General features: G+C 61.9%; 60 protein-coding genes (1 of these 60 only partly in view). 14 read left to right on the top strand and 46 right to left on the bottom strand.

Going from position 1 to position 54,888, the window contains the following annotated elements:
* The 3 genes from Q7P63_03005 to Q7P63_03015 all read right to left on the bottom strand — a co-directional run.
* Positions 1-611 (bottom strand): alpha/beta hydrolase (locus Q7P63_03005; GenBank protein ID MDP0499045.1); only part of this gene is annotated, 611 nt, incomplete at its 3' end.
* A gap of 409 nt (positions 612-1,020) precedes the next feature.
* The gene (locus Q7P63_03010; protein ID MDP0499046.1) at positions 1,021-2,154 is read right to left on the bottom strand and encodes an NADH-dependent flavin oxidoreductase; all 1,134 of its coding nucleotides are present in this window, start codon (positions 2,152-2,154) and stop codon (positions 1,021-1,023) included.
* Between the two features lie 46 nt (positions 2,155-2,200).
* Positions 2,201-3,043 carry an SDR family NAD(P)-dependent oxidoreductase gene (locus Q7P63_03015; protein MDP0499047.1) on the bottom strand — a complete coding sequence of 281 codons (843 nt, stop codon included), beginning with the start codon at positions 3,041-3,043 and terminating at the stop codon, positions 2,201-2,203.
* 129 nt (positions 3,044-3,172) lie between these two features.
* On the opposite strand from Q7P63_03015, the gene Q7P63_03020 reads away from it, so the two are divergent.
* Positions 3,173-4,081 (top strand): AraC family transcriptional regulator, encoded by a 909-nt coding sequence (locus Q7P63_03020; protein ID MDP0499048.1) that lies wholly within the window; start codon positions 3,173-3,175, stop codon positions 4,079-4,081.
* Between the two features lies 1 nt (position 4,082).
* Here the strand turns inward: Q7P63_03020 and Q7P63_03025 are convergent, their stop codons facing one another.
* The 7 genes from Q7P63_03025 to Q7P63_03055 form a co-directional block, all read right to left on the bottom strand.
* Positions 4,083-5,120, bottom strand: a complete 1,038-nt coding sequence (locus Q7P63_03025; GenBank protein MDP0499049.1) for a 3-deoxy-D-arabino-heptulosonate 7-phosphate synthase — start codon at positions 5,118-5,120, stop codon at positions 4,083-4,085.
* Positions 5,121-5,247: 127 nt separating this feature from the next.
* Positions 5,248-7,257 carry a hypothetical protein gene (locus Q7P63_03030; protein ID MDP0499050.1) on the bottom strand — a complete coding sequence of 670 codons (2,010 nt, stop codon included), beginning with the start codon at positions 7,255-7,257 and terminating at the stop codon, positions 5,248-5,250.
* Positions 7,258-7,567: 310 nt separating this feature from the next.
* Positions 7,568-8,302, bottom strand: a complete 735-nt coding sequence (locus Q7P63_03035; GenBank protein MDP0499051.1) for an RNA pseudouridine synthase — start codon at positions 8,300-8,302, stop codon at positions 7,568-7,570.
* A 604-nt stretch (positions 8,303-8,906) separates the two neighbouring features.
* The gene (locus Q7P63_03040; GenBank protein ID MDP0499052.1) at positions 8,907-9,890 is read right to left on the bottom strand and encodes an MlaD family protein; all 984 of its coding nucleotides are present in this window, start codon (positions 9,888-9,890) and stop codon (positions 8,907-8,909) included.
* A complete protein-coding gene (locus Q7P63_03045; GenBank protein ID MDP0499053.1) occupies positions 9,887-10,675 on the bottom strand; it encodes an ATP-binding cassette domain-containing protein in 789 nt (262 codons plus the stop codon). The genes Q7P63_03040 and Q7P63_03045 overlap by 4 nt, the downstream gene beginning before the upstream one ends.
* Before the next feature lie 2 nt (positions 10,676-10,677).
* Complete coding sequence (locus Q7P63_03050; GenBank protein ID MDP0499054.1) at positions 10,678-11,430, bottom strand: ABC transporter permease; 753 nt, start codon at positions 11,428-11,430, stop codon at positions 10,678-10,680.
* A 7-nt stretch (positions 11,431-11,437) separates the two neighbouring features.
* Positions 11,438-12,868: a hypothetical protein gene (locus tag Q7P63_03055; GenBank protein MDP0499055.1), complete on the bottom strand. Its 1,431-nt coding sequence runs from the start codon at positions 12,866-12,868 to the stop codon at positions 11,438-11,440.
* A gap of 116 nt (positions 12,869-12,984) precedes the next feature.
* On the opposite strand from Q7P63_03055, the gene Q7P63_03060 reads away from it, so the two are divergent.
* Positions 12,985-13,545 (top strand): RsmD family RNA methyltransferase, encoded by a 561-nt coding sequence (locus Q7P63_03060; protein MDP0499056.1) that lies wholly within the window; start codon positions 12,985-12,987, stop codon positions 13,543-13,545.
* A 123-nt stretch (positions 13,546-13,668) separates the two neighbouring features.
* Here Q7P63_03060 and Q7P63_03065 read toward each other — a convergent pair whose 3' ends face one another.
* Both Q7P63_03065 and Q7P63_03070 read right to left on the bottom strand, forming a co-directional pair.
* Entirely contained in the window at positions 13,669-14,058 is a 390-nt protein-coding gene (locus Q7P63_03065) for a metalloregulator ArsR/SmtB family transcription factor (GenBank protein ID MDP0499057.1), read from the bottom strand.
* Positions 14,059-14,069: 11 nt separating this feature from the next.
* Positions 14,070-14,681, bottom strand: coding sequence for a methyltransferase domain-containing protein (locus Q7P63_03070; protein ID MDP0499058.1), 612 nt, complete (start codon positions 14,679-14,681; stop codon positions 14,070-14,072).
* Positions 14,682-14,792: 111 nt separating this feature from the next.
* On the opposite strand from Q7P63_03070, the gene Q7P63_03075 reads away from it, so the two are divergent.
* The 4 genes from Q7P63_03075 to Q7P63_03090 all read left to right on the top strand — a co-directional run bounded on the left by Q7P63_03075 (position 14,793) and on the right by Q7P63_03090 (position 18,730).
* Positions 14,793-15,263, top strand: coding sequence for an NUDIX domain-containing protein (locus Q7P63_03075; protein ID MDP0499059.1), 471 nt, complete (start codon positions 14,793-14,795; stop codon positions 15,261-15,263).
* A gap of 202 nt (positions 15,264-15,465) precedes the next feature.
* Complete coding sequence (gene guaA / locus Q7P63_03080) at positions 15,466-17,007, top strand: glutamine-hydrolyzing GMP synthase (protein ID MDP0499060.1); 1,542 nt, start codon at positions 15,466-15,468, stop codon at positions 17,005-17,007.
* An 83-nt stretch (positions 17,008-17,090) separates the two neighbouring features.
* Positions 17,091-18,080, top strand: coding sequence for a hypothetical protein (locus tag Q7P63_03085; protein MDP0499061.1), 990 nt, complete (start codon positions 17,091-17,093; stop codon positions 18,078-18,080).
* 98 nt (positions 18,081-18,178) lie between these two features.
* Positions 18,179-18,730 carry an energy transducer TonB gene (locus Q7P63_03090; GenBank protein ID MDP0499062.1) on the top strand — a complete coding sequence of 184 codons (552 nt, stop codon included), beginning with the start codon at positions 18,179-18,181 and terminating at the stop codon, positions 18,728-18,730.
* An 11-nt stretch (positions 18,731-18,741) separates the two neighbouring features.
* Here Q7P63_03090 and Q7P63_03095 read toward each other — a convergent pair whose 3' ends face one another.
* The 3 genes from Q7P63_03095 to Q7P63_03105 form a co-directional block, all read right to left on the bottom strand.
* On the bottom strand, positions 18,742-19,674 hold the full coding sequence (locus Q7P63_03095) for an SDR family oxidoreductase (protein MDP0499063.1): 933 nt from the start codon (positions 19,672-19,674) through the stop codon (positions 18,742-18,744).
* Between the two features lie 69 nt (positions 19,675-19,743).
* Complete coding sequence (hisD, locus tag Q7P63_03100; GenBank protein MDP0499064.1) at positions 19,744-21,045, bottom strand: histidinol dehydrogenase; 1,302 nt, start codon at positions 21,043-21,045, stop codon at positions 19,744-19,746.
* 13 nt (positions 21,046-21,058) lie between these two features.
* Positions 21,059-22,222: a serine hydrolase domain-containing protein gene (locus Q7P63_03105; GenBank protein MDP0499065.1), complete on the bottom strand. Its 1,164-nt coding sequence runs from the start codon at positions 22,220-22,222 to the stop codon at positions 21,059-21,061.
* 162 nt (positions 22,223-22,384) lie between these two features.
* Between Q7P63_03105 and Q7P63_03110 the strand changes: the two genes are divergently transcribed.
* Positions 22,385-24,223 (top strand): hypothetical protein, encoded by a 1,839-nt coding sequence (locus Q7P63_03110; GenBank protein MDP0499066.1) that lies wholly within the window; start codon positions 22,385-22,387, stop codon positions 24,221-24,223.
* Between the two features lie 49 nt (positions 24,224-24,272).
* On the top strand, positions 24,273-26,177 hold the full coding sequence (locus Q7P63_03115; GenBank protein MDP0499067.1) for a hypothetical protein: 1,905 nt from the start codon (positions 24,273-24,275) through the stop codon (positions 26,175-26,177).
* 86 nt (positions 26,178-26,263) lie between these two features.
* Here the strand turns inward: Q7P63_03115 and Q7P63_03120 are convergent, their stop codons facing one another.
* The 4 genes from Q7P63_03120 to Q7P63_03135 form a co-directional block, all read right to left on the bottom strand.
* On the bottom strand, positions 26,264-28,471 hold the full coding sequence (locus Q7P63_03120) for a TonB-dependent receptor (GenBank protein MDP0499068.1): 2,208 nt from the start codon (positions 28,469-28,471) through the stop codon (positions 26,264-26,266).
* Positions 28,472-28,648: 177 nt separating this feature from the next.
* Positions 28,649-30,073 carry an ammonium transporter gene (locus tag Q7P63_03125; protein MDP0499069.1) on the bottom strand — a complete coding sequence of 475 codons (1,425 nt, stop codon included), beginning with the start codon at positions 30,071-30,073 and terminating at the stop codon, positions 28,649-28,651.
* Positions 30,074-30,131: 58 nt separating this feature from the next.
* The gene (locus tag Q7P63_03130) at positions 30,132-30,647 is read right to left on the bottom strand and encodes a hypothetical protein (GenBank protein ID MDP0499070.1); all 516 of its coding nucleotides are present in this window, start codon (positions 30,645-30,647) and stop codon (positions 30,132-30,134) included.
* 4 nt (positions 30,648-30,651) lie between these two features.
* The gene (locus Q7P63_03135; GenBank protein ID MDP0499071.1) at positions 30,652-30,975 is read right to left on the bottom strand and encodes a hypothetical protein; all 324 of its coding nucleotides are present in this window, start codon (positions 30,973-30,975) and stop codon (positions 30,652-30,654) included.
* A 244-nt stretch (positions 30,976-31,219) separates the two neighbouring features.
* Between Q7P63_03135 and hisC the strand changes: the two genes are divergently transcribed.
* Both hisC and hisB read left to right on the top strand, forming a co-directional pair.
* The gene (hisC, locus tag Q7P63_03140; protein MDP0499072.1) at positions 31,220-32,293 is read left to right on the top strand and encodes a histidinol-phosphate transaminase; all 1,074 of its coding nucleotides are present in this window, start codon (positions 31,220-31,222) and stop codon (positions 32,291-32,293) included.
* A complete protein-coding gene (hisB, locus tag Q7P63_03145) occupies positions 32,275-32,871 on the top strand; it encodes an imidazoleglycerol-phosphate dehydratase HisB (GenBank protein ID MDP0499073.1) in 597 nt (198 codons plus the stop codon). Before hisC ends, hisB begins: the two co-directional genes overlap by 19 nt.
* An 860-nt stretch (positions 32,872-33,731) precedes the next feature.
* Here hisB and Q7P63_03150 read toward each other — a convergent pair.
* The gene (locus tag Q7P63_03150) at positions 33,732-34,640 is read right to left on the bottom strand and encodes a mechanosensitive ion channel (GenBank protein MDP0499074.1); all 909 of its coding nucleotides are present in this window, start codon (positions 34,638-34,640) and stop codon (positions 33,732-33,734) included.
* 132 nt (positions 34,641-34,772) lie between these two features.
* On the opposite strand from Q7P63_03150, the gene Q7P63_03155 reads away from it, so the two are divergent.
* A complete protein-coding gene (locus Q7P63_03155) occupies positions 34,773-35,987 on the top strand; it encodes a mechanosensitive ion channel family protein (protein MDP0499075.1) in 1,215 nt (404 codons plus the stop codon).
* A gap of 25 nt (positions 35,988-36,012) precedes the next feature.
* Here Q7P63_03155 and Q7P63_03160 read toward each other — a convergent pair whose 3' ends face one another.
* Positions 36,013-37,704 carry a methyl-accepting chemotaxis protein gene (locus tag Q7P63_03160; protein MDP0499076.1) on the bottom strand — a complete coding sequence of 564 codons (1,692 nt, stop codon included), beginning with the start codon at positions 37,702-37,704 and terminating at the stop codon, positions 36,013-36,015.
* Positions 37,705-37,986: 282 nt separating this feature from the next.
* Between Q7P63_03160 and hisH the strand changes: the two genes are divergently transcribed.
* From hisH to Q7P63_03175, 3 genes are all read left to right on the top strand, one after another.
* Complete coding sequence (hisH, locus tag Q7P63_03165; protein ID MDP0499077.1) at positions 37,987-38,631, top strand: imidazole glycerol phosphate synthase subunit HisH; 645 nt, start codon at positions 37,987-37,989, stop codon at positions 38,629-38,631.
* Positions 38,632-38,723: 92 nt separating this feature from the next.
* A complete protein-coding gene (locus Q7P63_03170; protein ID MDP0499078.1) occupies positions 38,724-40,070 on the top strand; it encodes a citrate synthase in 1,347 nt (448 codons plus the stop codon).
* Positions 40,071-40,239: 169 nt separating this feature from the next.
* Positions 40,240-41,142 carry an alpha/beta hydrolase gene (locus Q7P63_03175; protein ID MDP0499079.1) on the top strand — a complete coding sequence of 301 codons (903 nt, stop codon included), beginning with the start codon at positions 40,240-40,242 and terminating at the stop codon, positions 41,140-41,142.
* Between the two features lie 20 nt (positions 41,143-41,162).
* On the opposite strand, the gene Q7P63_03180 is transcribed toward Q7P63_03175, so the two are convergent.
* From Q7P63_03180 to rplB, 25 genes are all read right to left on the bottom strand, one after another.
* Entirely contained in the window at positions 41,163-41,768 is a 606-nt protein-coding gene (locus tag Q7P63_03180) for a TM2 domain-containing protein (protein MDP0499080.1), read from the bottom strand.
* A 63-nt stretch (positions 41,769-41,831) separates the two neighbouring features.
* The gene (locus tag Q7P63_03185) at positions 41,832-42,059 is read right to left on the bottom strand and encodes a hydrogenase nickel incorporation protein HypA (GenBank protein ID MDP0499081.1); all 228 of its coding nucleotides are present in this window, start codon (positions 42,057-42,059) and stop codon (positions 41,832-41,834) included.
* Between the two features lie 32 nt (positions 42,060-42,091).
* Positions 42,092-42,637 carry a 50S ribosomal protein L17 gene (gene rplQ, locus Q7P63_03190; protein ID MDP0499082.1) on the bottom strand — a complete coding sequence of 182 codons (546 nt, stop codon included), beginning with the start codon at positions 42,635-42,637 and terminating at the stop codon, positions 42,092-42,094.
* A 39-nt stretch (positions 42,638-42,676) separates the two neighbouring features.
* The gene (locus Q7P63_03195) at positions 42,677-43,678 is read right to left on the bottom strand and encodes a DNA-directed RNA polymerase subunit alpha (GenBank protein ID MDP0499083.1); all 1,002 of its coding nucleotides are present in this window, start codon (positions 43,676-43,678) and stop codon (positions 42,677-42,679) included.
* A 71-nt stretch (positions 43,679-43,749) separates the two neighbouring features.
* Positions 43,750-44,361 (bottom strand): 30S ribosomal protein S4, encoded by a 612-nt coding sequence (rpsD, locus tag Q7P63_03200; protein MDP0499084.1) that lies wholly within the window; start codon positions 44,359-44,361, stop codon positions 43,750-43,752.
* Positions 44,362-44,399: 38 nt separating this feature from the next.
* Positions 44,400-44,948, bottom strand: a complete 549-nt coding sequence (rpsK, locus tag Q7P63_03205; GenBank protein ID MDP0499085.1) for a 30S ribosomal protein S11 — start codon at positions 44,946-44,948, stop codon at positions 44,400-44,402.
* Between the two features lie 34 nt (positions 44,949-44,982).
* Positions 44,983-45,354 (bottom strand): 30S ribosomal protein S13, encoded by a 372-nt coding sequence (gene rpsM / locus Q7P63_03210; GenBank protein ID MDP0499086.1) that lies wholly within the window; start codon positions 45,352-45,354, stop codon positions 44,983-44,985.
* Between the two features lie 97 nt (positions 45,355-45,451).
* Complete coding sequence (gene map, locus Q7P63_03215; GenBank protein ID MDP0499087.1) at positions 45,452-46,270, bottom strand: type I methionyl aminopeptidase; 819 nt, start codon at positions 46,268-46,270, stop codon at positions 45,452-45,454.
* A 66-nt stretch (positions 46,271-46,336) separates the two neighbouring features.
* A complete protein-coding gene (gene secY, locus Q7P63_03220) occupies positions 46,337-47,863 on the bottom strand; it encodes a preprotein translocase subunit SecY (GenBank protein MDP0499088.1) in 1,527 nt (508 codons plus the stop codon).
* Positions 47,864-47,947: 84 nt separating this feature from the next.
* Complete coding sequence (gene rplO / locus Q7P63_03225; protein ID MDP0499089.1) at positions 47,948-48,427, bottom strand: 50S ribosomal protein L15; 480 nt, start codon at positions 48,425-48,427, stop codon at positions 47,948-47,950.
* A gap of 35 nt (positions 48,428-48,462) precedes the next feature.
* Entirely contained in the window at positions 48,463-49,254 is a 792-nt protein-coding gene (gene rpsE, locus Q7P63_03230; GenBank protein MDP0499090.1) for a 30S ribosomal protein S5, read from the bottom strand.
* Positions 49,255-49,267: 13 nt separating this feature from the next.
* Positions 49,268-49,633, bottom strand: a complete 366-nt coding sequence (gene rplR / locus Q7P63_03235) for a 50S ribosomal protein L18 (protein MDP0499091.1) — start codon at positions 49,631-49,633, stop codon at positions 49,268-49,270.
* A 47-nt stretch (positions 49,634-49,680) separates the two neighbouring features.
* Complete coding sequence (rplF, locus tag Q7P63_03240) at positions 49,681-50,223, bottom strand: 50S ribosomal protein L6 (GenBank protein MDP0499092.1); 543 nt, start codon at positions 50,221-50,223, stop codon at positions 49,681-49,683.
* 27 nt (positions 50,224-50,250) lie between these two features.
* Positions 50,251-50,643 carry a 30S ribosomal protein S8 gene (gene rpsH / locus Q7P63_03245; GenBank protein ID MDP0499093.1) on the bottom strand — a complete coding sequence of 131 codons (393 nt, stop codon included), beginning with the start codon at positions 50,641-50,643 and terminating at the stop codon, positions 50,251-50,253.
* 36 nt (positions 50,644-50,679) lie between these two features.
* Positions 50,680-50,985: a 30S ribosomal protein S14 gene (gene rpsN / locus Q7P63_03250; GenBank protein MDP0499094.1), complete on the bottom strand. Its 306-nt coding sequence runs from the start codon at positions 50,983-50,985 to the stop codon at positions 50,680-50,682.
* Between the two features lie 14 nt (positions 50,986-50,999).
* Positions 51,000-51,575, bottom strand: a complete 576-nt coding sequence (gene rplE, locus Q7P63_03255; protein ID MDP0499095.1) for a 50S ribosomal protein L5 — start codon at positions 51,573-51,575, stop codon at positions 51,000-51,002.
* 79 nt (positions 51,576-51,654) lie between these two features.
* A complete protein-coding gene (locus Q7P63_03260) occupies positions 51,655-51,909 on the bottom strand; it encodes a 50S ribosomal protein L24 (protein MDP0499096.1) in 255 nt (84 codons plus the stop codon).
* 1 nt (position 51,910) lies between these two features.
* Entirely contained in the window at positions 51,911-52,276 is a 366-nt protein-coding gene (gene rplN / locus Q7P63_03265) for a 50S ribosomal protein L14 (GenBank protein ID MDP0499097.1), read from the bottom strand.
* Between the two features lie 26 nt (positions 52,277-52,302).
* Positions 52,303-52,578, bottom strand: coding sequence for a 30S ribosomal protein S17 (gene rpsQ, locus Q7P63_03270; GenBank protein MDP0499098.1), 276 nt, complete (start codon positions 52,576-52,578; stop codon positions 52,303-52,305).
* 13 nt (positions 52,579-52,591) lie between these two features.
* Positions 52,592-52,807, bottom strand: a complete 216-nt coding sequence (rpmC, locus tag Q7P63_03275; protein MDP0499099.1) for a 50S ribosomal protein L29 — start codon at positions 52,805-52,807, stop codon at positions 52,592-52,594.
* A gap of 20 nt (positions 52,808-52,827) precedes the next feature.
* Positions 52,828-53,244 (bottom strand): 50S ribosomal protein L16, encoded by a 417-nt coding sequence (gene rplP, locus Q7P63_03280; protein ID MDP0499100.1) that lies wholly within the window; start codon positions 53,242-53,244, stop codon positions 52,828-52,830.
* A 36-nt stretch (positions 53,245-53,280) separates the two neighbouring features.
* Complete coding sequence (rpsC, locus tag Q7P63_03285) at positions 53,281-53,922, bottom strand: 30S ribosomal protein S3 (protein MDP0499101.1); 642 nt, start codon at positions 53,920-53,922, stop codon at positions 53,281-53,283.
* A gap of 14 nt (positions 53,923-53,936) precedes the next feature.
* Positions 53,937-54,329 (bottom strand): 50S ribosomal protein L22, encoded by a 393-nt coding sequence (gene rplV, locus Q7P63_03290; protein ID MDP0499102.1) that lies wholly within the window; start codon positions 54,327-54,329, stop codon positions 53,937-53,939.
* Positions 54,330-54,349: 20 nt separating this feature from the next.
* Positions 54,350-54,619: a 30S ribosomal protein S19 gene (gene rpsS, locus Q7P63_03295; protein ID MDP0499103.1), complete on the bottom strand. Its 270-nt coding sequence runs from the start codon at positions 54,617-54,619 to the stop codon at positions 54,350-54,352.
* A gap of 21 nt (positions 54,620-54,640) precedes the next feature.
* Positions 54,641-54,888 carry the end of a 50S ribosomal protein L2 gene (gene rplB / locus Q7P63_03300; protein ID MDP0499104.1) on the bottom strand. It continues 601 nt past the right edge of the window, so 248 of the gene's 849 nt are visible here — the last part of the coding sequence; its start codon lies beyond the right edge, outside the window — the gene reads right to left on this strand; its stop codon occupies positions 54,641-54,643.

The following is a 54,888-nucleotide window of genomic DNA, read 5'->3' on the forward strand; positions in this document are numbered from 1 at the left end:
TAATACTCCCAAGCCTGACGCAGCTCTTCATTTGGTGCATCTTCTTCCTTCATCGGAGCCATTGGCATGGTTGCAGGCTCCGCGCCAGTGGCATCGGCAGTGCGCGCACCAGAACCGGCTTCAAGGTAAGGAATCGCATCGCTGTCTTTGACGTTGTTGTCCCAACCGTTGCGGAACATTTGGCCGATGTTCACCATGCTGACCGTTCCCACAGCTTTGATGCGACGATCATTAATGGCGGCATTGGCGGTATAACCCGCACCCGCACAGATCCCCATCGCACCAATGCGATCGTTGTCGACGTAATCCAGCGTGGTGAGGTAGTCAATCACGGCACTTACATCTTCCGTACGTACGTGTGGGTTTTCCAATTGGCGCGGATTACCGGTACTTTCACCTTGATAAGACGCATCATAAGCAATGGCAACAAACCCGTGCTCTGCAAGTTTTTTTGCGTATGTACCTGCGGTTTGTTCTTTCACACCACCACCCGGGTGCGACACCACAATCGCCGGGTAACGCTTGGTCGCATCAAAATTTTCTGGGAAGTTGATCAGCCCAGCGAGTGTAATGTCCAGACCGTTGGTATTAGGAAAGTAGACTTTGTTCATTTGGATTGCTCCTCAGTAGCGTACGTCATTGTCTTAGAAAGCTGTGCGCCAGTTCGCGGTTTGCTCCTGACTTGAAATCAGTATAGGCAGATCATGGCGTGTAAGTTTGCCTAAAATGACGAGTTATTTGCCTGTTTTGTTTTTTATGCCTGAAATGATGAAATCAAAACGAGCACGAGTTCAACACACTGCACATAAAACAAATAACTTATTGATAATAATTAAATTTAAAATATCACTGTCTTTATACCGCACTGTGTAATTCAACAAAATCATTGTGTTAAATTTGTACTCATGCGGCCAATCAGCGGTGCTTGTCGCCGTCAAAAATCGCAAAACAGGCAAACAAAAAAACAATGGCCCTCATGATGAGAGCCATTGGCAGAACGTGACACAATTCGTGTTCAAATTATGACTGAACAGGGAACCATCCCGGAGTGGACTTGATGATGTTCCATAACTTGGTCGGCACTTGCAGATCATCGGCGCTGTGAGACAAATCCAACGCAGCTCGAATCTCTTGGTCGCGGCCATCTTGAGCCATTTCGACCCAAGTCGGATTCATCACCAAACTGCGTCCGACCACCACCAGCGGCATGCCTGTTTCAAGCACGTGACGCGCTTGATTCGGCGTACGCACCTCTCCTGCGGCCATGAGTGGCACGCGATCAGCCACACGGTCGATAAAGCGTTGCGCCGTGGTTTTTCCACTGGTGTCATCCTGAGATTGACCCGCAAGGATGTTGTACAGCGACGTATGCAAGTAATCGATATCGCCCGCTTGCGCCAAGGTTTCAGCCAGCGCCAGCGCGTCATCAATGCGTAACGCGCCCTCTCCTGGTTCTTCCGGCGAAATACGATACCCCAGCAAGAAAGGACGGCTTGCGTGTTCATCGATCACGCGGCGCACTTCACGCACGACTTCCAACGGGAAGCGCATGCGGTTTTCCAGTGAGCCTCCCCATTGGTCTTGACGTTGGTTAAAGAGCGGCGATAGGAAATTCTGAATCAAGAAACCATGCGCGCCGTGCAATTCAATACCATCAAATCCCGCTTCAATGGCTCGGCGTGTGGCTTGGCCAAAATCATGGATCAGCTCGAAGATTTCGGCTTCGGTTAATTCACGACTTGCGAGTTTGCCATCGTTAAATGGCCCTTTCGGCGCGGCCATTGCACTGGCACTCACCAACTCACCGTTCGGAATCAGGTCGGGAACCGCTTTGTTCCCGGCATGGAACAGTTGCAACACCGCGACTGCGCCGCCACTTTTGGCTGCATCCGCAAGCTTCGTTAAGCTGGGAATAAAGCGATCGTCATATGCTGCAAACTCATCCGTAAATCCAATCCCGCTCGGCTGAACGTGGCTGCATCCGGTCAACAGTAAACCCACCCCTTGTGCACGCGCACGGTAGTAACGGAGTTCTTCGTCAGAAATGGTTTCATCCGCGTTGGACGACCATGTGGTCATCGGAGCCATGACAACTCGGTTGCGTAATGTCACACCATTTTTAAATGTAAATGGTTGGAATAATGGATCTTTCATGTGTATTCATTGCCTTTAAAAACATGGTATGTCTAACCCGCTCGGGTTAGTAATCGGTTGATGCCGTCAAGCTGGCAAACTGATGCGTCTCTTGGATTCGCGCCTCTAACGACGGCATCACGAAATCGATGGCATCATTGCCGATCAGCAATTGGCGTGGCTGCTTGTCTAAATCCACCACGCGAACGATGACTTCCGCCAATTTGGCCGGATCACCTTGTTGTTGGCCATCGGCGGCAGCCAGCAGCTCACGGGCATGACCATAAGGCTGATAATCGTCGATGCGAGTTTCACCATATTGCGCCGAGCGATCATTTAAGAACTCAGTGCGGAAAAAGCCCGGTTCAATCGCCGTCACTTGAATGCCCAGCGGCGCAACTTCATCGGCCAACGCCAATGTCATGCCTTCAACGGCGTATTTCGACGCGGAATAAAACGTGGCATTGGCGACGGCTTTCACGCCCGCAATCGAAGACGTATTCAGAATGCGCCCCTGTGCTTGCTTCCTCATGACCGGTAACACCGCACGCAATACATTCGCCATCCCAAACACATTGGTCGCAAATTGCATTTCAATTTGTTGTGACGAGGCTTCTTCAAAACGCCCCAGCAAGCAAAAACCGGCATTGTTGACCAGCACGTCGATGCGGCCAAAGTGCCGCAAGGCCGCCTGCACCGCCACCTCGGCCTGTTCCGGGCGGGTCACATCCAGCGGCAGGGCAAGGAGCCGCTCCGGGTCGGCATCGAAGGTGTCGCGAATTTTTTGCGGGTTGCGCGCCGTTGCCACCACGGAGTCACCCGCCGCCAAAGCCTCCTGCACCAGCGCGGCGCCGATCCCGCGCGAAGCCCCTGTAATGAACCAGATACGTCGTAGGAGAGAGTCTTTCATCACGCTACCCATCCTACCACAACGGCGCACGCCTTCGGTAGCCGGATGCTCCCCTTTGCTTGCCCAATCCTCTCAAAAAGTTGTGCCGCCCCCATTCCTCGCTAGGCTCGGTTCTCGGAGGAACCTGCCATGGAACAACTCGTCGAGCTTCGTGATCTCATCAGCCGCCACTGCAGCGGCCCCGCCTACAAGCAACACCTGCCGCGCCTCTCGATGTACCGTGCCGAAGAGCCGACGCGGCCCACCTTCGGCATGTTCGAGCCGCGCCTCTGCGTGGTGGCCCAAGGCTGCAAGCACGTGATGCTGGGCGACCAGATCTACGAGTACAACGAGGCCAACTACCTCATCGCCTCGCTCGACCTGCCCGTGGCCGGCTGCGTCTGCGTCGCCAGCCACGAAAAGCCCTACCTGGCGATGAGCATCGCGCTCGATATCAGCACCCTCACGGCGCTCATCAGCGAGCTGCCGGAGCCGGAAGACGCGCCCAACCTCTCCGGCCTCTCCGTGACGCCCATCGATGCCGACTTGCTCGAACCGCTCATCCGCCTCATGCGCCTGCTCGATCGCCCAAGCGACATCCCCTTTCTGGCCCCGCTGGCCGAGCGCGAGATCCTTTACCGCCTCCTGACGGGCCCACAAGGCATGCACCTGCGCCAGATCGCGCTGGGCGAAGGCCGCATGGCCCGCATCAGCCGCGCCATCGCCTGGATCCGCGAATACTACGACCGGCCCCTCGATATCGACCGCCTGACCGAGGTGGCCCACATGAGCCATTCGTCGTTCTTCCGCCACTTCAAGGCCGCAACATCGCTCAGCCCGCTGCAGTTCCAGAAAAACATCCGCCTGCAGGAGGCCCGCCGCCTGATGCTGGGCCAGCAGGGCGACGCCGCCAACATCGGGTTCCGCGTCGGTTACGAAAGCCCCTCGCAATTCAGCCGCGAATACAGCCGCATGTTTGGTGCCCCGCCCGCCCGCGACGCCGCCCGCCTCCGCGAAGCCCTGCAAGAGCTCGAGACCCCGCAGGCCATGGCGATGTAACTCACCGCCAGCGGCTCTTGATCTGCCAGAGGGCGCGGAGATCCTGAATGAGCTGGCGCAGCACATCGGGCGTGATAGACTGCTTCGGGTCGTCTCCGATGCCTTTGCGGGGCTGCAGGTGGGTCTCGACAATCACCCCGTCGGCCCCGTAGGCGATGGCGGCGAGGCTCGCGGCAGGCACGTATTTGGCCCGGCCGACGGCGTGCGATGGGTCGACCACCACGGGCGCCCAACTCTTTTCCTTGAGCAGCGGCGTGATCGACTCGTCCGGATGGTTGCGGTAGCCGTCGAGCGCCGGCATGGTGCCGCGCGGGCAAAAGATCACGTTGGGATTGCCGCCGGCCACGATGTATTCGGCGGCAGAGATAAACTCGTCGATCGGGCCCATGTGGCGGCCACGCTTGAGCAATACCGGCGTGCCCTTGGCGTGCGTGTCCATGCCGATGCGGGCCAACAGGCTATAGTTGAGCGCATTGCGCGTGCCGATCTGGAGCAGGTCCACGCCCGCCTCCAATGCCATCACGAGGTGCCGCTCTTCCATCACCTCGGCAATTACGGGCAGCCCTGTCTGCCGCCGAGCTTCCAGCAGGATTTCGAGGCTTTCGCCCGCGCCCTGAAACGAGTGGGGCGAGGTGCGCGGCTTCCAGACACCGCCGCGGATTACGTGGGCGCCCGCTTCTTTCACTGCGGCCGCCGATTCGAGGAACAGCTGCGGCTCCTTCGGGTCGATCGTGCAATGGCCCGCCATCACGACCGGCTCTTCGCCCAGCACCACCGAGCCAACCCGCACCTTGTGGCTGGCGAGCGCGCTCTGGCGGTCCATCAGCTTGTAGACCGATTCGATCCGGTCCACACGCTCGATAAAGTCCAGCCCCAACAGGCGGTTGACCATCGTCTCGCTGCGTTCATCGCCAATGATCGCGTAAACGTGGCGGTGCGCACCCTTGATCACCTGGATGTGGCACCCAAACTCCTCCACGATGCGCTGGACTTCGAGGAGCTGCGGATCGGTCAACTGCGGGGCTTTGGAAAGGATCATGCACCCAGTTTAGGTGAACTGGGTGCCGAACTCAAAAGATTAATGAAACAGGAGCTAAAAGGAGGGAAACGCAGTGAGCGTGTCTTCTTTCGCTCTTGTTAGCTCCCGTTCCAAGGTCAGCTCAAAACTATTCGGTGGAGTCGGGGATGTAGAGCCAGTGCGAATCTTCCTGCATCCATTCCTCTTCGACCCAGACCCATGCATTCAGCACGTGGCTGTAGAGCCAGGGAGCGGAATCGACCCAGAGCCAGCGGAGTTCGCTGCCTGCCCAGACGTAGCCGTCGACGATTTCCATGCCAGCCCAATAGGTGGGCGCAGGCACTTCGGGCGTAGGCTTGCCGCCTTGCACCGGGGTCACTGCATGCCAGTCGGTGCCAACCCGCAGCTCGTCGGCCAAGAATTCACCGACCGGGCGGTAGTAGGAATCGTTGCCCGCATGGAGCCCGAGGCCCTGCATGGCCACGTCGTTCGGCGTCACCAAGTCGCGCAAGGCCACATCGCGGATCGCGTCGCTGGCGTCTTCCTCCAGCAGGTTGCGCGGGTTGACCCAGAAAGTGGCCACGGTGCCGACCAGGTCGACGACCTCGCCCACCATGTTGACCTCCTGATGCGCGGTGTAGGTGAGCCGCACCACGATGAAGGCTTGATCGGTAAACGCCGTCTCGTCGATAAAGTGCGTCGATTCGGAGTTGAACGACCACTGGTTGATCAGCTGATCCGAGAGGTTGCCGATCATCGCAGAAGTGTCAGTACCTGAGTCTCCCGAGAAGATATTGAGGCCGGCACCGCGCGGGTAGAGATTGTCACCCCAGGGGTAGCCGTTGGGATAAATGCTGGTGTCGGACCAGAGCGGGTTGCTGAGGTCGGTCGGCTCGCCGACGCGCTGCCCGATGAACGACATATAGACGGTGTTACCCGGCTCGGCTGCGACCGGCTCCGAAAGAGTGCGGCGGACGTTGGTGTTGACGCCAGTATCACCCGAGACATACGCATGGCCGCCTGTCGTCGCGAGCGCATAACCGCCTTCGTCGGTATATTCGAGGCTAGCCTCTTGCACGGAGGCAAGTGGCTGTGGGCCCGGTTCAGCGGCCACCCATGGTCCGACCCAGCCCGTACCACCATCGAGCGAATTCACGACCAACTGCTGACCGGCAATGTAATCGAAGCCTTCGTAAGCGAGCAGGATCGACGGCACATCGACGCGTTCCGGAGCTTCCAGGCCCGTGCGATTCATGAAGAACCAGCTGCCGTTGCTCGTCATCGAACCTTCGGGGATGAAGATCCAGCTATCGAGGTCCCAACTCCAGAACCACTCCGAATCGCTTTTTTCCAGCCAGCCTAGAAAGTTCTCACCGGTAGCCAATCGACTATTGACGAGCGGACGCCCGGCCCAGGTTTGCCCGCCAGTGTGGGGCGTCACCGCTTCCCACGAATCACCGATCCGCAGCTCGTCGAAGCTCAGCTCCGCGTGCGGGCGCAGGGCGTTGCTGTTGTTGGCTTCAAGCGCGATCACCGCAGGCTGGACGATCAGCGGATCGTCGCGCGAGGTCCAGTCGAACGTGACGGGTGGCTCGCTGAAGCGCGGCCCGGCCATGTTCGGGTCGATCCAGATCCGCACGCGGTCGCCATTCCAGCCACCCGCCCCGTGGGCTACTTGCATTACCACCAGGCGGGTTTCCTGGCCCGCGCCAAAGGGCACCGAGCTGCGGGCGTCACGGCGATCATCGCCATAAATATCTTCACCGGTGAAGCGCCAAACGTCGTCGGGGCGGTTGGAAAGGTTGCCGAGGAAAAGTTGCAGCAGGTCTTCGTCGTTCCAGCTGAGCAATCCAATACCAGCAGAACGCGGATAAAGGTTGTCGCCGTAGGGGTAATTGCCACCGTAAACGGGGTTGTTGGGGTCGGCAGCTTCACCCGAGCGGCGGGCGAGAAATGAAATAAAGGTGTTCGTGCCGATCGCAGGCTCACGCACCGGGTTGGGCAGTGCTTCCAGGTCCACCTCTCGCTGGATCGCACTGTTGCTGCTCGCGCCAGTCAAAAAAAGGCTGCCGCCTTCGGTATGAAGGGTACGCTCACCATCGGTGTAAGACAGGCTCTCGGTCACAACCATCGCGCCACCAAAAGCGGGAGCAGCCATGCCCGTTCGAGCACTCCATGCTCCGGAAAAGCCGGTTCCACCGTCTTTCATAAGGGCTACGGTATCCGCCTCGTAGGCAAAAGGTTCATATACGTGAGGCTCGGCTCTCAGGCTCTCCAGGCCGAATGCGCAGCCTAATGAAAGCAACGTTGCTTTCTTCCACGCGGGTACATAAGGAGGGTAGGTCATGTGAAGTAAGGAATTAGGGGATTAAGGGGGATCTGCCGCCAAAACGGTCCGGCGGTGCCGAAGTCCTTAGAGACGCTCCTTACGCTCGACAAGGCAAATCGATTTCAGGAAATAGATTACTTTATTTCATGAAAGGCACCTGCATCGCGGTGGGCATGGCGCATTGAGCCTCAAAATGATGCGCTTTTCCACCCGCCTTGAACTCCAGCTTGACGGCAGCCGCATGGAGTAACAGGCGCTTTTCGCCGTATTTTTTCGCAAACTCCCGATTGTAGCGAAAATCTCCATAAGTCGCGTCCCCCACGATGGGCAAGTGCCGGCTGGCGCACTGCACGCGTAGCTGGTGGGTACGCCCGGTGTGTGGCTGCAGCTCGATCAATGAAAGCAGGGGCTGCGTCTGGCTCTGCTTCAGCTGGCGGGCTTCGCAGAGCGCCGGCTCGCCCCGTGGGCTCGTGATGGTGCGCAACTGGCCTTGACGCGTCTGGGTCAGCAGCTTGTCGCTCCAGCGCTCCTGCGGGCGCGCGAGGCGCCCCTTGACCACCGCGAGGTAGGTTTTTTGTACATCGCGCCCGGCAAAGCGGGCCTTCACCTCCGCCGCCACCTGCGCATCGGTCGCGAGCAAAATCAGGCCGCTGGTGGGCGCATCGAGGCGGTTGAGCAAAAAGTAGCGTGCGCCGCCGTCCAGATACGCCTCGGCGGCCTCATCGTAGGGCAAGGTAAGCAGGGCCCCCTCGTCGGCCACACCGCCGTCATTGGGGTGAGAGCGTATGCCGGAGGGCTTTTCCAGCGCCAGCAGGCCGGCCGCGTGCTCCCGGATCAGTCGCACTTCCGGGTGTAAATGATCCGCCAGAGACATGATGCCCCACCGTGCCGGACGCGCGGGCATTTGTCCACCCCTGCTCATCCGCAGCCCCAAAACCGGGCCAAAATAAAACCGCCCGGCATCCCAGCCGGGCGGTTTCCCCAAGTGCTTAACCAAACTACAAACTCTAACTGATTCTGAAAACTGCTGTCACTGTCCCTGTGTTATCTAAGACGGGAGTGGGTGGGGATTTGTTCAAAAGCCGAAACGATTTTTGGAAAAAAGTTTTCACCTCCTCTCCAGATGCTTAACCACGCGGCTCCGGGCCCGCTCTTCTCCGCGTTTTAGCTTTTGAGTCCTAAAAATCGTTTCCCGGTGAACCACACCCGAAGTGGTCCGCAGGTTTAAAAAAAATGTCGCCGGGGTTGACCGACCCCGGCGACGCTCTCAAGTGCTTAACCAAACTACAAACTAGGCTGAAACAAAACTGTAATCGCTCTGCTATTAGCTTAGCTATATAGGTAGATCGCGTGAAGTGGGAAATTGTTCAAAGAAAATTCTGATTTTTCCCCAGTACATGAAAAACGGGCCCGCAAAAGGCCCGTTCATCCTGTTTTTCGTTGCGCTGAACCCGGCTGGAAGTCCCTCCGCCCGCAGGCTAGAAGAGGGCGCCGGCGGCGGTTCCGACGGCCGAGATCGGGCCGGCGTCACCCACCGTGTCGAGCGTCTGCTCGGCCTTTTGCAGCATTGCGCGCAGCTCCACGTAGAGTTCGTCGTCGTTGACGAGCTTTCCAAGCGTGCCCTCGCCCTTGTTCAGCTTGAGGGAAAACTCGTTGAAGTTGGCGATCGTTTCCTCCAGCTCGCGAGCGGCCGTGTCATCGTAGAGCAGGCGGCCGATGGAGCCCTTGCCCGCCTTCACGTCTGCAATGATCGTCTGCGCCTCGTCGAGGGTGGCGCGGGCGTCGGTGGCGGCCAGCTTGATCTCGTCGAGCGTTTCGACCGCGCGGGTGTAGGCGGTGTCGTCATTGATCAGCTTGCCGAGCGTGCCCTCGCCGCTGTCGATCTTCATCGTGATGGAGTCGATGCGGTCGACGATGGTGTCGAGCTGGGCGCGGTTCTCCGTCACCATGTCGTTGAGGTTGGTGAAGAGATTGCCCATGTCGCCTTCGCCAAAGCCGGAAAAGCTGTCGGCGATCTGGTTGAACTTCTGGCTGAGCTGGCTGACTTCGTTCATGATGTCGTTGAAGTCGGCCGTGTTCTTCGTCTCGATCCGGGCGCCATCCTGCACCATCGACTGGCTTTGGCCATAGTTGACGGCGATGTAGTTTTGCCCGAGCAGGCTGGCCACGCCGATGCTGGCGATGGAGTCGCTCGGGATCTGGAACTTCGAGTCGATCCGGAGCACGGCCTGCGCCTTGCCTTCGACCAGCTTCGTCTCCGCCACCTCACCGATGCGCACGCCCGCCATGCGGACGTCGCTGCCGGGGGTCAGCGTCTTGAGGTCGTTGAACTGGGCGACGAGGAGGTAGCCGTCCTTCTTGCCGAACTGGTTGTTGCCGATGACCGAGTAGGTCACGAAAATGAGGATGAGCCCCAGCACAAAGAAGAGGCCCACGCGGACGTATTGCAGCGATTGTTTCATGCCGAGTTGCGGCCCTGGCGGAACCGCGGATTGGAGGGATTGATAGTCGGGTTAAGAAAGTCGCGCACCCGTTCGTCTTCGCTGTTGCAGAAGGCCTCGCGGGTGTCGTTGAAGATCAGCTCGCCATCCCACAGCAGGCCCACCCGGTCGGCAATGCCGCGCGCGAGATCCTTGTCGTGGCTGACGACGATACTGGTGACGTTGGTCTCGTCGCGCACAGTGGCGATGAGTTCGCTCACGGTGGCGGAGCGGATCGGGTCGAGCTCGGAAGTCGGCTCGTCGTAAAGGACCAGTTGCGGCTCCATCACAATGGCACGGGCCACCGCCACACGCTTGCGCATACCGCCGGAGAGGCTGGCGGGGAACTGTTTGGCCGTCTGCTCGATCGAGAGCACCTCCAGCACGCGGCTCACCTTCTGGCGGATGGTCTTCTCGTCGTAGAGGCGATGCTCGCGCAGGTAGAGCGCAAGGTTGTCGAAGACCGTCATCGAGTTGAAGAGCGCGCCGGCCTGGAAGACGAGAGCGGTCTTGAACTTCTCGTGCGTCTCCTGGTCGGAGGCATCATGGCCATTGATCAGCACGCGGCCCTCGTCGGGCTTTTCGAGGCCGATCATCTGCTTGAGCAGCACGCTCTTGCCGGAGCCGCTGGGCCCCATGAGCACGAAGATCTCACCCGGCTTCACGTCGAAGCTGACGCCCCTGAGCACGTGGTTGTCGCCGTAGCTCTTGTGCAGATTCTCGGCCTTTACCGCGAGCGGTTGCTCGGTATTTTGTTCGGCTTCCATGCTTAGAGCTGGGTGTAGGTGACGAAGTAGTCGAGCAGGAGGATGAAAATGATGCACGAGACGACCGCGCGCGTCACGGCGGCGCCAATCTCGCGCGGGCCACCCTGCGCCTGCAGGCCCACGTTGCAACATACGATGATGACCATGAGGGCAAAGATCTCGCCCTTCACCAGGCCGTCGGTCAGGTCCTTGACCGTGATCTGCGCGCGCAAGGCGTTGTAATACGTCTGCGTCGTCTGGTCGAGCCACGGCACGAAGCGCACCACCAGTTGCCCGCCGATCCAGCCCATGAGGTTGGACGTCATCGTGAGCAGCGGCATGGTGATGGCGACCGCGATGAGGCGGGGCAGCACGAGGAAGCGCTCCGGCGGGATGTTCATCGTCTTGAGCGCGTCCACCTCCTGGTAGACCTTCATCGAAGCGAGCTCTGCCGTTACCGCCGAGCCCACCCGGCCCGTGAGCATGATCGCCGTCATGACCGGAGCCAGTTCGCGCACGAGGGAGACCCCCACGACGCCGCCAATAAAGTCGGTCGCCCCAAACGCGTTGGCGCTGTAACCAAACTGCAAGGCGAGCACCCCGCCGATGAAAAGGCTGAGGATGGCCGTGAGCGGCAAAGTCCCGTTGCCGATAAACAGGCACTGGTCCACGATCCGCGGCATCATGCGCAGCGAATACGGCAGGTAACGCAGCGTGCGCAACAGCAGCATGAGGCCGCTGCCGAGCTGGTTGAGGACGTTGAGCAAAGCAAACATAGTATCCCTAGAAGTCTTTCCAGAAGAATTCCCAGCGGCGGTCGTCTTCGCTGCCATGGCGGCCCACGAGCCCCCACAGCACCTTCCAGTCGCCCTTCGCGCGTTCATCTTCGCGTTGGTAGTTAAAGAGCGGGCCCACGCCGAGGCCGGTGGTCTCCCCCTCGTTCCGCTTCCAGTTGAGCAGGTTCCACAGCAGCGAATGCTCCACGCTCTCCTGCCGGCGGTCGTAGCGGTAGACCGCAAAAAGGTTGCCCCACGCATCGCGCATGGTCGATTTGTTGGGGAAAAGCCCGCCCAGCGGGTCCAGCACCTGGATCTGGCGCGAATCCTCGCCATCGTCCCAATAGCCGAAAAACGGCCAGAGGTAGCTCTTGCGCGATTCCCAGGTAGCCGTGCTGCGGCGCTCGTCCCACCACACGAAATACAGGAGCTGATCGCGCTCGATCGTCATCGGAGCTTCCCAGCGCTTCGAAGTCTTAACCAGCGGCCACATGTACCAATGCTTCTCCTGCAGGCCCTTGCCCTCGTGCGTATAGAAAGGCATCCAGCGGTTGATGAACTTCTCTTCGCCCTTGCCCTGCACGAAGAGCGGCCAGAAGTAGCGCGTCTCGCGGTAATCCGGGCGCGGGTCCCACTCGTGGGTGTAGCCGAAGAACGGCCAGCCAAATGTCTCGCTCTTCAAGCCCGGTGCGGTCGAGCGGGCGTAAAACGGCAGCACGCCGAAGTCGTGGCGCGGCTGCTCCCTGTCCAGCCCACGGTGCACATCGTAATAGATCGGCCAGAGCGCGAAGGTGCGGTCGTAGTCGTTGTCTTTTTCGAAATGCCCGTAGAGCGGCCACAGCGCCCAGCCCCGGCTCTCCGGCCCCTTCAGATACTGGATAAAGGGCCACGGCACGGAGTAGCGCACCGCCTTCTCGTTGCGCGTGCGTACGTAGAGCGGCCAGGCGGCAAAGTCGACCCGGTCGCGCCCGAAGAAATTCTTCAACGTGCCGCCCACCGGCCAAAAGGCGGCGTAATTGGCCTGCGGCTCCGGGCTGTCGAAGTAAAAGAGGAAGGGGAAGGCCTGGAAGTCCGTAATATCGCTGCCGGAATCGTGGCGGTAACGGATCAGGCTGTAGATGTCCCAAAACACCATGTCGCCCCGCTCCCGGTAATTGAAGATCGGGTAGGCGAGGTGGAACTGCTCGTCGTCGGGCCGCGCCTCCCACGAGTAGGAAAGCGTGAGCGGGCGGAAGCCGTAGACGCTGCGGTCTTCCCACTGCTGCCCCAGCCAGAACGGCCCGAGGCCGGTGGAAGTGGCCGGGCGGCCCCACGTATCGGCCGGGCGAAACGTAAGCAGCGGCCAGAGGTTGAAGCCATCGGCCTCGTCCTGAGCCTGGAGCGGCGCCGCCAGCAGGCTCAGTAACCCCAGTTGGCACCATGTGCGGGCAGATTTCATCAGTTGAGCGAAGCGTTCAGCGCAAACGAGGAGGGAGAACAAATAGCAGAAGGGCCCCCAGATAAAGCAGAATTTATTTTGCCTGCCCCACCCTTCTGCGCTGTATCCTCACGCCCATGCGAATTACCGGAGGCAATGCGCGAGGCATCCCCCTGAAGGTCGGCACCGGCGAAGGCCTGCGCCCGGCCACCGACCGCATGCGCGAAGCTGTCTTTTCCAGCCTCGGCCCGCGGGTGGAAGAAGCCCGCGTGCTCGACCTCTTTGCGGGCTCCGGCGCCTATGGCCTCGAAGCCCTCTCGCGAGGGGCCGCGCACTGCGTGTGGGTAGAGCGTCATCGGCGCACTGCGAGCCTTTTGCGCGCCAATGTGGCCGCAGTTGCCCGCAGCCTGCAAAAAATGGTGGCCGACATTGGCGTGGTGGCCGAGGCAGACGCCCTGCACTTCGACCGCGCGGGCCAGGTAGACCTCGTCTTCGCCGACCCGCCCTACAGCCTGTGGCGCGAGCAACCGCACGCGATCCTCGCCGCCCTCGACCGCCAGCTGGGCGATGGCGACGCCACCGTGGTGCTCGAAGCCCCGGGCGATGTCGACCTCTCCTGGCCCGGCTGGGAGCTGCGCCGACGCCTGGGCAAGGGGCGCGACCAACCCAGCGCGTTGATCTGGCAACGCGCCCAGTAGAAGCTCCCAATCAGAAACAGCGTGCATTCCTTCAGATAAGTCGGTCAAAGCCAGAAATCAAACAGCTGTTTTGCATTTTCGCAAGCCTGTGCTGCAGAAGCACCCGCTCACGCGGCTCACGCCTCAGCAACACCCAATTTCCCCCCGCGCCAACAGCACGCCGATCGGCTCCGGCGCTTCCGAAGTTTCGACCAGGCGCCGCAACAGCGCATCGCGGCGCAGGCGGTCGGCGGTCAACGTTTTCTGGTCGGCCTCGTCGAGCGGCAAATCCAGCATCGCCTCCACCTCGGCTGGCAAGTGGGGCGGCAGGCTGTAGATCGTCCAGTTGTGATGCCGCCGCGCCGTCACCAGCCCGTACGGCTTCAGATAGGCCAGCTGCTTCGAGATCTTCGCCTGCGGCTCGTCCAGAATCTCCTGCAAGTGGCAGACGCAAAGCGGCCCCTGCCGCAACAAGTGGAGGATGCGCCAACGGGTCGGCTCGCTGAAACAACGGAAATAGTGGGCGATCGACATCGAGTATCCGCTCAAGATGGCACCGCTGCCCCACCGACGCGAACGAATTTACACCGGCGGTAAAGCCGCACTTCCTCACCGTCCTCGCGCTCCGGGAATTTCTCCGTGGGCAGCCAGCGCGCCACCAGCTCGAAGCAGGGCTCGAAGAGGCGGTCCAGCTCCGCCGGTTGCACGCCGAACGGCGGCCCCGTGACCACGTGCGGCTCCAGAAAAAAGATCCCCAGCAAATGGCCGCCCGGCCTTAGCAGCTCGGCCATCCGCCGCACGTAAGCAGGCCGCTCGCGCGGCGGGATCGCGCAAAAACACGTGTGCTCCACCACCCAGTCGAAACGCCCCAGCCGCGCCGCCGGGCTGTGCAGCGCGTCGCACAACGCAAAGCGCAGCCCCGGCCTGCCATACCGCGCCTGTGCCGCCCGCACCGCCGTGGCCGAAATATCCACGCCCAGCACCTCCGCCTGCGGGCCTGCCAAAGCAGCAGCATCGTGCCCGCGACCGCAGCCCGGCACGAGGATGCGTCCGGATGGGCGGTGCCGCCGCAGCCACTCCACCAGCGGCGGCGCGGCCTGACCCTTGTCCCAACCATGGCGCCCGATCCGGTAGCGGTAGTCCCAATCCACACTCATAACCACCACCCAAAGCCGCCTTGGCCACGCCCGCAAGCACACCATGGCCGGAAACCTCGATGCAGAGGCTTGCCACCAGCCGCCCGACTGCTTTACGCATTGATGGCTTCTATGGCCCGCATCAAACCCATCCGTTCGGCCGCCCGCGCCGTCATCATCCATGAGGGCAAGCTGCTGGCTACCAAGATGCGGGACTGGCGCGGCATTTATTACATCCTGCCCGGTGGTGGCCAACTGCCCGGCGAGACGCTCGAAGACACCGTGCGCCGCGAGTGCCTCGAAGAAGTCGGTGTGGAAGTCGAAGTCGACCGCCTGCTCTACGTGCGCGAGTACATCGGCCGCAACCACCGCTTTTCCAAGAGCCACGCCGGCTTCCACCAGCTCGAGCACGTCTTCCGCTGCCACATCACCGATCCACTGGCAGTCCACATCGGCCACGAGTGCGACAACCACCAGATCGGCGTCGCCTGGCTCTCGCTCGACAACATCCAGGCCGTGCCCTTTTACCCGTCGGTGATCAAACAATACTTCACCGGCGACGACCTGCAGGTCCCCCGCATGTACCTGGGCGACTGTAATTGAAATAGAAAAAGGCAGATTCTCTCACGAAGGGCACGAAGACACAAAGAACTGAAAATTGGATTGGGAACCTTTGTGTCTCTGTGCCCTTCGTGAGAGAAACCGTATTTAAATTCGGGCTTGATTTTTCCCGTGCGAATACCCTTGCCGGGCTGGGACGAACCTGCTTAGGTGCCCAATTTCCCTTTTGCCGCGCACGGAAACCATGAGCCAGATTATCGCCGTCCTCGACTTCGGGTCCCAATATACGCAAGTCATCGCGCGCCGTTTGCGCGAATGCTCCGTCTATTCGAAGGTCTACCGCTACGACGTCCCCGTCAGCCAGCTCAAAGCCGAAGGGGTGCAAGGCGTCATCCTCTCCGGCGGGCCCAGCAGCGTGCTGAAGCCCGACAGCCCCAAGCCCGAGAAGGAGATCTTCGAGCTCGGCGTGCCCGTCCTCGGTATCTGCTACGGCCTCCAGCTCTGCGGCCACATGCTCGGCGGCGAAGTCCTCCCCTCCAATGAGCGCGAATACGGCCGCGGCACCCTCACAGTGGTCGAGCCCGACAGCCCGCTCTTCGACGGCGTAAAGCACCAGATCCGCGTCTGGAACAGCCACGGCGACAAGCTCACCCGCCTGCCCAATGGCTTCCGCGCCATCGGCGAGACCGAAAACAGCTCCTTTGCTGCGATCGAAAACCCCGAGCGCCACTTCTACGCCCTCCAGTTCCACCCCGAAGTGTTCCACAGCGAACAGGGGCAGGACATCATCCGCAATTTCGTCTTCAACATCTGCCAGTGCCGGGGCGACTGGACGATGGCCAACTACGCCGAGCAAGCCATCGAGCGCATCCGTGAGACCGTGGGCGACCGCCACGTGATCCTCGGCCTCTCCGGCGGGGTCGACAGCTCCGTCGCTGCCGCGCTCATCCACAAGGCCATCGGCACCCAGCTCACCTGCGTCTTTGTCGACAACGGCCTGCTGCGCAAGAACGAGCGTGCGGCCGTCGAAAAGCTCTTTGGCGACAACTTCCACATGAACCTCGTGGTGGCCGACGCCCGCGAGCTCTTCCTGACGCGCCTCGCCGGCGTCACCGACCCCGAGCAAAAGCGCAAGATCATCGGCCGCACCTTCGTCGAAGTCTTCGACGCCGAGGTGGAGAAGATCGGCGAAGTCGACTTCCTCGCCCAGGGCACGATCTACCCCGACATCATCGAGAGCGTGCCGATCGGCAACAACCCGGCCGCCCTCATCAAGAGCCACCACAACGTCGGCGGCCTGCCCGAGCACATGAAGCTCAAGGTGCTCGAGCCGCTCAACCAGCTCTTCAAGGACGAAGTGCGCAAGCTCGGCGAAGAGCTCGGGCTGCCCAAGAGCGTCGTCTGGCGCCAGCCCTTCCCCGGCCCCGGCCTCGCCGTCCGCGTGCTCGACGCCGTGACGGAGGAAAACCTCCGCATCGTGCGCGAAGCCGACCATATCCTGCTCGAAGAAATGAAAGCGGCCGATCTCTATTACAAGGTCTGGCAAAGCTTCGCCGTCTTCCTCCCCGTCCGCACCGTGGGCGTGATGGGCGACGAACGCACCTACGACTTCGTCATCGCCCTGCGCATCGTCGAAAGCACCGACGCCATGACGGCCGACTGGTCTTACCTGCCCCACGACCTCCTGCAGCGCATCTCCAGCCGCATCATCAACGAGGTCAAAGGCGTCAACCGCGTCTGCCTCGACATCTCCAGCAAGCCGCCGTCCACCATTGAGTGGGAATAAGCCGCGGGGAGATATATTTTCCCATTCAATAGCAAGCGCCATAACCGCTTGCTATTTTTTGTGCCTCAATTTAAGCCGGGCCAATGCCTCAAACGACCGAAAGCAGCAACCGCCGGGCGCAGAGTTGGCCCTTTTTGCGATATGAGCGTTTCGAAGAAACTCTGCGACAAGCGGCGAGCACATGGTTTGAAGCGCGAGGCTACACCACCGCGCCAGGGAAAGGTTATTGTCTTCAAGATCTGACCCAGTGGCCACGGAATATCATCTGCCCTGAAGTCACTGACTACATTCAGGCTCACCAGGCTGATTGCAGAGGCAAAAAGACTTTCCTACTTCACAAATACCTCCATCACGGCCTCAGCAGCCAAGCTATGGTTTTCAACCTCCTGGGCCCTCTTATCCTGAGACATGATTGGGAACCGCTACGAAGCGTGGTGGCCAAAGCAGGCCTGCCTTGGCCGCAGGGAGAAATAACTGCACACCTCGAATTTACGGATCGGTCAGTCTTCAACGAAGACACTCGACAGCCGACCTCCATCGACCTGCTACTTCAAGGTAATGACGGTGGCAGCATCTTCATCGAAGCTAAACTCGCCGAAAAATCATTCGGAGGATGTTCTCAGTTTGCGAACGGTAACTGCGCCGGGGCAAATCCCTTCCCTGGTCATCTCGACGACTGTTACCTGCATTACATTGGGCGCACCTACTGGGATCTCCTTAAAGAGCAGGGTTTTGGCCACCAACCGATCCTCCAAGGGCCGATCTGCGCCTTTGCCAATTATTACCAGTTCTTCCGTGAACTGGCATTTGCCCGCGCGCAAGGAGGCTCCTTTCTACTCCTGCACGACCAGCGCAATCCCTCCTTTCTACGCCCCTCCATAACAAGTGGCCAAGACCAAGGACTTTGGACGCTCTTGACCGCATCCCTACCGGAAAAGCATCAAAGTCATATCGGACGGATCACGATCCAAGACCTCGTAAAAGCGATTGAAGAGAGCCGGAGGCACAACGATTGGATTGAAGTGTTCAAAGCGAAATACGCTCTGCTTGGGGCCGAGACGGCTTCCGCTTAAGATACACCGGCAACGGGGTGCGCTTTTTTGTGCCTCCTGAAGGTACCCCCTCACATCTACCTTGCCATCTATCGTTTGGCAGCCTCATCTTGATCTTGATGAAGCTGCTACCTATCCTGCTCTGCCTCTGCGCTCTGACTTCCTCCCTCCTCGCTCAGGCCGGGCGGATCGAGCAGGTCCGCAATGCCAACGGTTCCCTTTGGCTGGACCTCGCCACGAGCAGCAACGACGAGTACCGCCTCGCCTACCTCCGCCCGGGAGACCGTAACTGGACCGTCGACGACTCTACCCGCTTCAAGGCACGGGGATCCACCCACACGTTCCCTCTTCCTACCCACCTCCAGAACGCGAGCCAGGCCGTCTACTTCTACCTGCAGACGTATAGCGCGATGCCAAAGATGATCGGGCGGCCCAACATCCAGTATCCGCTGGATATGAAGTATCAACTGAAGGAGGGTGAGGTGGTCGTCAAATTTGTGATCCAGAGCGATGGCACGGTAGGCCAAATTATCGTCGAATCCTCGACCCACGAGTCATTCACCAATGCCGTCTTGCCCGCCCTCCGGGAGCTACGCTACACCCCCATGGTCAAAGAGGCCAGGACCGTAAACGTCTGGGTCCGCCAGCCATTCCCCTTCAACCTGCGCTAAACCCGGGCCTTCTACCGATACCCCGTCGCGTCCGCTGCCTTGCCGGTCTCGATCACCTCGCGCATGTAGCGCCAGCAGTCCGGGCGGGAGCCGTCCACATCGTCAAAACCGTAGACTTTGGCCATTTGACCGCTGGATAGGGATTGGCCGCTCCAACGCGCACGGTCGGGGTCGGCGGCGAGGGCAGCCACTGCCCGGCCCACAAAGCGCGGACTCTCCGAGATGACGAAATGCGGCTCCTTCGCCGCCCCATCCCGCCAGTTGGCCTCCGTCACGCCAAAAATCTCCAGCATGATCTCCGAACGCATCCAGCCGGGCGTCATGGAGACGGCCGTGCCGCCATGCGGTTTCAACTCCTGCGCCAGCGACCAGCCGAGGCGGTTGATCGACGTCTTCGCCAGGTCGTAAAAGGCTGAGAGCCGGTAATTGTGCGCGTTGTAATCGGCCGTGCCGTCGGTCATCTCCACCAGCAGGCTACCCGGCTGCTCGATCAACAGCGGCAGCGCATGGTGCGCCGTGATCAAGTGCGTCTCGACAGCCAGCCGCAAGAGCCGCAGCCCCTTTTCCAGCGAGTGCGCCCACACCGGCTGATTCCACTCCACCAGATATTCGCCGCCCCAGATATCGTTGACCAACACATCCAGCCGGCCCTGCTCCCGCCGGATCCGCTCGACCAGCGCCGCCACTTCCGTCGGCTCCAGGTGGTCGACCCGCACCGCGATGCCCTGGCCGCCCGCCGCCGTCACCAGCTCAGCCGTCTCCTCGATCGTCTCCGGTCGGTTATACTCCGAGCGCTGCTCACGCGTCGTCCGCCCCGTCACATACACGGTCGCACCCGCCGCGCCCAGCTCGACCGCGCCCCCACGCCCTGCCCCACGCGTCCCGCCCGCCACCAAAGCCACCTTGCCCCGCAACGGGCGTTCCACCGTTTTATGTCCGTCCATCCAGACGAGTTTTGCGAAGAAGGGCGAGGCGGCAAGCCCGAGGATATGGGGAGATGAGCTGCCCCCTTCCTACTCCTCCCTTAACCGCACTTCGAGGCTTTCGCCGTGGGCGTCGAGTTGTTCGAGGCGGGAGAAGGCGCGGACGACGTGTTGGGCCTTTTTCAGCGAGTCGCGCCGGTAGTGCGTGATGCTGCTGCGACGCAGGAAGTCCGTGATCTGGAGGCCGCTGAAGAAGCGCCCGCTGCGCAGGGTGGGCAGCGTGTGGTTGGGGCCCGCGGCAAAGTCGCCCAAGACGGTGGGCGTCTCGTGGCCACAGAAAATTGCGCCGGCGGTGGTGATGTCGCGGCAAAGGAAGTCAATCTCCTCGTCGGCCACCTGCAGCTCAAGGTGCTCAGGGGCAACGTAGTTGGCCACCTGCACCGCCGCCGCAAGGCTGGGCGTGACGATGGCGAGGAAGCCCTCGTCGAGCACCGGACGCAACCGCTCCAGACGCTTCAGCATGGGCTCCTGGCGCGCGAGTTCGTCGAGGATGCGGTCGAGCGTCAACTCGTCCGGCACGGTGAGAAACAGCTTTTCGCGCCCGCTGCCGTGCTCGGCCTGCGCGAGCAGATCGGCCGCAACGTAGGCCGGGTGGGCGCTCCGGTCGGTGATGATCATGACCTCGCTCGGGCCGGCGAGAATGTCGATACCAACGGTGCCGAGCACCTGGCGCTTGGCCTCGTTGACGTAGGCGTTGCCGGGGCCGTAGATCTTGCAGACCGGCTGGATCGTCTCCGTGCCGTAGGCCATCGCGGCAATCGCCTGAGCCCCGCCCACGCTGTAGACCTCCTCCACGCCGCAAAGCGCGAAGGCCGCCAGCAGGCCGGGGTTGACCTTGCCGTCCTTGCCCGGAGGTGTGCAGGCGACGATGCTGGGGCAGCCGGCGAGCTTGGCCAACGTGGCCGTCATGACAACGGTCGAGACCAGCGGCACCTGACCGCCGGGGATGTAGAGGCCCACGCGCTCGATCGGGTAAAAACGCTCGCCCACCGTGGCACCGTGGCGATTCTGGCCGCTCCAGTCTTGCGGCAGGCCCTTTTCGTGGAAGTCGCGCACGTTGGCGATGGCCTCCTCGATGGCGGCGCGCGTCTCGTCGTCCAGCGCATCGGCTGCGGCGCGCATCTGGTCGCGGGGCACGCGCAGCTGCGCCGGGGTCAGAGTTACGCCGTCGTATCGCTCGGTCGAACGGCAAAGCGCCGCGTTGCCGCCGGCCTTCACCTCGCTAAGGATGCCGGAAACGGCGTCCGCGATGCTGCGTGGCGTCTCGTTGACGGCGCAAAAATCGGCCAACTGCTGCTCGAAATCGGGCTGGTTGAACTCCAGTCGCTGCATGATGAAGACCAGCCTAGAGCAATGCGCGCCCAAGATAAAGCGGGAATCGCGTCGGCGGACAATCCGGGCGAGGAACGGCACCTACTCCAACGCTTGCACCAGGGCCAAGGCGAAGGCTTCCACGTTGCCCTCCCCCGTCAGCGCCACGGCGACAAAGGCCTGCTTTTCGCGCGAATAGGCGACAATCGCTTTCGCGCCGGGCATCCCGCCGCTGTGGCCGAGCCAGACATCCGTGACGTTGGGGTCGGCCGCCTGCAAGCGGTAGACCATCACACCTTGGCCGTAGCTCTGCACCGGGGAGCCAAACATCGGGTGCAGCGTGGCAAACATCTCCGCCACGGCTCCCGGCGGCACCACCTTGCCCGCGAGAAACGCCCGCCAGGCCAATGCCAGATCGAGCGGTGAGGCCGCGACCGCCCCGGCCGCGTAGGGCGTGGTGAGGTCGTGCTGCGGGCTTGCCCTTCGCCTCCGCCGGCAGCGCTACGTCATCCGGCTGGGCACGCGGAGCCAGGGCGGCGGCGTGCTTGAGCCCCAAGGGGGCAAAGATCCGCCGGTTGACCACCTCGTGGTAGGGCGCACCCTCCACCTGTTCAATGATCTGGCCCAGCAGGATGTAGCCGGTGTTGGAGTAGTGCCAATGCGCGCCGGGGCAGAAGGCCGGGTCGTGCCGCAGCGCCACCTTCAGGAGATCACCCGGTGACTTGTAGCCGTGCTGTTCACGAAACTTGCGGTCTTCCTGAAAGCTGAAAATGCCGCTCGTGTGCTCCAGCAGATGACGGACGGTGATCAGCTCGGCATAAGGCACCTGCGGGGCGAAATCTGCCAGCGTCTGATCATACCGCAGCTTGCCTTCTTCGACCAACTGCACGACCACCATCGCGGTAAAAGCCTTGCCCACGCTGGCCCACCAGAAGCGCCCCGGCGCCTCGCCCTCGCGCGAGCGACTGGCTGCCCAAGTGCGCCCATCCGCCGTGATCACCGCCAGCCCCAGGTGCCCCGCCTGCACACGCCCCCAGCCCTGCTCCAGCACGGCATCGAGGGCGGCTTTCTGCGGCGCACTCACCTCACCCTTGATCGCCGGAAGATCGACCAAGGCAATCGCGCCCTCCAAGGTGGGAGCGAGTGGGTCTTGATAAGTCTCAGCGGAGGTGCAGTCGAGCTTTGGCTTGGCCTCCATGAAGGCAGGGATGCAAAAACAAACGATCCCGAAAGCGAGAGAAGGCAACTTACGGATCATAGGTCCGTTGATATCGATGGGCCGGAGGCAATGCAACCGTCTTGAGGATGAACGGCAGCCGCGCCTTGACCCTTTGGCACCGAAGCGAGATAACGGCACGCAATGTCGTCTCGCCCCTCTCGCACGCTGTATCTCGGTTACTTCCTGGTGCTGCCGTGCCTGTTTCTCTATGCCTACTGGCCGGCCCTCAGCCTCACCTATGGTCACTTCGACGACTACTGGGTGATCACCTGTAACTACCTCGAACCGCTGCCCTGGCTCAACAACACCTTTAGCGGGCATGGGCGGCCGATCTACGGCATTCTCACCAAACTCTCGTTTCTGCTGATCGACGGGGTGCCTGCCCTCAAGTGGGTCCGTCTCTGGGGCGTCTTCAACCTGATCGTGCTGTGCCTTAGCCTGTTTTACACGCTACGCTGGCATAGCAAGCGCCCCCTTCTGGCCGCAGGGCTCAGCCTGCTGGCCACGCTGACCCCTTCGACTGCGATCTATGCCGGGTGGGCCGTCTGCGCACCCTTTGCCCTCTCGGCCGCCCTAGCGGTATGGGCCGCCCACCTGCATGTCGCCGCACCAACGCTCCGCCAGTTCTGGCTGTCATACCGCGCTCCGCTGGCGCTCTTGCTGTTTCTCACCGCCTCCTGCATCTACCAATCGGCCGCGCTACATCTCCCCGCCGCTCTGCTGGCCTTTTACCTCGTGAGCCCGCGCGAACGTTGGTCGTACGCCAGGCTGCTACACGGGCTGGGCTTTGCGTTGCTCACCAGCGGCCTCTACTTTATCGCCTACAAGGTAGCCGTTGCCACCGTGCTGGCCCATAGCGCCGGCGTCGAGCGTGCGGCCCTGTCCCTCGACCTACCAGCCATCTACGCCTACGCCAGCGAACGCCTGATCCCCCGCGTCTTTGAGCTGTGGGGAACACTGCTGCCGAGCTGGAGCCTGCTCTGGATGGGCGCGACGGGGCTGCTGTCGCTGCTGGGGCTGCGCGAAGTCTGCCGCCGCCAATGCCTCCCTGCCTATCACGTCTCGCTGCTGGCGGTGCTGTGCACCGGGGTCATCGTTTTCACCTGGGCACCCAATCTCATCGTCAGTGGCCGCGTCAGCTTCTTCCGCACGCTCAACGCATCCTATCTGGTGACGCTCACGCTGGCCGGGCTCGGAGCCGCCGAAGCCGTCCGCTGCCTTGCGCGGGCTTGGCCAGCCGCCCGTGGAGCGCGCTATGGCCTCGCGGGTGCCGCAGTGGTGCTCTTCGCCTATCAAGCGCATTACCATCTTCAGCACGGTTATGCAGGGGTCAACCACCACGAATACACCGTCCTGCGCAGTGCAGTTGAGCGGGAGTTCGACGCCTTCCCCTGGGGGATCGATTACATCCCGCCGCTGGAACACCTCGACGACCCTGCCTACCCGGCCCAAGTGGACGAATATGGGCTGCTTTCCAGCTCCCTGGACGGCTACGAGACCAATGTGCTCACCTCGATTGCCTGGGATGCCTTTGGCGTCCCGCCTGCCCACGAACGGAGCCGCGTCCCTCTGCAGCGCCGCCATTGGTACGACGACGAGGCCTACGCTCAACCTCACCTGATCAACGGCCTGCAACTCATCCACGGCTATGACCCGCGAGAAGGGCCGCAAGGTGAGCCTGTGGAGACGATTGAGCACCCATATTTCGGCCCCTTGAAGGTCTTTCGCCACCACTGGTACGAATCACCCTGGCTCGGGCGGTTTTACATGACGGACTTCCCGGTGATCCACCACGAAGAGTATGGCGAATTTCTGTTTTATGCCGACATTGAGCCGCCCTACTGGGTGTCGACTCAACGCTTCGGAACCATCTGGCTTTATCCGGAATCGTTCCCCGATTACTACGACCAGGCCAGCGCCCAGTGGATGCACCCCGACGGCTCGGAAGCCACTCCACACCCTTCACTACAGAAGAAGTAGGCCAGCCGCGCCTTGACCCTTTGGCGCCAAGGCGAGATAACGGCACGCGATGTCGCCTCAATCCTCTCGCATGCTGCGCCTCGGCTACCTGCTGCTACTACCCTGCCTCTTTCTCTATGCCTATTGGCCAGCGTTCAGCCTCGATTACGGCCATTTCGACGACTACTGGCTGCTCGTCTGCAACCACCTCGACCCGCTGCCCTGGATCAACAACGCCTTCTGGGGGCACGGGCGCCCCGTCTACGGCCTGCTGGTCAAGCTCTCGTTCCTGTTTGCCGACAGCGTGCCCGACCTCAAGTGGATCCGTCTCTGGGGCCTTGCCAACCTGCTCATCTTCAGTCTCTCGCTCTTTTATACGCTGCACTGGCACAGCCGCCGCCGGCTGCTCGCCGCAGGCCTGAGCCTGCTGGCCACCCTCACTCCAGCCACCACCATTTACACCGGGTGGGCGGTCTGCGCCCCCTTCTCGCTGGCGGCAGCCCTCGCAGTATGGTCGGCCCACCTCTGCGTCGCCGCCCCCTCGATCCGGCAGTTCTGGCTCTCCTACCGCGCCCCGCTCGCCATGGCGCTCTTCCTCATCGCGTCGTGCATCTACCAGTCGGCAGCGCTGCACCTGCCCGCCGCGCTGCTTGCGTTCTACTTTGTCGGCCGTCGCGAGCGCTGGTCGTACCGCCAACTGGCCCACGGCCTTGGCTTTTCGGTACTCGTCTGCGGGCTCTACTTCGCCGCCTACAAGGTCGCAGCGGCCACCGTGCTGGCCCAGAGCCCAGGGGTTGAGCGCGCGGCCATCTCACTCGAGCCGACGGCCATCCTCGCCTTTGCCGCCCAGCAGCTCCTGCCCCGCGCTTTCGAGCTATGGGGGGCGCTCCTTCCCGGCTGGGGATGGGTCTGGATCGCCGCCACGGCGGCCCTCTGCCTGCTCGGGCTGCTCGGCATCTGTCGGCGCTTCGGGCTGGCACCCTATCACATCGTGCCGCTCTTGCTGGCCTGCGGTCTCGCCCTCGGCATCTGCTGGGCGCCCAACCTCATCGTCCCCCTACGGGTCAGCTTTTTCCGCACGATCAGTGCCCCCTATCTACTGAGCCTCACGGTGGCGACCCTCGGCGTGGCGGAGCTCCTGCGCTACATGAGCCGCAAATGGCCCCAGGCTCGCGCCGCCGCTCTACCGCTCACGGCAGCCGTCGTCCTGCTCTTTGCCTACCAGACCCACTACCACCTGCTGCATGGCCATGCGGGCGTAAACCACCGCGAATACAGCGGGCTGAAGGCGGCACTGCAGGACACGTTCGACGCCGTGCCGACGCAGGTGACTTACATCGCCCCGCTCGACTACCTCGACGACCCGGCCTACCCCGTGCGCGAAGACGAATTTGGCTTCATGTCGACCTTTCTCGCCGCCTACCAGACCAACGTCTTGACCATCATCGCATGGGATGCCTTCGGCCTGCCCCCCAAAAGCGAACGTCAGCTGCTGGACATCAGCAACTACCACTGGTACGAGACGGCCGCCTACCACCAGCCCAACCTCATCAACGGCTTTGAGCGCGTCCACCGCTACGACCCGCGCGGAGGGGCCGATCAGGAGGTGCCGCTGGAGACGATTGAGCACCCCTACCTGGGCACGCTCGAAGTCTTCCCGGACGATTGGTTCGAGTCTCCCTGGCTGGGTCGCTTCCAGATGACGGACTTTCCCCGAATCTACCACCCCATCTACGGCCGCATCCGCTTTTACCCCGACGCCGAGCGTTATTGGGCCACGACGCCCGCCTATGGGGTCGTCTGGTTTTCCGCCGAGACCTTCCCTACCTTTTTCCACCAGGGAGAAGAGGACTGGAAGCGCCTGGAATTGTTCGAAGGGCCGCCCCCCACTCCCCAGGCACCCTGGCACAAAAAGAGGGAGGGCAATACTTCGCCACTCCCTCGCCAAGATCAGAACGTTGAGACTGCGCCCTAGAGCAGTTCCGTTTTAATCCGAATCAACAAAACGCTGGGGGCTCAAAGTAGCTCCCACCCGCTGTTTCATCCTAAACCGGACATACTCTAGAAGCTGAGCGTCGCGCTGGCCATAAAGGTGCGCGGCGCACCGACGGTCAGGTAGCCCGCATTGGGGTAACCTCCGGCAGAAGCCCAGTAGTCCTTGTCGGCCACGTTTTCGACGCGTGCCCGCAGGGTCAGCAACTGGTCCTGGCCCACCGGCAGGCTGTAGCGCAGGCCGAGGTCGTAACGCACCCACGAAGGCACTTCGAGTGTATTGGCGGCATCCGCAAACTGGCTGCTGGTGTAGATCACGCGACCATCCACCGAGAGGCCGTCGACGAAGGGCAGCATCCACTCGAGGCCGAGGTTGGCCTGCTTTTCGGGCGAGCCGATGGCGTTCATGCCGTTTTCCAGCTCTGCGTCGAGCAGGCTGATACCGCCGAGCACCTTCAGGCTTTCAAACAGCTCGCCATAGACGGAGAGCTCGATGCCATAATTGTCCTGCCCGTCGAGCACGCGGAAGTAGTTGTCGGCATCGTAGCCGGCCACGGGCTTGTCGCTCTTGAACAGGCCCAGCGAGCCGCCAAAGCGCCCGAAGTCGGCCTTTACGCCCACCTCATACTGGGTGGTGTCGAGGGGCGCGAGCACTTCGCCTGCATTCGGCACCGGGAGCCCATTGTTGGTCGCGTTCGCAACGTCGCCCTTGACCAGGCCCTCGATGTAGTTGCCGTAGACGGACACTTGCTCGGTCAGCTTGAAGAGCACGCCGCCCACCGGGGTAGCCTTGCCCTCGTCGTACCGGGCGCTCAGGGCGCCGCGCGAGCCGACCGAATAGAGGTAGCTCTTGGTGTCGATGCTTTGGTAGCGCCAGCCCGCCGTCACCAGCAGGCGTTCCTCCAGGGCCGAAAGCTGGTAGGCGATCGCCACACTCGACATCTTGGTCCGCTCCGTCTCCTGCGGATCGGAAACCTCACCTCCGGTAAACCAGTCTGCCGCCGGAGCGGCCTGCGGCACCGGGTTGTAAATATTGCTGATGACGGCATCGCCGGCCGACATCGCGTAGGCGTTCTTCGACTTGAACTGGTGAGCGGCCCCCGTGACGGTGATCTCGTGGCCAAACGAGCCGGTTTCGAAGCTAGCACGAGCACCGATCTCGCCGGTCAGCACCACATCTTCGCGGCCCGTATCAAAGCGGCTGGCCTCGGTGTAGCCGGAAGCGTCTCGCACATTGGGGTTGGCAAAGCTGGAAGCCTCCATGCCCTTGCGCGCGCCGGCAGCACCCCACACCGTCACATACTCGCTCACGTCGTATTCGCCGCGCAAGGTACCGAAGACGTCTTCCTCATCGGAGTAGGTCCAAGGTTGGGCGATGGCGGAATCCGCCTTGGGGGCCTTCAGGATACGCGTCGGTTCGGAAGTCCGGGCCGGGGTAAACGCAAACGTGATGCTGGGCATGGAGCCCTCGATCTCGTTGTTCTGGTAACCGAGATCGGCGGAGAGGCGAAACTTGTCGGCACGGAAATCCAGACCGATCGCGCCGACGGTCGTCTTGACCGACTCGCCGTCGACCACCGTCCCGCCGTTGCGGTTGGCCACATTCACGCGCACGCCCACCTGGTCGTCCTGGAAGCGACGGGCCACATCGGCCGCCACGTAGAGTTGGCCGCCCGACTGGATACCTGTGGTCAAAGCCGTCAGCGGGTCGCTCGGGGCGCGCTTGGGCATCACATTGACGGCGCCGCCCAGGCCGCTGCCGCCCGGGGCTGCGCCATTGAGGAAGGTATTGGCCCCGCGCATCACTTCCACGCGCTCGATCAGCTCCGCCGCAAGGTATTGGCGGGGCAGCAGGCCGTAAAGGCCGTTGTAGGCCATGTCGTCGGAGTAGATCGGCAGGCCGCGCACAAGGTAGAGCTGCTGAAGGTTGCCGAAGCCACGAGCCACGCGCACCGCCGGGTCGTTGAGCAACACATCGCCCACGCTCTCGGCCTGCTGGTTCTGGATGAACTCGCTGGTGTAAGCCGTGAGGCTGAAAGGCGTCTCCAGCAAGTCGCGGCTGCCGAGCAGGCCGATCCGGCCCCCACGCGCCACCTGACCGCCGGCGTAGGGGAGCGTAAGCCCTTCCGCCGAAGCGTCGGCACTGGCCTGCACCGGGTATTCGGCCAGGTCGTAAACCGGCTCGTTGGATTCTTCCCCATTGGCTTGCGCCAAAGCGAGCGGGCTGAACGCACACGCAGCGAGGGAAAGGGTGGAAAGCTGAAGGAATCGGCTCATGTTAATGAGACCCGATCCCATCCTGTGCGGACAAAGTCAAGTGTAACTTGGATTCAGTCGCAGGAGAAAGTTGCCCCGTCAGTTGTTAAAAGCTAACCTTCGGACCAAAAAAGCAACCCCGGGAAGGAGCAAACTTCCCGGGGTTTAGTGGACGGTACTTTCGGTGGAGCTGAAAGACTAGATAGAAGTGATCGGGGCCGGCTTGGCCGTGGCCAGCAGCTCGGGTGAGTCCTGATACTGGGTGAAGTCCGCATAGGCTTCGTTGCCGTGCTCGCCCAGGTCGAGGCCTTCCATTTCTTCCTCGGGGGAGACCCGCAGGCCGAAGAGGCGGTCGATGGCGAAGAACACGGCGTAGGCGGTGCCGAAGGCAAAGACGAAGACGCTGGCCACCCCGGCGAGCTGGATCAGCAGCTGGCTGACGCCGCCGCCGAAGAAGAGACCGTCCTTGATCGCCGTCTCTTCGCTCCAGAAAAGCGCGTCGATCGAGCTTTGGCCGAAGAGGCCGATGGAGAGCGTGCCCCAGGCACCGCAGATGCCGTGCACGCTGATCGCACCGACGGGGTCGTCGATCTTGAGCTTGGTTTCGATGAAGAGGATCGCGAAGACCACGATGATGCCGGCGATCAGGCCGATAAGCACGGCGGAAAGGGTATTGACCGAAGCGCAGGGGGCGGTGATGCCCACCAGGCCAGCCAGTGTGCCGTTGAGCGCCATCGTGAGGTCGGGCTTGCCGAAGCGCAGCCAGGTGGTGAAGGTCGCCGCAATGGCGCCCGCCGCCGCCGCCAAAGTCGTCGTCACCGCCACGTGGGCGATCCCGTCGACTGCCGCCAAGGTGGAGCCGGCGTTGAAGCCGAACCAGCCAAACCAGAGGATAAACACACCGAGGGTTGCGAACGGCAGGTTGTGGCCCGGGATGGGACGCACTTCACCCGTATCGGTATACTTGCCGAGGCGCGGCCCCAGGATCATCGCGCCGGCGAGGGCCGCCCAGGCACCGACCGAGTGCACGACCGTCGAGCCCGCGAAGTCTCGCATGCCCATGCCGCCGAGCCAGCCGCTGCCCGACCAGATCCAGTGGCCCGCGATCGGGTAGATGAAGGCCGAGATCAGCACCGAGTAGGCCACGTAGCCGCGGAACTTTGTGCGCTCGGCCATCGCGCCGGAGACGATCGTCGCGGCGGTGGCGGCAAACACCACCTGGAAGAGCCAGCCCGCGCTGAGCCCGAAGTCCTGCGCCGCACTGGCACTGCCGAGGAAGAGCAGGCTCGGATCCCAGCCGATCAGGCCGTTGCCGCTCTCGCCATACATCAGCATGTAGCCGATGGCCCAGAACGCCAGTGCCCCGAGGCAGAAGTCGAGCAGGTTCTTCATCATGATATTGCACGCGTTCTTGGCGCGCGTGAGGCCCGATTCGACCAGGGCGAAGCCCGCTTGCATGAAGAAGACGAGCACCGCTGCGATCAGCAGCCACATGATGTCGGCCGTCGATTGGGGCAGCGCGGGCACCACCTCGTCGCTCTGGGCGAGAAGGGGCGAAGCCGCGGAGAGCAGAGCGCCCGCTGAAAGCAGGAGGGGCGAGCGGAGATAGCGTGAAACAGCCATAGCTTGTAGCAGTTTGGAAAAAAGGATAAGAAACGTGAAGGGCCAGCAGGGCCGTAGATCAGTAACTGCGCCCGCGATAAAGGCGCGTCGGTGGGCGGGTAGGCCGCACGGCTCGAAGCGCTGCGGCGGCTGGCTCCTGCGCGGCAGGAGTTGGCGCAGGGGCGGCCGCAGGTGCATGGCCGTTGGTGCCCGCCGCCTTGGCGTTCTGGCCCGCATGCGGGTGCAGCAGCCGCAGCGCATCGACATTCAACTGGCGCAAGGCCATCGTCGTGACCATGCGCAAGGACATCTGGTTGACCTGCTCCTGCGCGAGGATCAGCATCCCGTAGTCCTTGCCCTTGCGGAGCATCAGCTGCATGTCCTGAAACTTGAGCAGGTAGTCTTCGACCGGCACGTAGTGGGTCTCGACGGCCTCGTAGAGCATCACCACGCGGCGCAGCAGGTCTTCGTAGACTTCCTCGATCATGAACGAGGGCATGTCTGCATACAGCAGCTCGCCATCGAGGTCGTGGAAGCACACGCCCTCCACCCCCGGCACATCCAATACGTTCTTGATCAGCTTGAGCGTATCCATGGCCTCAGAGGGTATAGGGAGAAAGGTGTTGGAGGATCTCCTCCGTCCGGCTGCGCGGGTTGAGCAGCAGGCCGAGCATGCCGTCCTTGAGCGGCACAACGACAGTCCGGAAATCCGGGGAACCGGCTTGGATCTCATACAGCCCCTCCAAGCCAATGGACCCGCCGATGAGCTGGGTCACTTGTTGCAGGTAAGGCATGACGAGCCCGAGCAGTTCCGCTTCTTCCCGTCCATCGACATGCTGGATTTCCCCCGCCGGGCCGCAGTGGACATAGCCTTCCAGGCCGGGCAGGGATTCGAGCGAGTCTTGAAGCGATTGCTGGATCATAAGCACCACACCCCTGCTTGAGCCTAAGGCGTACCACCTCACCCCCTCCAGCTTCTTCAACAGTAGAATCACTGCTAAAAGTTTAAAATGAGACAATTTTTTGGCAGCCGATAGCCAACCCGCAAAAAATTTACAGGCCCATGCGCTATTTTTTAGGCGGATGCGGCCCAGCCTGGCCCGTAAAGCATCGCCAGCCCATGTGCGGGGTTGCTTCTGCCCGGCGGCTGCTCCATTTTAACGGCTTATGCCACTTTCCGACTACGCAGCGCCGCATGTGCGAGACCTGCATGCCTACGTGCCGGGCACCCAGCCCAGCGGCGACGGCTGGATCAAGCTGAACACCAACGAGCTGCCCTACCCGTGCAGCCCGGCGGTCGCCCAGGCCGTGATGGCCGAGATGACGCGCCTGCCGCTCTACCCCAGCCCCACCAGCGCCCCCCTGCGCGCGGCCGTGGCCGACTTGCATGGTCTCACGCCCGAGCAGGTGATCGTGGGCAACGGGTCCGACGACCTGCTCAACCTGCTGGTGCGCGTCTTCGGAGGCCAAACCGTCCAGACCTTCCCCAGCTACTCGCTCTACCCCGTGCTGGTGTCGATCGAAAACGGCAAGCTGCAGACCGTGCCCTTCGCCGAAGACATGAAGCTGCCGGTCGACGAACTGGCGGCGCTCAAAGGCAGCATCCTCTTCCTCACCACGCCCAACGCCCCCACCGGTGTCGCCTTCCCGCGCGACGACGTGGGCCGCCTGTGCGAAAAGTTCGACGGCATCGTGGTGGCCGACGAAGCGTATGCCGACTTCGCCGAGCGCGACTGCCGCCCCCTGCTCGACAAGCACGCCAACCTCGTCATTACCCGCACCTTCTCCAAGAGCTACGGCCTCGCCGGCCTGCGCGTCGGCTACGCCCTCGCCAACGCCGAAGTCATCGGCCTGCTCGACCGCGTGCGCGACAGCTACAACGTCAACCGCCTCTCCCAGGCCGGAGCCCTCGCCGCCCTGCGCGACCAGGACTACCTCCGCGAAGTCGTACGCAAGGTAAAGCGCACCCGCGACACCTTCCGCCAACGCTGCCAGGCCCGCGGCTGGTTCACCTACGCCAGCCAGAGCAACTTCGTCTTCACCCGCCCGGAGACGGCCGGCGGCCAGCACAGCCCCGAGCTTGCCCAAAACCTCTTCGAGCACCTCAAGGCCCGGAAGATCCTCGTGCGCTACTTCGGCAGCCACCCCTTCACCGCCTCCTTCCTGCGCATCTCCATCGGCACGGAAGAACAGATGACTACCCTCAACGACGCAATCGACCAATGGCAGCCCAACGCGTAGCCGAAATCCAGCGCGACACCACCGAAACGCAGATCCGCCTGCGCCTCAACCTCGACGGCACCGGCGACAAGCAGATCGCCACCGGCATCCCCTTCCTCGACCATATGCTGGAGCTCTTTGCGCGCCACGGCATGTTCGACCTCAGCGTGAAGGCGGCGGGAGACCTCGCGGTCGATTATCACCACACGGTGGAAGACGTCGGCATCGTACTCGGCGAAGCGCTTAAAAAAGCTCTCGGCGACAAGAAGGGCATCCGCCGCTACGGCTTCTTCATCCTCCCGATGGACGAGTGCCTCAGCCGCGTCGCGCTCGACCTCAGCAACCGCCCCTACCTCGTCTACGACGTGGCCGCACGCGGCAACATCCGCGACTTCAACCTGCTGCTCGTACGCGAATTCTTCCAGGGCTTCGCCAACGCCGCCGGTGCCAACGTGCACATCAAGCTCGAATACGGCGAAGAGCCCCACCACGTCGCCGAATGCATCTTCAAGTGCTTCGCCCGCGCCCTCGACGCCGCCACCGAGATCGACCCCCGCCAAAAAGACAGCCTCCCCTCCACCAAGGGCCTGCTCGTCTAGGAGCGCGGCACACAGTCTATTTCATCCATAGGCGCGGACTCGAAAGGGTCCGCGTCTTTTTGTGTCTGCACCCTCTCAAAAAAAATCTCCCGTCAAGACGCCGAGGACACGGAGAGTATGCAAGAATAAGCTTTTTGTCTTGGTGTCCTCGGTGAGAAATTCCTCTTTTCAGTCCAGAAACATCCCGAGAAGAGATGGCTGGAACATTTCCAATCCAAGTCGCCGCCCTCAGCCATATTCTAGCGCTCGCTCGACCACTTTCTGGCACCCCTTACGGGGTGCATCTGTTTTTCGCACCCTACCGGAAGTCGTCGCTGACGCTCCGACATCCGGCTATATCGCTGGCATCCTGCGGATGCGTTGCGTCTTCGCGGGAAGCTGTTTCTCCGCATCCCAATAGGGATGCCAGCGATTAGCCGTGATGTCGCCGTAGGCGACTTCCGGTTGCCGTTCCCCCCGCGAAACGCACCCTGTGGGTGCCACCCAATCAAAGGGCCAAGGTTGCGCGACAACCCGATTTGGAAATGCTCTAGTCCCGCCTCCTTGGAATCGGCTCAAGCTGTGATTGTGTGCCGCCCAGAGCGGCAAGCCGTCGTGCCTTTTCGCGTTTGATCACCTCTGCCAAAGCGAGCGCAATCACTTCATCTGGCGATCTTGCGCCGGACAACCGCAAAGCCTCGTTCAACAGCCTCTCGTCTAGATCAACGCTCAACTGCATAGGCAGGCAGCATCTACCTGCCCCTCATCCGCGTCAATCTGCGTTCATCTGCGGCTAAAAATCTCTTCCCGATCGCCACAAAAAATCCGCAGCGGGCAACAAGCCCAACTGCGGACGAAAAATAACCAGTCGCGCGACCCTCTTAGCTCTGGGTCGGCGGCTTCGGGTCGATGCCTTGGCTGAAGCCAGCGCCGCCGGAGCTGCGGTCTTCGGGCTTCTTGGCCTCCATGTTGTAGTGGTGCACGTCGCGCTGCGGGTAGGGGATGGTGATGCCCTCTTCGTCGAAGCGGGTCTTCACGTTTTCCATCATGTCCCAATAGACGGGCCAGTAGTCGGCGGCCTTCACCCAAGGGCGCACAACAAAGTCCACGCTGCTCTCGTTGAGCGTCAGCAGTCCGATCGTCGGGGCCGGGTCCTTGAGGATGCGCTCGTCCTTCTGCACCAGCTCGGTCAGCACCTGCTTCACCTTCTTGATGTCGTCGTCGTAGCCCACGCCAAAGGTAAAGTCGATCCGGCGGGTCTCCTTGGCGGAGAAGTTGGTGATGTTGCTGTTTACGATGTTCGAGTTGGGCACGATGATCTGCTTGTTGTCACCCGTGCGCATGTAGGTCTGGAACACTTTGATCTCTTCGACCACACCCGTCACACCGCCGGCCTCCACAAACTGGCCGGACTTGAAGGGGCGGAAGATGATCAGCATCACCCCGGCGGCGAAGTTGGAGAGCGAGCCTTGCAGCGCGAGGGCTACGGCCAGGCCAGCGGCACCGAGGATCGCGATGAGCGAGGTCGTCTGCACCCCGAGGATGTCGAGCGAGATCAGGACGACCGCCACCACGAGCACCGCGTGAACGATGTTGCCGAGGAAGCCGACCAGCGTATCGTCCAGCTTCGCCCGCGTCATCTGCATCTTGCAGACGGTCGTCAGCCAGCTGGCGAGCATACGCCCGATGACGAAGACGACCAGTGACGCGACGAGGTGGATCAGAAAATCCAAGCCGTTGATGGCCAGCCAGTCGGAGACGCTGACCAGCATTTCATTGAAATCATTCATGACAGAGAGGCTACGATGAGGTTGTCGAATAGAGTGCCAATTTACTGCCCCCGTCATTTGAAGGAGGAGGGCGTAGGGCTAATATAGACACCAAAGCTGCTGCATCTTCAAATTCAAACATACTAAGGGATTATGCCAGAAGACACACAAGCATGGTGGGAGGTTTCCATCTGGGGCATCGCTGCATGGCGCCTCGTCGCCTTCGCCGTCTCAATCTTTGCCGGTTATATCGCCGGGAAGATTTTTGCCGCCGGCGCCCACGGGCTCGGCAAGAAAGCCGGGGAAGACCGGGGCGTCCTCAAGAGCCTGGCAGACGCGCTGAGCCGCTCGCTGGGGCTGCTCGGGATGATCATCGGCATCCAGGTGGGCGTCCTGTTCCTCCACCTCGACCCGGCGGTGTATGGCCCGATCTCGACCGTGCTCTCCGTCCTCACCGTGATGGCGATCGGCTGGGTGCTCTACTGCCTCGTCGACGTGCCCTTCACCATTTACCAGCACTGGAGTGCCAAGCAACAGTCGAAGCTCACCGAGATGCTCGCGCCGATGATCCGCACCGGCCTGCACGTGATCATCATCGTCCTGACGCTGGTCCAGATCGCCCAAGTCTTCAGCGACGAGCCGATCACCTCCATCATCGCCGGTCTCGGTATTGGCGGTTTGGCCTTCGCCCTTGCAGCGCAAGACTCGATCAAACACCTCTTCGGCTCGTTCGTCATTTTCATGGACCGGCCCTTCGAGGTAGGCGACCGCCTGCTGTGGGACAAGTATGACGGCATTGTGGAAGAAGTGGGCTTCCGCTCCACCCGCGTGCGCACCCTCACCGGCCACCTCGTCACGATCCCCAACGGCAAGCTGGCCGACAGTGCGATCGAAAACGTCTCCCGTCGCCCCCACATCCGCCGCATCTTCAACGTAACCGTCACCTACGACACGCCGCCGGAGAAAATCGGCGAAGCGAAACAGATCCTCCGCGACCTGCTTTACGACGAAGAAAAGTCGATGAAGAACTGGCCGGGCGACATGGTGCCCCGCATCTACTTCAACGAGCTCAACTCCGACTCGCTGAACATCATGGTCATCTACTGGTTCGCCCCCCCCGCCTACTGGGACTACATGGAGTATACCGACTGGCTCAACACCGAGGTGATCCGCCGCTTCAACGACGCCGGTATCGACTTTGCCTTCCCCTCGCAAACCCTCTACCTCGCGGGCGACGACAACCGCCCGATCAGCATCGGCGTGCGCGGCCTGCCCGAAGCCAAGGAAGAAAAGGCAGGCAAGGCAGACGAGCCCAAAGGCCCGCCCAGCCAAGCTGGCGGCGACAGCCCTTCGCTGCCCCCCGCCTGAGGCATCGGCAAACCTCCGCCCTCTCTTATCGCCCCGTGAACAACGGGGCTTTTTCGTGCTCACGCTCCACGTGGTCGAACTCCAGCGGGGCTTCTTCCTCTTGGATCAGCACCTTCGTCGGCTGCTTGCGCGGGGCCGCTGCCGCCACCTTCACCGGAGTCGCGTGTGCTTGCGAGAGCTGCAGCCCCGTCAACGCTTCCAAAGCCTCGACCGACTCCGTCAACGCCTCCACCTGGCGGCTCAACTCCTCGGATGCGGCCGCGTTTTCCTCCGCCATTGCGGCGCTGGACTGCGTGATCGCATCGATGTCGTGCATGGCCTGGCTGATCTGGGTGATGCCATTCTTCTGCTCGGTCGAAGCCGTCGAAATCTCGCGCACAATGGTATCGACCGACGCCACCTTGCGCACGATCTCCTGCAGGCTTGCGCCCAAGGTCGAGCTGATCTCCGTGCCCCGGCGGCTGCGGTTGACGGATTCCTCGATCAACGTCGAAGTCTCGCGGGCCGCCTGCGCACTACGCCTGGCCAGGCTGCGGACTTCTTCGGCCACGACCGCAAACCCCGCGCCTGCCTCCCCCGCCCGGGCGGCCTCGACGGCGGCATTGAGCGCCAGCATGTTGGTCTGGAAAGCAATCTCGTCGATCGAGTGCACGATGCGGGCGATGTTGTCGCTCGATGCCTGGATGTCGGCCATCGCCTGCGTCATACGCTCCACATCGGCCGCCCCCGTCTGGGCCGCCTGGCGCGCCTCACTCGTCAGGCGCGAAGACTCCTGCGCACTCTGGGCATTGCGCGTCGTCACGCTCGACATCTCTTCCAGCGAAGCCGTCGTCTGCTCCAGCGCGGCCGCCTGACGAGATGCGCCGTCCGCCAGATCCTGCGTCGAGCGGTTGATCTCCGAAGTCGCCAGCGAAGTCTCCCGCGTGGCGTTGTACATCTTCTCGATCGCCGCCACCAGCGGGCGCTCGATAAAGCGACGGTTAAAGTAAGCGAACGATACGAGTGCCACCAGCAACACCACCGCGCCGGAGAGGGAAATATGCTGGATATCGTCCAACACCGCCGCGCTGTCGTGCAACGGGGCGCTGATGATGAAGGCCCCCTTCAAGTCGCCCACCTGCATCCCCTCCATCGGGAAGCCCAGCAAATCCTTGCCATCGCCCGAGGCGCTTTGCGCAGGGTTGCCATGGCACTGCAGGCAGCCCTTGGTCAACGTTACCGGGTAAGCGAAGACGAGCCGCTCGTTGGCCTTGTCTTCCTCGAAAACCGATTCGGCCCCCTGGGCAAACTGTTCGAAATACGGCAAGTCCTCCGCCTTGGCCTGGTAAGCCTCGTTGCGCGCCGGCAAGTCCGGCCTCGCCACCACGCGAAAGTCATACCCCTTTTCCTCGGCTGCGCGGCCGATGGACGTCCACGTCGCCACGATCGGGATCGAGGTGTAGAGCGGCGTCTCGTGGTAAAAATCCCGGATCGGCACCTCCGGCCGCTCCGCCTGCGTCCGCGCCACCACCGCCGGCAAGTCGATCACGCCCGAGCGGTGCAGCTCTTCCATATTGGCGCGCACCTTTCCTGCATCGATCACCATGCCCTGCATCGTCTTTTGGGCCTCATGCACCCGGTTCTCCCGAGCGATGAAATACACCGTGCCGATGGCAGACACGATGGTGACGACGACCGTCACAGCGGCCGCCAGCAGGATCTTGTTTTGAAGCTTCATAGGGTCAGGTGAGGGATAGCGAGTGCTCGTATTACAAGATCGCCTGCCCGCCCCGACACCTAAGCCCCGTAATGGGCTATAATGACCACGACGTTTGTAAAAATCAGCCAAAAACCGTTCAAATCTCTCAAATAGCTCATCACCTCCCGTTTCCCTCCGCTCACCGCCCCCTACTGCCATCCCCCTTCAGCCACGAGGCCGCTCACCGGTTGCATCTTGCCCTTGCCCTGAAGCCAAAAACGTCGCACGCTATCTGGCTCGCCTTCAAGAGGCCGTGTTTCTATGAACGTTTCCGCACAACGAAAGCCGGATCTGGCTGTGATCGACTATGGCATGGGCAACCTGCGCAGCGTCTTGCGCGCATGGGAAAAAGTGGGCGGTGCGCCCCGCCTCGTCGACCATCCAGACGACATCGGGGCCGCCGATGCGCTGATCTTCCCCGGCCAAGGAGCCATCGTCGACGCCATGCGCCGCCTCCAGCAGACCGGCTTTGACCGCGTGATCCGCGACTGGACGGAGGCCGACCGGCCCTTCTTCGGCATCTGCCTCGGCCAGCAGGCCCTCTTCAGCCACTCCGAAGAAGGCGACGTGGCCTGCCTCGGCATTCTCCCCGGCGAAGTGACGCGCTTCCGCTTCCCCCAAGACCGCAGCCTCAAGGTGCCGCACATGGGCTGGAACGCCGTCGAGTGGCGCCTGCGCCTGCCGGCCGACGAGAGCCTTGCGCCCGCCGGCGATCAGTTTTACTTTGTCCACAGCTACTACACCGCCCCCTCACAACCCGAGGTAGTGTGGGGCCGTACCGAATACGGAGGTCTGGAATTCTGCAGCGCCGTGAACCGCGGTCGCCTCTACGCGACCCAGTTTCACCCCGAAAAAAGTCAGGCCAAAGGACTGGCCCTCTACCAGGGCTTCCTGCAAAGCCTCTAATCAATCTCAAATTCCCTCCTCTACTGTTTGACCTGCCGGCCCCAAAGCCCTTATTTCAAACCGAAGTCCCTGCGATCATAGCACTCAACGTCATGCCCACCCCTTCAGACGCACAACCGTCCCCCTCTTCGCTCACCGGCCAACCCGTCGCCAAGATCACCTTGGAAGGGCAGGAATACACCTACCCCGTGCTCGTCGGCACGGAAGGCGAAAAGGCAATCGACACCCGTAAGCTACGCGCCGACACCGGCTACATCACCTTCGACGAAGGGTACGGCAACACGGGCTCCTGCCTCAGCAACATCACCTTTATCGACGGCGAAAAGGGTATCCTCCGCTATCGCGGCTACCCCATCGACCAGCTTGCCGAAGGCGCCTCCTTCCTCTCCGCCGCCTACCTCATCATCTACGGCGAGCTGCCGACGCAGGACCAGCTCGACGGCTTCCGCGACAAGGTGCGCGAGAACGCCAACCTGCACGAAGACTTCAAGCACCACTTCCAGGGCTTCCCGCCCAACAGCCACCCGATGGCCGTGCTCAGCTCCATGCTCAACAGCCTGGGCTGCTACTACCCCGAGATGAGCAGCAACGACCGCGAAAAAGACCTCGCGACCTTCGACGCCGCCGCCGCCCTCCTCATCTCCAAAGTGCGCACCATCGCGGCCATGACCTTCCGCATGCACCAAGGCATGCCCTTCGTCTACCCCCGCCGCGACCTCCGCTACGTGGAAAACTTCCTCCACATGATGTTCACGGAGCCCTACAGCCTCTACGAACCCATCCCGGAAGTCACCCGCGCGCTCGACCTCTTCCTCCTCCTGCACGCCGACCACGAGCAAAACTGCTCCACCTCCACCGTGCGCATGGTCGCCAGCGGCGGCGCCAACCTCTTTGCCAGCGTCTCGGCCGGCGTCTGCGCCCTCTGGGGCCCCCTCCACGGCGGCGCCAACTCGGCCGTGATCCGCATGCTCAGCGACATCCACGCCTCGGGTGACGACGGCAGCCGCTTCATCGAAGCCGCCAAGAACGGCAAGGCCCGCCTCATGGGCTTCGGCCACCGCGTCTACAAGAACTTCGACCCGCGCGCTCAGATCTTCGCCAAAGCCGCCGAAGACCTCCTCAAAGCCCTCGGCAAGAAAGACCCGCTGCTCGACATCGCCAAGCGCCTGCAGGAAGCCGCGCTCGAAGACCCCTACTTCATCGACCGCAAGCTCTACCCCAACGTCGACTTCTACAGCGGCATCGTGCTGCGTGCCATCGGCATCCCCGTCGACATGTATACCGTCATGTTTGCCATCGGCCGCATGCCCGGCTGGATTGCCAACTGGCGCGAAGTTACCGAGACGAGCAAGCGCATCCACCGCCCCCGCCAGATCTACACCGGCCACACCAAGCGCGACTTCCAGGCCATGGAAGAACGCAACGCCTACCACCGCTAACGCGGCAGATCGGCACCCCACCCTTTTCGGCCAGGCAGCGACAACGCTCCTGGCCTTTTTTGTGCGCGGCCATTATCACAAAGTTAGAACGCGGCCGCCTTTGCGCCGCTCCAAGCCCCACGGCCCCCTCCTGGAGCCTCTAAGCCCACCCACACCACTCTCCTCCCCGATGAAAACCTCCTTCCTGGCCTTCGCGCTGCTGCTCCTGATCTGCAGCCCCCAATACCTCGCCGCCGAAGAGACCATCCCCCTGGGCAACGCCGGCCCCGAAGCCGCGAAAACCGAAATCGTCACCCGGATGCACGGCTCCGAAGTCGTCCGCAACGTCACGCAGCCCAGCCTGCTTGCCTACCGACCGGAAAAACCCAATGGCACCGCCGTGGTCGTCGCTCCCGGCGGCGCGCTCATGTTCCTCGCCATCAACCACGAAGGCCGCTGGCTGGCCCAATGGCTGCAAAAACGCGGCATCACCGCCTTCGTCCTCAAATACCGAACCATTCCCACCCCCACCGAACACGAAGCATTTGAACGCGAGATGGGGCAGCTTTTTGGCGGTGACCGCAACCCCGACACGCTCGCGCGCATTCACGAGCAATCGCTGCTCAGCGTGGCCGACGGGCAGGCCGCGATCGCGCACATCCGCCAGCACGCCCAGGAATATGCGATCGACCCACACCGCATCGTCATGATCGGCTTTTCCGCTGGCGGGGCCGTAACGGCAGGAACCGCTCTCCAGCCCGACGCCGAAACCCGCCCAGACTACGCGGCACTGATCTACGGTGCCCCCTCACTCGCAGACCCGGAAAAGGTGCGCCTGCAGTGGGACCAGTCTCCCCCCGTCTTCATGGCCGTAGCAGCCGACGACGGCCTCGTCGCAAGCAGCCAGATCCCCTTCTACCAAAAATTACGCGCGCACGACATCCAGGCCGAGTTGCACATCTACGCCGAAGGGAACCACGGCTTCGGCATGTATGAAAAGGGCACCACCAGCGACCACTGGAAAGACGCCTTTTATTGGTGGCTCCAGGCGCATCAACTGGCCGATCAACCCCTTTACCCAGCCACCGAATAAGAAGCGCCGCTTGCGCCCCCTCAAAACGAAGGGATCGCCGAAGCCGGCACTACCGGTCGATTGGCCCGCATCATCACATACCCGCCCCCCGCATCGCGGAAGCGCTCGTTGGCCACGCGCACGAGGTCTACCGCCCGCCACAGCAACAAGCCAGGCAGACAAGTCGCGCTGAAAGCGAACGCCCAAGGCGACGGCCACCGAAAGGCGACCAAGGCCAGCGCACAAAGCACCACATAGACCAGCCCCGAGCCCCAGCGGCCCACGTAAAAACGGTGCGCCCCCACCTGCCCCAACACGAGGCAGAGAAACAATGTAAAACCATAGCGCAGCCCGCTCTCGCGCCCATAGCTGAGCCGACGCGGAAAGCGGCGCCGCAGAAAGCCAAAACCGAAGGCCAACACCAGCAGACCGAGGTGCCACGTCCAGAGCCCAATCCACGCGGTCTGCAAAGCCGGGGCCAGATGCGAGGCCATCAGCGCCACCTTGTCATCCACCTCGCTCACCTGCAGCTCTTGCCACATACCGAGCAAGGCCAGGACGGCCTGGAGCCCCCCCACCGGCAACACTGCCAGCAAAGCCGCACCCAAGGCGCACCAACTGCGCCAAAACCATTGCTCCGCGTCCATGCAGCTACTTCAGCGCCCCATCCGGCGAGGTCAACCTCGGAAATGCCCTGCCCCGCGCCCCCATCAAAAGCGCAGCCGTTGGTTCTGGAACCCGCACGTAGGGCACTTGCCCACCTCCTCGTGCTGCCGCAGGCTGTAGAGCGTGCCGCACTTCACACAGTGGAAGGCATGCCGCTGGCGCAGCAAGTCGTAATACTCGTGGTCGCGGCGATCGTAGTACAGCCAAAGGGCGGCTATCCCCAAGAGACAGCCGCCCACCAGTAAGGCAAAAAATGTGCTGAGATCCAGCATCGGGACTCAATTGAACGAGCCCGAACGCCGGGTTACTCCGCCTTCTTTTCTTCGGCGGATGCTTCCGCCGGAGCTTCTTCGGCCGTCGCGACCGTTTCGGCTTCCGCCGTGGCCACCGGGGCAGCCTCTTCGGAAGCGGCCTTCACGGCCTTCGGCTTGGCGGAGCCCTTCTTGCGGCTCTTGCTGTAGCCTTCGTCGTCGGCCGAGATGAGCTGGATCAGCGCCATTTCGGCAGCGTCGCCGCGGCGTTGGCCAAGCTTGTAAATACGGGTGTAGCCACCCGGGCGGTTCATGAATTCATCAACCTTCTCATTGAAGAGCATGGCAATGGCCTCTTTGTCGCGCACCCGGGCGATGGCGAGGCGGCGCAGGTAAAGCGCGCGCTCCGGCGTCGGCGCCTGCTTGGCGCGCTTGGCCATCGAAATGATACGCTCGACGAAGGGGCGCAGGGCCTTGGCCTTCACGAGGGTGGTCTGGATCTTGCCGTGGCGCAGCAGGGCGGCGGCGAGGTTGGCGATGAGCGCCTCGCGGTGTTCCTTCTTGCGGCCGAGGATAAAACGGTGATTACGGTGACGCATGGTGGTCTGGTAGTATGCTGGGTATTAGCAGGGCCGCCCTTAAAATTCGTTGCGGCTTTCGAGCAGGCGCTCGTCGATCTTCATACCGAGGCTCAGGCCCAGCTGCTCGAGCTTGGCCTTGATCTCGTTGAGGGACTTCTTGCCGAAATTCCGGTACTTGAGCATCTCCTGCTCCGACTTCATCGCCAGCTCGCCAACCGTTGTGATGTTGGCGTTGTTGAGGCAGTTCGCCGCACGCACGGAAAGCTCGATCTCGTTCACGCTCATGTTGAGCAGCTTGCGGAGCTTGTTCTGCTCCTCGGAGACTTCGCTTTGCTCGTTTTCAAACTCGACGCTCTCCTCGCTCACCTTGTCGAACACATCGAGGTGGTGGCGCAGGATGGCAGCGGCTTGCTTGATGCACTCGTCGGGCGTAATGCGACCGTCGGTCCAGATCTCCAGGATCAGCTTGTCGAAGTCCGTCATCTGGCCCACGCGGGTGTTCTCGACCGTATACTTGACGAGGCGCACGGGGCTGTAGAGCGAGTCGATGGCAATGACGCCGATCGGCTGGTCTTCGGACTTGTTGTCCTCGCCGGGAACGTAACCGCGGCCGATCTTCACCTCAAGCTCCGCGAGGAAGCGTTGGGGCTTGTCGAGCGTGCAGATCACCTGCGAGGGGTTGATCACCTGAATACGGGAATCAGCCTGGATATCGGCCGCCGTCACTTCGCCCTGGCGGGTGACGTCGATCGAAAGGCGCACCGTATCGCGGGACTGGGAAACGATGAGCACCTTCTTGAGGTTCAGCACGATGTCGGTGACGTCTTCGACGACGCCATCGATGCTTTGAAACTCGTGTTGGACCCCCTCGATCTTGACGGAAGCAATCGCGGCACCTTCGATCGAGCTGAGCAGCACACGGCGCAGGCCGTTGCCGATCGTGTGACCGTAGCCAGTTTCAAACGGCTCCGCCGTGAACTTCGCGTAGGTCTCGGTCGCGGTTTCCTCTTCCTTAACGAGGCGGTTGGGCAGCTGGAACTTACCTAGTCGGATGGCCATGGGACGTGTCGGGGCGTGAGATGCGGGGGACGGGTGAAAGGCCAGCGTGGCACTGCACCCGTCGTTCCAGATTAGCGGCTGTAGAATTCGACGATGAGCTGGACGTTAACGCCCGTCTCAATGTCGTCGGCGGTGGGCAGACGATTGATCGTCGTCGTGAGCTGATCTTCGTTACGCGTCATCCACAGCGGGACGTTGCGGACGCGGGTATCTTCGATCGCGCGGGTCGCCAACTGACGGCTGGAGGTCGATTCGCGGACTTCGATCACATCGCCGGCCGAGATCTGGCAGCTGGGGATGTTGGTCTTGTGGCCGTTGACCTTCACGTGGCCGTGCGTCACAAACTGACGGGCCTGGCGGCGGGTCTTGGCGAAACCGCAAGCGTAGACGACGGAATCCAGGCGGCGCTCGAGCGTCTGCGTGAAGATCTCGGACGTGACCCCGATCTTGGCCTTGGCGGAATCAAAGGTGCGGCGGAACTGCTTCTCCGTGAGGCCATACATGTAGCGAAGCTTTTGCTTCTCATTCAGGCCGATGGAGTATTCGCTCTGCTTGTTGCGGCGCAGGCGGGGGCCGTGCTGACCGGGGGGGTGCGGCTTGCGTTCCTGCGCCTTGGAGGCGGGGAACACGGACATGCCGAACTTACGGTTAATGCGGGTGGCGGGACCAGTATAACGGGCCATGACGCGATAAAATTACTTGGAGGTTATCGACCGATGGGTTAGACGCGGCGGCGCTTCTTGGGGCGGCAGCCGTTGTGCGGAACCGGGGTCACGTCGCGGATGGCCGAAACGTTCATACCCAGGCTCTGGATGGCGCGGATGGCGCTGTCGCGACCCATCCCTGGGCCCTTGACGCGCACTTCCACTTCCTTCATCCCGTGCGAGAGAGCCGTGCGGCCCGCATCCTGGGTCACCACCTGGGCGGCATAAGCCGTGCTCTTACGGCTGCCGCGGAAGTTCATCTTACCCGCGCTCGACCAGGAAATCACGTTCCCGTTGCGGTCGCAGAAAGTAACCTTCGTGTTATTGAACGTGGCGAGAATGTTGACGATGCCGCTGTTAACGTTCTTCGAGCCCTTGGCCTTGCGGACGGTCAGGTCGACATCGCTCTTCAACAGGTCGGCAGCCGTAGGCTGGCCCGACTTCTTCTCTTCCTTCTCAGCACCTTCGGCAGGGACTTGGCCCTCGGCCGGGGTGGCTGCGGCGGCGCGTTCCTTTTCCGCAGCGGGAGTCTTGGCGGATTGCTCCTTCTTTTGTTCTTCGCTCATATATAGCTATGAATAAATTGGCGTGTGGGCCGGTTTACTTCTTCTTGCCGCTGATCGTGCGGCGCTTGCCCTTGCGCGTGCGGGCATTGCTCTTGGTGCGTTGACCACGCACCGGCAGGCCCTTGCGGTGACGAACCCCACGGTAGCACTGGATCGCCTGAAGGCGCTTCAGGTTACCGGTGATCTCACGACGGAGGTCACCTTCGACGCGGATGCCCTTTTCCAGCACCAGCTCGGCAATCTTGTTCAGATCTTCCTCGCTGAGGGTGTGGGCGCGGGCGTCGGGGTCCAGACCGGCTTCTTCTACCAGCATTTCGGCCAGCGTCGGGCCAATGCCGTAGATGTAGCGCAGCGAATAGGGAATCTTCTTGTTGCCGGGAATGTCTACCCCAAGAATACGTGGCATGACTGATTGGGTCTGGGTGAAAATGGAAAACTAAACCACTCGTCGTCGGGGGACGAAGAGGGAAAATCGTGAATAGAGAGGAGTATCAGAAAGAAAGTCAACCCTTATCTACGAATTCCTTTTCGTACTGCCGGACGACTTTGCCGGCCCACGAATCGGGTAGTGTGAGGATTTCTGGTTCACCGTTGGTTACGAGCACCGTGTGCTCAAAGTGAGCGGCAAGGGAGCCGTCCTTGGTCCGTGCAGTCCAGCCATCGCTGTCCATCTTTACAGCCGAGCGACCGGCGGTGATCATGGGCTCGATCGCGAGCGTCATGCCCGGGCGCAGGTAGTCGCCCCGGTTGCGCGAACCGAAATTCGGAATCTGCGGCTCTTCGTGCATGCTGCGCCCCACGCCGTGGCCGACGAACTCGCGCACGATGCCGTAGCGCATGCGGCGCACATACTTTTCCACCGCATTGGAAATGTAGCCCACACGGTGACCGCTGCGCGCTTCCTCGATCCCGAGGTAAAGGGACTGCTCCGTCACCTCCAACAGGCGGTAAGCCTCGTCGCTGATCTGCCCCACCCCGACGGTCCGGCAATTGTCGCCGATCCAGCCGTTGTGGACGAGCGATACGTCGACCGAGATGACATCGCCCTCCTCCAGCACGCGGCTCAACTTGCCGATACCGTGCACGATCTCGTCGTTGACCGAAAGGCAGGTGTAAGAAGGGAAGCGGTGGTTGCCGTGCCCGTAATTATAGCAGGCGCTCACCGCGCCGGCCGCTTCGATCAGCCGACGGCCCTCCTGGTCGAGGTCGTAGGTATTCACTCCCGGCTCCGCCAACTGGCACAACCGGTCCAGCACGTTCGCGGCGATCTTGCACGCCACGCGCATCTGCTCGATTTGTTCTGCGGTTTTTACCGGGATCATGATAACGACGACGCCCCGGCCGGTAAGGACGGGGCGGAGAAACGCTCCATTAAAAAAGTGACAGCCTTAGAAAAGATACAGCATCAAGCCGTGGGCCAGCAGGCCGGAGCCGAGCAGCGCCAACAACCAGATCCAGATCCGGCTGGTATTGGCAAAGGTGGCGACGTCCATGGCGGCGGCGGCAGTGCGGCTTTGGCTACGCCCCTTGATCCGGCCCTTCTTCAGGAAGCCGTCATAGTGGCGTTGCAGCAGGTAGGTCTCCACCTGGCGGAGGAAGTCGAGCAACACACCCACGATGATCAGCAGGCCCGTGCCGCCAAAAAACTGTGCAGCGGTGTAGGGAATCCCGAGGGAGTGGCTGACGAAATTGGGGAAGAGTGCGATGGCGACGAGGAACACGGCACCGGCCAGCGTCAGGCGCGTCATCACAAAGTCCAGATACTTGGCAGTATTGTCGCCCGGACGCACGCCGGGGATATAGCCACCGTAGCGCTTCAGGTCGTCCGCGATCTGGACGGGCTTGAACATCATCGACACCCAGAGGAAGCTGAACGCGAAGATCGTGACGCCGAAGATGATGTAATAACCGATGTGCTCCGGGTTGAACCAGCTGCCGATCATGCTCAGCCCCTCGCCCAGCCACTCGACGTGGGGGTAGAGGAATGCGCCCGAGCGGTCGAAGATGTTGAGGCCAAACATCACGATCGCCGAAGCAAAGATGATCGGCATCACGCCCGAGTAGTTGATCTTGAGCGGCAGATAGCTGCTCTGGCCGCCGAACACCTTCTTGCCCACCTGGCGGCGCGCATACTGGATGGGAATGCGGCGCAGGGCTTGAGTGATGGCCACCACCCCGACCGTCACCCCGATGAGCAGAGCGAGCATCGCCACCGCGTGGAAGAGGCCGAGCGTGGCCTGCTGGCCGACGGGAGCGGTGAAGAGCTGGGCCGTCTGCGTGATCGCACCCGGCAAGTCGGAAAGAATACCGACGGTGATCAGCAACGAAACGCCGTTGCCGATGCCCCGCTGGGTAATCTGCTCACCGATCCACATCAGGAGCATCACCCCAGCAGTCAGGAAAATGGTAGACGTGACCACGAAGGCCCAAGTGGGCTCCATGATCACGATGGGCCCGTAGGTACCCACGTCGTAATTCGAGAACAGTGCGTTGGGCCGCAGGAGCGTGCCCACCAGCATCAGGCCCTGGACCAAGCAAATGATCAGGGTGGCGTAGCGGGTGTACTGCGTCAGCTTCTGCTTCCCCGTCTCCCCTTCTTGCTGGAGGCGAGCCAGGGAGGGCCACACCGCCGCGAGCAACTGGAAGATGATCGAGGCGCTGATGTACGGCATGATGCCGAGGGCAAAGATCGCGCCTTTCAGCAACGCACCCCCGGTAAACATGTTGTAGAGCCCGACGAGAGAAGAGCCGCCCGAACGGGCCTGATCCGCAAAGAAATCCTGCAGCGGAGTCGGGTCCACCCCGGGCAACGGGATGTTGGCCCCCACCCGCGCAATGAAGAGCAGGAAGAGGGTTACGTAAATCTTCTCCCGGAGTTCGGGGATTTTGAAGCTATTGACGAAGGCCGATAACATGGGTCTCTGGCACGACAGGATATTCGGGCGGCGCTAGCAAGGGTGAAAAAGCCTCACCCTTGCCAACAGACAAAAAGGCGGAAGTTACTCCGCCGAATTGTCGCTCTCGGCTTCGACCGTTTCCGGCGAGGTCAGCTCGATCTTGCCGCCGGCCTGTTCGATCTTGGCGCGAGCGGAAGCCGACAGCTTGTCGGCCTTGACCGTCAGCGCACGGGAGAGATCGCCATCGCCGAGGATCTTGATCAGGCCCGCGCTGCGGCGGATGAGGCCGGCCTTGACGAGGGACTCGCGGTCCACCACGTCGCCTTGCACGAGTTCGAGCTCGGAGACGTTGACCACGTCGTAGCGGGTCGTGAAGCGGAAGTTGGAGAAACCGCGCTTGGGCAGCTTACGGTAGAGGGGCACGTGACCGGATTCGAAACCGGGGCGCATGCCGCCGCCAGAGCGGGCCAATTGACCCTTCTGGCCCTTACCGGCCGTCTTACCGTTACCGCTACCTTCACCACGGCCGACGCGCTTGCGCTTACGGAAGCCGCCGCTCTTGGGCAAATTATGCAGTCGCATGACTTATGAAATGGGTTCGGAGGTTGGAGCCGAAGTTACTCGGCCTTGAGCAGTTCACGGATGGCTTCCGGCGTGCGCATCTGCTTGAGCGCGTCGAGCGTGGCGTGAACCATCGCTGCCGGGTTGTTGGAGCCGAGGCTCTTCGTCAGCACGTCCTTCACGCCAGCGGCTTCGAGGACGGCGCGCACCCCACCACCAGCGATAACACCGGTACCGGCAACGGCCGGCTTGAGGAGCACCTTGCCGCCATCGTGTTCGCCGAGGGCCTGGTGCGGGATCGTGTTGTTCTTCAAGGCTACCGGGCGCATGTTTTTCTTGGCGCGCTCAGTCCCCTTGCGAATGCACTCGGGCACTTCCTTGGCCTTGCCGTAACCGATGCCGACATTGCCTTCCTGGTCGCCCACCACCACAAGGGCGGAGAAGCTGAAACGGCGACCACCGGCCACGACCTTGGCGCAACGGTTGATGTGCACGACCTTCTCGAAGATCGCTTCTTCTTCCTGTTGCTGCTGCTGGGGTTGACCACGGTCGCCACGTCCACGACCACCGGGGCCACGGCCGCCAGGGCCACGACCACCACCGGGGCCACCACGGCCACCACCGGGACCGCCGCGGCCACGGCCACCGCCGAAGCCACCGCGACCACCACGGCCACCTTGGTTAGGTTCTTCCAATGGGCGGTCCACCTTGCCCACCACAGCGCTGGTGCGCTCGCGGGCGGGGCGTTGTGCCACGATGTCGCCCTCCGGGGCCTGGGGAGCCTTCGGCGCCTGGGGCGCGCGAATCGGCGAAGCGGGTTGCTGCTCTTGATTGCTTTCGTCGCTCATGTCGAGGGGAGGGCTAGAATTGGATGCCGGTGGCGCGCACGGCGTCGGCAAATTCCTTCACGCGGCCATGGTAGGGACGGCCGTGACGGTCGAAAACGACCGTGGTGAGGTTGGCGTTCTTGAGGGCCTCGCCGAAGCGGGTACCTAGCGCGCGGGCGCTTTCGATATTGGAGGCCAACTTCTCATCTACGAGGCCCTTGGACATGGTCGAGAGGCCTGCCAGCGTCTTGCCGGAAACATCGTCGATCGCCTGGGCGTAGATGTGCTTGTTGGTGAAGCTCACGCAAAGACGAGGGCGCTCAGCGGTGCCCTGGATCTTCTTGCGGATACGCCAGACACGCTTCTGGCGGAGCATCTTTTTACGTTCTAAAGAATTCATGGTGCGATTACGCTCGGTGTGAGGGGGTTACGCGACGCGGGCGGTCATTAACCAGCCTTCTTGCCTTCCTTGCGGATGACATAGTCGCCGTCGATGGTCACGCCCTTGCCCTTATAAGGCTCAACCGGGTAGTAACGCTTCACTTGGGCGGCGAATTCGCCGACCATCTGCTTGTCGATACCCTGGACCTTGACCTTGGTATTTTCGGCCACCGTTACGGTCAGGCCGTCGGCGATCGGGTGCTTGATGTCGTGGCTATAGCCGAGGTTCAGCTCGAGGACCTTGCCCTTCACGGCGGCCTTGAAGCCGACGCCCGTGATGGTGAGGTTCTTCTCGTAACCGTTGACGACGCCATGGACCATGCCGTTGATCACGCTGCGCACGGTGCCATGCATCGCGCGGCTGAACGTGTTACGACGGTTGATGGGGTCGACGACGATCTGGTTGTCTTCCAGTTTGATCGTCACGGCCTTCGTGTCGAAAGACTTCTCGAGCTTGCCCTTCGGGCCCTCGATCTTGACCGTGCCATTGTTCACTTCGGCCTTCACCTTGGCGGGAAGGACGACGGGGAGTTTGCCAATACGGCTCATGGATACAGTTCTCCGGTCGTTTGAGGGTTACCAGACGGAGCAGATCATCTCCCCACCAATGTTCTGGCGGCGGGCGTCGCGATCCTTCAGCACGCCCTTGGACGTGGTGAGGATACCGAGGCCGAGGCCACCCAGAGTGCGGGGGATGTCGCGGGATTGGAAATACATGCGGCGGCCCGGGGTGCTGACGCGGCGGATGCCGGTAAGCGCGGGCTGGTCGTCCACATACTTGAGGGTCAGCACGAGGGTCTTGTGCCCGTACTGGTCGGCGCCTTCGGAGAAGTCACGGATGTAGCCTTCGTCGCGCAGGATCTGGGCGATGGCAACGTGAATCTTCGAGTAACGGCCGGTGCAGGTATCCTTGCCGGCGCGGTAGGCGTTACGAATGATGGTAATAAAGTCGCTGATGGTGTCGGACATGGCTCTAGCGGTCGATGGTTGCGGCCAGCTGGTGGTTTACCAGGACGACTTGGTCACGCCCGGGATCTTGCCCTGCGAGGCGAGCTCGCGGAAGGTGATCCGGCTGACGCCGTACTTGCGGATATAGGCGCGGGGGCGCCCGGTGATGCTGCAGCGATTGCGGATGCGAATCTTGCTGGAGTTGCGGGGCAACTTGGCCAGCTTGCGCTGCGCACTGTAGAAGTCCTCATCCGTGGATTCCGGATCGGCCATGACGCGCTTCAGCTCGGCCCGCTTGGCGGCAAACTTCTCGACGAGGCGGATGCGCTTCTTGTTACGTTCGATCATTCCCTTCTTGGCCATAGTATCGTGCTGGTTTAGGCGTTGGCGGCGGCGGGTTCTTGCGCGTTGTTGCGCTTGCGGAAGGGCATGCCGAGCTTGCGGAGCAGCTCACGCCCTTGTTCGTCGTTGGAGGCGGTCGTCACGATACAGATATCGAGGCCCATCTGGCGCTTGGCGCCGTCTTGCGGGATTTCCGGGAAGATCGTGATGTCGCTGATCCCCAGGGTGAAGTTACCCGAACCGTCCAGCTTGTCGTTCACGCCGCGGAAGTCGCGGATCGAAGGCAGACAGATGGCGATGGTCTTGTAGAGGAAGTGCCACATCGCGGCACCGCGCAGGGTCACCTTGGCCCCGATGGGCATGCCCTCGCGCAGCTTGAAATTGGAGATGCTCTTGCGGGCCTTGGTGATGATCGCCTTCTGGCCGGCAATGGAGCTAAGGTCGCGCACGCTTTCCTCGATCTGGCCCTTGTCCAGCGTCGCATTGAAGCCGGAGTTGAGCACGATCTTTTCGAGACGAGGAATCAGGTGCACGTTCGCCAGGCCGAGTTCCTTTTGCAACTCGGCGGCGACGACCTTCTCGTAATGTTCCTGGAGAAATGGTTTTGGCATCTTGCTTTGGTTTCGCGGTTTCCTGGGGCCGATACCGACCGTGCCCCTGTGGACCTCTGAAACAGTTGAATGTGTAAATTTATTTCTTGGCGGCAACCTTGCCGTCGTAACGGCTGGCCAGCATCACGTTCGAAATGTGGATCGGGGCTTCGCGCTCGATGATGCCGCCGGGCTCGCTCTCGGAGCGGGGCTTCTCGTGGTGCTTGCGCTTGTTCACGCCTTCGAGCAACACGCGGTTCTTCTTGACGAGAACCTGCATCACCTTGGCGCGGGTACCGCGGGCATTGCCGGCGATGACGACGACTTCGTCGCCTGCTTTGATTTCGGTGCTCATGTTAAAGGACCTCCGGGGCGAGGGAGATGATCTTCATGTAGCGCTTTTGGCGCAGCTCGCGAGCGATCGGGCCATAGACACGATTGCCACGGGGCGCACCATCCGCGTTGATGAGGACGACGGCGTTGTTGTCGAAGCGCAGGTAGCTGCCATCCGCGCGGCGGATCGGGTAGCGGGTGCGCACGATCACGGCGCGGTGCACGGCGCCCTTCTTCACGGCAGCGTCGGGAGAAGAATCGCGAATGTGCACGATCACTTCGTCGCCAACGGCGGCAGTGCGGGTGGGCTGGCCGAGGCGGCGGATCATTTTGGCCTTCTTGGCGCCGGTATTATCGGCGACATCGACCATGCTTTCCATCTGAATCATGGGAGTATCTCCTTTTCAGATAAAGGTTAACCGATCACAGGGGCCTTTTCGACCACCTCGACAACGCGGAAGCGCTTGAGCTTGCTCAGCGGGCGCGTTTCCATGATCAGGACGCGGTCGCCCACGCCAGCTTCATTCTTCTCGTCGTGCACGTGCACCACGGTCTTCCGCTTCACTTCCTTCTGATAGAGGGGGTGGCGGACTTTGTAATCGTACGTCACCTTAATGCTCTTGTCTCCGGAGCGGGAAGTGACTTGGCCGAAAATCGTCTTACGGCTATTGCGTTGGGCCGACTCGCTCATGTAGCTAAATTAGTTAAGCCTGGGCGGGGGTCGCCTGGCGGTTCTTTTCGTTGATGACCGTGAGGAGTCGCGCGATGTCGCGGCGGTGCTCCTTGAGGAGGTGGGATTTCTCCAGTTGGCCGGTCAGCTTGTCGAGGCGGGCCTTCAGGAGTTTCTCCTGGAGGTCGCGCAGCTGCTTTTCAAGCTCGGCCACGGAATGTTCGCGAAGGGTTTTCGTTTCAAGCGCCATGGTTGGACAATGGGTTGAGGTTATTGACCGTCCTTGGTGATGAAGCGACAGCGCATCGGCAGCTTGCCGTCCGCCAGGCGGAAGGCTTCGCGAGCGAGCGTGGCGCTGACCCCGGAGAGTTCGAAGAGGATGAAACCGGGGCGGATATTGGCGGCCCAGTATTCGACCCCACCCTTACCTTTACCCTGACGGGTTTCGGCAGGCTTCTTGGTCACCGGCTGGTGCGGGAAGACGCGGATCCAGACTTTACCCTTACGAGAAAGGTAGCGGTTGATCGCGACACGAGCGGCTTCGATCTGCTGAGCGGAAAGAAGGCCACGGTCGAGCGTCTGAATGCCAAATTCACCGAAGGCCAAGGTGTCACCACCCTTGGCGTTGCCGCGATTGCGACCCCGCTGAGCCTTCCGGTACTTCGTGCGTTTGGGCATTAAAGGCATGGCGCGAAGAAAGTTAGATCGTTAAAAATTACGGGTTTAGAGGCTCAGCGGCTTCTCGCCGTCGGGCAGGCAGAGCCAGCACTTGACGCCGATAATGCCGTAAACGGTACGGGCTTCAGCGAAGCCGTAGTCGATATTGGCGCGGAGGGTGTGCAGGGGCACACGGCCGGAGCGGGTGGTCTCCGTGCGAGCGATGTCAGAACCGCCGAGGCGGCCAGACACTTGCAAACGGATACCGTCGGCGCCGAGGCTCATCGTGCTTTGCACGGCCTTCTTCATCGCGCGGCGGAAGGAGATGCGGCGCTCGAGCTGCAAGGCCACCGATTCGGCGACGAGCTGGGCCACGAGGTCGGGCTTCTTCACTTCCTGGATGTCGAGGATGAGGTCGCGGCCCACCATCTTGGCGAGTTGCTCCTTCACCTTCTCAAGCTCTTGGCCCTTACGGCCAATCACCATACCCGGGCGGGCGGTGTAGACCTTGACGCGCACGCGCTGGCCGGCCCGCTCGATGAAGATGCGGGGGACTGCGGCGTAGCGGAACTTCTCTTCGAGGAACTTCCGGATACGGTAGTCTTCGTTGAGGTTGGCGCCGAAGTCTTGCTTGCGCGCAAACCAGCGGGATTGCCAGTCGCGGCGGACGGCGAGACGAAAACCGATTGGATTAACTTTTTGTCCCATGGTGCGTGCGGGGCTTAGTGGGCGTGAGCGTGGTTGTGGTCGTGATCATGATCGTGGTGGTGATCATGGGCGGGGACCTGCTCGGCCAGAACGATGGTCAGGTGGCTGGTCGGCTTGCGGATGGGCTTGGCCGAACCACGAGCGCCGGGGCGAAAGCGACGGAACACGGGGCCTTGGTCAGCCTTGGCCGTGCGCACCACGAGGTGGTCGGAATTCAGGTTGAAGTTGTTCTCGGCGTTGGCGATCGCGCTCTTGAGGACGGCCTCGTAGAGCTTAGCGGCCTTGCGCGGGATGAACTTCAACAGGTCCATCGCCTCCTGGGCAGGTCGGCCCTGGATCACGCGGGCCACGTCTCGAGCCTTCTTGGGCGAGATGCGCGCGCTTTGGGTGGATGCTTTAACTTCCATGACTTGCGGGGAGGCGGAAATTACTTCTTGGAGCTGGGTTGGTGACCCTTGAAGGTCCGCGTGGGCGAGAATTCGCCCAACTTGTGGCCAACCATGTTTTCAGTGATGTGCACCGGGACGAAGCCCTTGCCGTTATGCACATCCAAGTTCAGACCGACGAACTCCGGGGTGATCGTGGAACGACGCGACCAGGTCTTGAGCGGACGCTTGTCGTCCTTTTCCTGCGCGGCGAGCACCTTGTCCCAGAGGCCGGGGTCAACGAAGAAACCTTTTTTCAGTGAGCGTGCCATTTCTGGTAACGGAGAACGGGGTTACTTTTGGCGAACCTTGCGACCGTTGCGGCGCACAAGGATATACTTGTTGGAAGTCTTGCTGCGCTTGCGCGTCGGGAAGCCCTTCGAGAGCTGGCCCCAGGGGCTGACCGGGTGGCCACCGCCGGAGGTCTTGCCCTGACCACCACCCATCGGGTGGTCGATCGGGTTCATCGCCACACCACGCACGCGGGGGCGCTTGCCCTTCCAGCGGTTGCGGCCGGCCTTGCCCAGCTTCTCGTTGCCGT

The organism is Verrucomicrobiota bacterium JB022 (genome assembly GCA_030673845.1).
GTDB lineage: Bacteria > Verrucomicrobiota > Verrucomicrobiia > Opitutales > Oceanipulchritudinaceae > WOUP01.

Bases quoted from the DNA above. Each gene is read 5' to 3' on its own strand.
- Q7P63_03010 (MDP0499046.1), bottom strand. From the start codon at position 2,154: ATGAAAGATCCATTATTCCAACCATTTACATTTAAAAATGGTGTGACA.
- Q7P63_03015 (MDP0499047.1), bottom strand. From the start codon at position 3,043: ATGAAAGACTCTCTCCTACGACGTATCTGGTTCATTACAGGGGCTTCG.
- Q7P63_03020 (MDP0499048.1), top strand. From the start codon at position 3,173: ATGGAACAACTCGTCGAGCTTCGTGATCTCATCAGCCGCCACTGCAGC.
- Q7P63_03025 (MDP0499049.1), bottom strand. From the start codon at position 5,120: ATGATCCTTTCCAAAGCCCCGCAGTTGACCGATCCGCAGCTCCTCGAA.
- Q7P63_03030 (MDP0499050.1), bottom strand. From the start codon at position 7,257: ATGGCTGCTCCCGCTTTTGGTGGCGCGATGGTTGTGACCGAGAGCCTG.
- Q7P63_03035 (MDP0499051.1), bottom strand. From the start codon at position 8,302: ATGTCTCTGGCGGATCATTTACACCCGGAAGTGCGACTGATCCGGGAG.
- Q7P63_03040 (MDP0499052.1), bottom strand. From the start codon at position 9,890: ATGAAACAATCGCTGCAATACGTCCGCGTGGGCCTCTTCTTTGTGCTG.
- Q7P63_03045 (MDP0499053.1), bottom strand. From the start codon at position 10,675: ATGGAAGCCGAACAAAATACCGAGCAACCGCTCGCGGTAAAGGCCGAG.
- Q7P63_03050 (MDP0499054.1), bottom strand. From the start codon at position 11,430: ATGTTTGCTTTGCTCAACGTCCTCAACCAGCTCGGCAGCGGCCTCATG.
- Q7P63_03055 (MDP0499055.1), bottom strand. From the start codon at position 12,868: ATGAAATCTGCCCGCACATGGTGCCAACTGGGGTTACTGAGCCTGCTG.
- Q7P63_03060 (MDP0499056.1), top strand. From the start codon at position 12,985: ATGCGAATTACCGGAGGCAATGCGCGAGGCATCCCCCTGAAGGTCGGC.
- Q7P63_03065 (MDP0499057.1), bottom strand. From the start codon at position 14,058: ATGTCGATCGCCCACTATTTCCGTTGTTTCAGCGAGCCGACCCGTTGG.
- Q7P63_03070 (MDP0499058.1), bottom strand. From the start codon at position 14,681: ATGAGTGTGGATTGGGACTACCGCTACCGGATCGGGCGCCATGGTTGG.
- Q7P63_03075 (MDP0499059.1), top strand. From the start codon at position 14,793: ATGGCCCGCATCAAACCCATCCGTTCGGCCGCCCGCGCCGTCATCATC.
- guaA (MDP0499060.1), top strand. From the start codon at position 15,466: ATGAGCCAGATTATCGCCGTCCTCGACTTCGGGTCCCAATATACGCAA.
- Q7P63_03085 (MDP0499061.1), top strand. From the start codon at position 17,091: ATGCCTCAAACGACCGAAAGCAGCAACCGCCGGGCGCAGAGTTGGCCC.
- Q7P63_03090 (MDP0499062.1), top strand. From the start codon at position 18,179: ATGAAGCTGCTACCTATCCTGCTCTGCCTCTGCGCTCTGACTTCCTCC.
- Q7P63_03095 (MDP0499063.1), bottom strand. From the start codon at position 19,674: ATGGACGGACATAAAACGGTGGAACGCCCGTTGCGGGGCAAGGTGGCT.
- hisD (MDP0499064.1), bottom strand. From the start codon at position 21,045: ATGCAGCGACTGGAGTTCAACCAGCCCGATTTCGAGCAGCAGTTGGCC.
- Q7P63_03105 (MDP0499065.1), bottom strand. From the start codon at position 22,222: ATGGAGGCCAAGCCAAAGCTCGACTGCACCTCCGCTGAGACTTATCAA.
- Q7P63_03110 (MDP0499066.1), top strand. From the start codon at position 22,385: ATGTCGTCTCGCCCCTCTCGCACGCTGTATCTCGGTTACTTCCTGGTG.
- Q7P63_03115 (MDP0499067.1), top strand. From the start codon at position 24,273: ATGTCGCCTCAATCCTCTCGCATGCTGCGCCTCGGCTACCTGCTGCTA.
- Q7P63_03120 (MDP0499068.1), bottom strand. From the start codon at position 28,471: ATGAGCCGATTCCTTCAGCTTTCCACCCTTTCCCTCGCTGCGTGTGCG.
- Q7P63_03125 (MDP0499069.1), bottom strand. From the start codon at position 30,073: ATGGCTGTTTCACGCTATCTCCGCTCGCCCCTCCTGCTTTCAGCGGGC.
- Q7P63_03130 (MDP0499070.1), bottom strand. From the start codon at position 30,647: ATGGATACGCTCAAGCTGATCAAGAACGTATTGGATGTGCCGGGGGTG.
- Q7P63_03135 (MDP0499071.1), bottom strand. From the start codon at position 30,975: ATGATCCAGCAATCGCTTCAAGACTCGCTCGAATCCCTGCCCGGCCTG.
- hisC (MDP0499072.1), top strand. From the start codon at position 31,220: ATGCCACTTTCCGACTACGCAGCGCCGCATGTGCGAGACCTGCATGCC.
- hisB (MDP0499073.1), top strand. From the start codon at position 32,275: ATGGCAGCCCAACGCGTAGCCGAAATCCAGCGCGACACCACCGAAACG.
- Q7P63_03150 (MDP0499074.1), bottom strand. From the start codon at position 34,640: ATGAATGATTTCAATGAAATGCTGGTCAGCGTCTCCGACTGGCTGGCC.
- Q7P63_03155 (MDP0499075.1), top strand. From the start codon at position 34,773: ATGCCAGAAGACACACAAGCATGGTGGGAGGTTTCCATCTGGGGCATC.
- Q7P63_03160 (MDP0499076.1), bottom strand. From the start codon at position 37,704: ATGAAGCTTCAAAACAAGATCCTGCTGGCGGCCGCTGTGACGGTCGTC.
- hisH (MDP0499077.1), top strand. From the start codon at position 37,987: ATGAACGTTTCCGCACAACGAAAGCCGGATCTGGCTGTGATCGACTAT.
- Q7P63_03170 (MDP0499078.1), top strand. From the start codon at position 38,724: ATGCCCACCCCTTCAGACGCACAACCGTCCCCCTCTTCGCTCACCGGC.
- Q7P63_03175 (MDP0499079.1), top strand. From the start codon at position 40,240: ATGAAAACCTCCTTCCTGGCCTTCGCGCTGCTGCTCCTGATCTGCAGC.
- Q7P63_03180 (MDP0499080.1), bottom strand. From the start codon at position 41,768: ATGGACGCGGAGCAATGGTTTTGGCGCAGTTGGTGCGCCTTGGGTGCG.
- Q7P63_03185 (MDP0499081.1), bottom strand. From the start codon at position 42,059: ATGCTGGATCTCAGCACATTTTTTGCCTTACTGGTGGGCGGCTGTCTC.
- rplQ (MDP0499082.1), bottom strand. From the start codon at position 42,637: ATGCGTCACCGTAATCACCGTTTTATCCTCGGCCGCAAGAAGGAACAC.
- Q7P63_03195 (MDP0499083.1), bottom strand. From the start codon at position 43,678: ATGGCCATCCGACTAGGTAAGTTCCAGCTGCCCAACCGCCTCGTTAAG.
- rpsD (MDP0499084.1), bottom strand. From the start codon at position 44,361: ATGGCCCGTTATACTGGTCCCGCCACCCGCATTAACCGTAAGTTCGGC.
- rpsK (MDP0499085.1), bottom strand. From the start codon at position 44,948: ATGAGCGAAGAACAAAAGAAGGAGCAATCCGCCAAGACTCCCGCTGCG.
- rpsM (MDP0499086.1), bottom strand. From the start codon at position 45,354: ATGCCACGTATTCTTGGGGTAGACATTCCCGGCAACAAGAAGATTCCC.
- map (MDP0499087.1), bottom strand. From the start codon at position 46,270: ATGATCCCGGTAAAAACCGCAGAACAAATCGAGCAGATGCGCGTGGCG.
- secY (MDP0499088.1), bottom strand. From the start codon at position 47,863: ATGTTATCGGCCTTCGTCAATAGCTTCAAAATCCCCGAACTCCGGGAG.
- rplO (MDP0499089.1), bottom strand. From the start codon at position 48,427: ATGCGACTGCATAATTTGCCCAAGAGCGGCGGCTTCCGTAAGCGCAAG.
- rpsE (MDP0499090.1), bottom strand. From the start codon at position 49,254: ATGAGCGACGAAAGCAATCAAGAGCAGCAACCCGCTTCGCCGATTCGC.
- rplR (MDP0499091.1), bottom strand. From the start codon at position 49,633: ATGAATTCTTTAGAACGTAAAAAGATGCTCCGCCAGAAGCGTGTCTGG.
- rplF (MDP0499092.1), bottom strand. From the start codon at position 50,223: ATGAGCCGTATTGGCAAACTCCCCGTCGTCCTTCCCGCCAAGGTGAAG.
- rpsH (MDP0499093.1), bottom strand. From the start codon at position 50,643: ATGTCCGACACCATCAGCGACTTTATTACCATCATTCGTAACGCCTAC.
- rpsN (MDP0499094.1), bottom strand. From the start codon at position 50,985: ATGGCCAAGAAGGGAATGATCGAACGTAACAAGAAGCGCATCCGCCTC.
- rplE (MDP0499095.1), bottom strand. From the start codon at position 51,575: ATGCCAAAACCATTTCTCCAGGAACATTACGAGAAGGTCGTCGCCGCC.
- Q7P63_03260 (MDP0499096.1), bottom strand. From the start codon at position 51,909: ATGAGCACCGAAATCAAAGCAGGCGACGAAGTCGTCGTCATCGCCGGC.
- rplN (MDP0499097.1), bottom strand. From the start codon at position 52,276: ATGATTCAGATGGAAAGCATGGTCGATGTCGCCGATAATACCGGCGCC.
- rpsQ (MDP0499098.1), bottom strand. From the start codon at position 52,578: ATGAGCGAGTCGGCCCAACGCAATAGCCGTAAGACGATTTTCGGCCAA.
- rpmC (MDP0499099.1), bottom strand. From the start codon at position 52,807: ATGGCGCTTGAAACGAAAACCCTTCGCGAACATTCCGTGGCCGAGCTT.
- rplP (MDP0499100.1), bottom strand. From the start codon at position 53,244: ATGCCTTTAATGCCCAAACGCACGAAGTACCGGAAGGCTCAGCGGGGT.
- rpsC (MDP0499101.1), bottom strand. From the start codon at position 53,922: ATGGGACAAAAAGTTAATCCAATCGGTTTTCGTCTCGCCGTCCGCCGC.
- rplV (MDP0499102.1), bottom strand. From the start codon at position 54,329: ATGGAAGTTAAAGCATCCACCCAAAGCGCGCGCATCTCGCCCAAGAAG.
- rpsS (MDP0499103.1), bottom strand. From the start codon at position 54,619: ATGGCACGCTCACTGAAAAAAGGTTTCTTCGTTGACCCCGGCCTCTGG.